The organism is Enterobacter wuhouensis (genome assembly GCF_004331265.1).
Classification (GTDB): domain Bacteria; phylum Pseudomonadota; class Gammaproteobacteria; order Enterobacterales; family Enterobacteriaceae; genus Enterobacter; species Enterobacter wuhouensis.
Map to the genome: position 1 here is coordinate 110,242 of NZ_SJOO01000001.1, position 57,284 is coordinate 167,525.

The 57,284-nt window shown below is 55.9% G+C and carries 54 protein-coding genes (2 of these 54 only partly in view); 36 read left to right on the top strand and 18 right to left on the bottom strand.

Annotated features, from left to right (window positions below; genetic code table 11):
• The 3 genes from livM to E0L20_RS00695 all read right to left on the bottom strand — a co-directional run.
• A protein-coding gene (livM, locus tag E0L20_RS00685) for a high-affinity branched-chain amino acid ABC transporter permease LivM (protein WP_131632212.1) crosses the window boundary here: on the bottom strand, positions 1-514 show its 5' portion. 761 nt of this gene lie to the left of the window's left edge; only the first 514 of its 1,275 coding nucleotides appear in the window; its start codon is at positions 512-514; its stop codon lies beyond the left edge, outside the window.
• 11 nt (positions 515-525) lie between these two features.
• Positions 526-1,440, bottom strand: coding sequence for an ABC transporter permease subunit (locus E0L20_RS00690; protein WP_131632213.1), 915 nt, complete (start codon positions 1,438-1,440; stop codon positions 526-528).
• A gap of 99 nt (positions 1,441-1,539) precedes the next feature.
• Positions 1,540-2,661, bottom strand: a complete 1,122-nt coding sequence (locus E0L20_RS00695) for a branched-chain amino acid ABC transporter substrate-binding protein (protein ID WP_131632214.1) — start codon at positions 2,659-2,661, stop codon at positions 1,540-1,542.
• A gap of 425 nt (positions 2,662-3,086) precedes the next feature.
• Between E0L20_RS00695 and E0L20_RS00700 the strand changes: the two genes are divergently transcribed.
• The gene (locus tag E0L20_RS00700) at positions 3,087-3,755 is read left to right on the top strand and encodes a YecA/YgfB family protein (protein WP_131632215.1); all 669 of its coding nucleotides are present in this window, start codon (positions 3,087-3,089) and stop codon (positions 3,753-3,755) included.
• A 31-nt stretch (positions 3,756-3,786) separates the two neighbouring features.
• Here the strand turns inward: E0L20_RS00700 and tyrP are convergent, their stop codons facing one another.
• The 3 genes from tyrP to yecR form a co-directional block, all read right to left on the bottom strand.
• Positions 3,787-4,998, bottom strand: coding sequence for a tyrosine transporter TyrP (gene tyrP, locus E0L20_RS00705; RefSeq protein WP_131632216.1), 1,212 nt, complete (start codon positions 4,996-4,998; stop codon positions 3,787-3,789).
• Between the two features lie 255 nt (positions 4,999-5,253).
• Complete coding sequence (gene ftnA, locus E0L20_RS00710) at positions 5,254-5,751, bottom strand: non-heme ferritin (protein WP_131632217.1); 498 nt, start codon at positions 5,749-5,751, stop codon at positions 5,254-5,256.
• A gap of 203 nt (positions 5,752-5,954) precedes the next feature.
• Complete coding sequence (gene yecR / locus E0L20_RS00715) at positions 5,955-6,293, bottom strand: YecR family lipoprotein (protein ID WP_131632218.1); 339 nt, start codon at positions 6,291-6,293, stop codon at positions 5,955-5,957.
• A 337-nt stretch (positions 6,294-6,630) separates the two neighbouring features.
• On the opposite strand from yecR, the gene E0L20_RS00720 reads away from it, so the two are divergent.
• Positions 6,631-7,269 carry an RpiB/LacA/LacB family sugar-phosphate isomerase gene (locus tag E0L20_RS00720; RefSeq protein ID WP_131632219.1) on the top strand — a complete coding sequence of 213 codons (639 nt, stop codon included), beginning with the start codon at positions 6,631-6,633 and terminating at the stop codon, positions 7,267-7,269.
• A gap of 43 nt (positions 7,270-7,312) precedes the next feature.
• On the opposite strand, the gene E0L20_RS00725 is transcribed toward E0L20_RS00720, so the two are convergent.
• A complete protein-coding gene (locus E0L20_RS00725; RefSeq protein WP_131632220.1) occupies positions 7,313-8,731 on the bottom strand; it encodes an MFS transporter in 1,419 nt (472 codons plus the stop codon).
• Between the two features lie 215 nt (positions 8,732-8,946).
• Here E0L20_RS00725 and azuC point away from each other — a divergent pair, with 215 nt between their 5' ends.
• Positions 8,947-9,030, top strand: a complete 84-nt coding sequence (azuC, locus tag E0L20_RS00730; protein ID WP_014832437.1) for a stress response protein AzuC — start codon at positions 8,947-8,949, stop codon at positions 9,028-9,030.
• A 107-nt stretch (positions 9,031-9,137) separates the two neighbouring features.
• Positions 9,138-9,389, top strand: a complete 252-nt coding sequence (locus tag E0L20_RS00735; protein WP_006176098.1) for a DUF2766 family protein — start codon at positions 9,138-9,140, stop codon at positions 9,387-9,389.
• Positions 9,390-9,468: 79 nt separating this feature from the next.
• On the opposite strand, the gene E0L20_RS00740 is transcribed toward E0L20_RS00735, so the two are convergent.
• Positions 9,469-10,812: an anaerobic C4-dicarboxylate transporter gene (locus E0L20_RS00740; RefSeq protein ID WP_131632221.1), complete on the bottom strand. Its 1,344-nt coding sequence runs from the start codon at positions 10,810-10,812 to the stop codon at positions 9,469-9,471.
• A gap of 154 nt (positions 10,813-10,966) precedes the next feature.
• Positions 10,967-11,470 (bottom strand): non-heme ferritin-like protein, encoded by a 504-nt coding sequence (locus E0L20_RS00745; RefSeq protein WP_131632222.1) that lies wholly within the window; start codon positions 11,468-11,470, stop codon positions 10,967-10,969.
• Positions 11,471-11,976: 506 nt separating this feature from the next.
• Between E0L20_RS00745 and E0L20_RS00750 the strand changes: the two genes are divergently transcribed.
• The 6 genes from E0L20_RS00750 (at position 11,977) to otsA (ending at position 18,777) form a co-directional block, all read left to right on the top strand.
• Entirely contained in the window at positions 11,977-12,534 is a 558-nt protein-coding gene (locus E0L20_RS00750; protein WP_131632223.1) for a DJ-1 family glyoxalase III, read from the top strand.
• A gap of 316 nt (positions 12,535-12,850) precedes the next feature.
• Positions 12,851-13,840, top strand: a complete 990-nt coding sequence (gene araF / locus E0L20_RS00755; protein ID WP_131632224.1) for an arabinose ABC transporter substrate-binding protein AraF — start codon at positions 12,851-12,853, stop codon at positions 13,838-13,840.
• Between the two features lie 71 nt (positions 13,841-13,911).
• Positions 13,912-15,426: an L-arabinose ABC transporter ATP-binding protein AraG gene (araG, locus tag E0L20_RS00760; RefSeq protein WP_131632225.1), complete on the top strand. Its 1,515-nt coding sequence runs from the start codon at positions 13,912-13,914 to the stop codon at positions 15,424-15,426.
• Positions 15,427-15,441: 15 nt separating this feature from the next.
• On the top strand, positions 15,442-16,422 hold the full coding sequence (gene araH, locus E0L20_RS00765) for an arabinose ABC transporter permease AraH (protein WP_131632226.1): 981 nt from the start codon (positions 15,442-15,444) through the stop codon (positions 16,420-16,422).
• Between the two features lie 152 nt (positions 16,423-16,574).
• Positions 16,575-17,378, top strand: coding sequence for a trehalose-phosphatase (otsB, locus tag E0L20_RS00770; protein WP_131632227.1), 804 nt, complete (start codon positions 16,575-16,577; stop codon positions 17,376-17,378).
• Positions 17,353-18,777: an alpha,alpha-trehalose-phosphate synthase gene (otsA, locus tag E0L20_RS00775; protein ID WP_131632228.1), complete on the top strand. Its 1,425-nt coding sequence runs from the start codon at positions 17,353-17,355 to the stop codon at positions 18,775-18,777. Before otsB ends, otsA begins: the two co-directional genes overlap by 26 nt.
• 16 nt (positions 18,778-18,793) lie before the next feature.
• Here the strand turns inward: otsA and uspC are convergent, their stop codons facing one another.
• Positions 18,794-19,222, bottom strand: coding sequence for a universal stress protein UspC (gene uspC, locus E0L20_RS00780; RefSeq protein ID WP_131632229.1), 429 nt, complete (start codon positions 19,220-19,222; stop codon positions 18,794-18,796).
• Between the two features lie 794 nt (positions 19,223-20,016).
• Here uspC and flhD point away from each other — a divergent pair.
• The 6 genes from flhD to cheW all read left to right on the top strand — a co-directional run bounded on the left by flhD (position 20,017) and on the right by cheW (position 25,422).
• Entirely contained in the window at positions 20,017-20,367 is a 351-nt protein-coding gene (flhD, locus tag E0L20_RS00785) for a flagellar transcriptional regulator FlhD (RefSeq protein WP_207389431.1), read from the top strand.
• A gap of 2 nt (positions 20,368-20,369) precedes the next feature.
• The gene (gene flhC, locus E0L20_RS00790; protein WP_131632231.1) at positions 20,370-20,948 is read left to right on the top strand and encodes a flagellar transcriptional regulator FlhC; all 579 of its coding nucleotides are present in this window, start codon (positions 20,370-20,372) and stop codon (positions 20,946-20,948) included.
• 123 nt (positions 20,949-21,071) lie between these two features.
• Positions 21,072-21,959, top strand: coding sequence for a flagellar motor stator protein MotA (motA, locus tag E0L20_RS00795; protein WP_008500417.1), 888 nt, complete (start codon positions 21,072-21,074; stop codon positions 21,957-21,959).
• Entirely contained in the window at positions 21,956-22,885 is a 930-nt protein-coding gene (motB, locus tag E0L20_RS00800; protein WP_131632232.1) for a flagellar motor protein MotB, read from the top strand. Before motA ends, motB begins: the two co-directional genes overlap by 4 nt.
• 4 nt (positions 22,886-22,889) lie before the next feature.
• Positions 22,890-24,899, top strand: a complete 2,010-nt coding sequence (gene cheA / locus E0L20_RS00805) for a chemotaxis protein CheA (protein WP_131632233.1) — start codon at positions 22,890-22,892, stop codon at positions 24,897-24,899.
• 19 nt (positions 24,900-24,918) lie between these two features.
• Positions 24,919-25,422 carry a chemotaxis protein CheW gene (gene cheW / locus E0L20_RS00810; protein ID WP_131632234.1) on the top strand — a complete coding sequence of 168 codons (504 nt, stop codon included), beginning with the start codon at positions 24,919-24,921 and terminating at the stop codon, positions 25,420-25,422.
• 104 nt (positions 25,423-25,526) lie between these two features.
• Here the strand turns inward: cheW and E0L20_RS00815 are convergent, their stop codons facing one another.
• On the bottom strand, positions 25,527-26,786 hold the full coding sequence (locus E0L20_RS00815) for a dicarboxylate/amino acid:cation symporter (protein WP_131632235.1): 1,260 nt from the start codon (positions 26,784-26,786) through the stop codon (positions 25,527-25,529).
• 427 nt (positions 26,787-27,213) lie between these two features.
• On the opposite strand from E0L20_RS00815, the gene E0L20_RS00820 reads away from it, so the two are divergent.
• The 11 genes from E0L20_RS00820 to cheZ all read left to right on the top strand — a co-directional run bounded on the left by E0L20_RS00820 (position 27,214) and on the right by cheZ (position 38,825).
• Positions 27,214-27,786: a Csu type fimbrial protein gene (locus tag E0L20_RS00820; protein WP_131632236.1), complete on the top strand. Its 573-nt coding sequence runs from the start codon at positions 27,214-27,216 to the stop codon at positions 27,784-27,786.
• A 71-nt stretch (positions 27,787-27,857) separates the two neighbouring features.
• Complete coding sequence (locus tag E0L20_RS00825) at positions 27,858-28,340, top strand: Csu type fimbrial protein (protein ID WP_427854500.1); 483 nt, start codon at positions 27,858-27,860, stop codon at positions 28,338-28,340.
• Between the two features lie 16 nt (positions 28,341-28,356).
• Complete coding sequence (locus tag E0L20_RS00830) at positions 28,357-29,109, top strand: fimbrial biogenesis chaperone (RefSeq protein WP_131632238.1); 753 nt, start codon at positions 28,357-28,359, stop codon at positions 29,107-29,109.
• A complete protein-coding gene (locus tag E0L20_RS00835; protein ID WP_131632239.1) occupies positions 29,085-31,469 on the top strand; it encodes a fimbria/pilus outer membrane usher protein in 2,385 nt (794 codons plus the stop codon). The genes E0L20_RS00830 and E0L20_RS00835 overlap by 25 nt, the downstream gene beginning before the upstream one ends.
• On the top strand, positions 31,466-32,431 hold the full coding sequence (locus tag E0L20_RS00840; protein ID WP_131632240.1) for a Csu type fimbrial protein: 966 nt from the start codon (positions 31,466-31,468) through the stop codon (positions 32,429-32,431). Before E0L20_RS00835 ends, E0L20_RS00840 begins: the two co-directional genes overlap by 4 nt.
• A gap of 84 nt (positions 32,432-32,515) precedes the next feature.
• A complete protein-coding gene (tar, locus tag E0L20_RS00845) occupies positions 32,516-34,183 on the top strand; it encodes a methyl-accepting chemotaxis protein II (RefSeq protein ID WP_131632241.1) in 1,668 nt (555 codons plus the stop codon).
• Positions 34,184-34,227: 44 nt separating this feature from the next.
• Positions 34,228-35,829 carry a methyl-accepting chemotaxis protein IV gene (tap, locus tag E0L20_RS00850; protein ID WP_131632242.1) on the top strand — a complete coding sequence of 534 codons (1,602 nt, stop codon included), beginning with the start codon at positions 34,228-34,230 and terminating at the stop codon, positions 35,827-35,829.
• A gap of 19 nt (positions 35,830-35,848) precedes the next feature.
• Positions 35,849-36,718, top strand: a complete 870-nt coding sequence (cheR, locus tag E0L20_RS00855; protein WP_131632243.1) for a protein-glutamate O-methyltransferase CheR — start codon at positions 35,849-35,851, stop codon at positions 36,716-36,718.
• A complete protein-coding gene (locus tag E0L20_RS00860; RefSeq protein WP_131632244.1) occupies positions 36,715-37,764 on the top strand; it encodes a protein-glutamate methylesterase/protein-glutamine glutaminase in 1,050 nt (349 codons plus the stop codon). Before cheR ends, E0L20_RS00860 begins: the two co-directional genes overlap by 4 nt.
• 16 nt (positions 37,765-37,780) lie before the next feature.
• Positions 37,781-38,170: a chemotaxis response regulator CheY gene (cheY, locus tag E0L20_RS00865; protein WP_131632245.1), complete on the top strand. Its 390-nt coding sequence runs from the start codon at positions 37,781-37,783 to the stop codon at positions 38,168-38,170.
• A 10-nt stretch (positions 38,171-38,180) separates the two neighbouring features.
• Complete coding sequence (gene cheZ / locus E0L20_RS00870) at positions 38,181-38,825, top strand: protein phosphatase CheZ (RefSeq protein WP_131632246.1); 645 nt, start codon at positions 38,181-38,183, stop codon at positions 38,823-38,825.
• A gap of 48 nt (positions 38,826-38,873) precedes the next feature.
• On the opposite strand, the gene E0L20_RS00875 is transcribed toward cheZ, so the two are convergent.
• From E0L20_RS00875 to E0L20_RS00890, 4 genes are all read right to left on the bottom strand, one after another.
• A complete protein-coding gene (locus E0L20_RS00875) occupies positions 38,874-40,040 on the bottom strand; it encodes a fimbrial protein (protein ID WP_131632247.1) in 1,167 nt (388 codons plus the stop codon).
• Positions 40,041-40,044: 4 nt separating this feature from the next.
• Positions 40,045-42,501, bottom strand: a complete 2,457-nt coding sequence (locus E0L20_RS00880; protein ID WP_242673373.1) for a fimbria/pilus outer membrane usher protein — start codon at positions 42,499-42,501, stop codon at positions 40,045-40,047.
• A 92-nt stretch (positions 42,502-42,593) separates the two neighbouring features.
• On the bottom strand, positions 42,594-43,286 hold the full coding sequence (locus E0L20_RS00885) for a fimbrial biogenesis chaperone (protein WP_131632249.1): 693 nt from the start codon (positions 43,284-43,286) through the stop codon (positions 42,594-42,596).
• A 136-nt stretch (positions 43,287-43,422) separates the two neighbouring features.
• A complete protein-coding gene (locus E0L20_RS00890) occupies positions 43,423-43,998 on the bottom strand; it encodes a fimbrial protein (protein WP_131632250.1) in 576 nt (191 codons plus the stop codon).
• Positions 43,999-44,506: 508 nt separating this feature from the next.
• On the opposite strand from E0L20_RS00890, the gene flhB reads away from it, so the two are divergent.
• From flhB to E0L20_RS00925, 7 genes are all read left to right on the top strand, one after another.
• Positions 44,507-45,655, top strand: coding sequence for a flagellar biosynthesis protein FlhB (flhB, locus tag E0L20_RS00895; RefSeq protein WP_131632251.1), 1,149 nt, complete (start codon positions 44,507-44,509; stop codon positions 45,653-45,655).
• Positions 45,648-47,726, top strand: a complete 2,079-nt coding sequence (flhA, locus tag E0L20_RS00900; protein ID WP_131632252.1) for a flagellar biosynthesis protein FlhA — start codon at positions 45,648-45,650, stop codon at positions 47,724-47,726. The genes flhB and flhA overlap by 8 nt, the downstream gene beginning before the upstream one ends.
• Positions 47,726-48,118 (top strand): flagellar protein FlhE, encoded by a 393-nt coding sequence (gene flhE, locus E0L20_RS00905; protein ID WP_131632253.1) that lies wholly within the window; start codon positions 47,726-47,728, stop codon positions 48,116-48,118. Before flhA ends, flhE begins: the two co-directional genes overlap by 1 nt.
• Positions 48,119-48,379: 261 nt before the next feature.
• Positions 48,380-49,963: an MFS transporter gene (locus E0L20_RS00910; protein WP_131632254.1), complete on the top strand. Its 1,584-nt coding sequence runs from the start codon at positions 48,380-48,382 to the stop codon at positions 49,961-49,963.
• Positions 49,964-49,967: 4 nt separating this feature from the next.
• Positions 49,968-51,107, top strand: coding sequence for a beta-galactosidase BglB (gene bglB, locus E0L20_RS00915; RefSeq protein WP_131632255.1), 1,140 nt, complete (start codon positions 49,968-49,970; stop codon positions 51,105-51,107).
• Positions 51,108-51,343: 236 nt separating this feature from the next.
• The gene (locus E0L20_RS00920; protein WP_131632256.1) at positions 51,344-51,631 is read left to right on the top strand and encodes a hypothetical protein; all 288 of its coding nucleotides are present in this window, start codon (positions 51,344-51,346) and stop codon (positions 51,629-51,631) included.
• 49 nt (positions 51,632-51,680) lie between these two features.
• Positions 51,681-52,118: a DUF3421 domain-containing protein gene (locus tag E0L20_RS00925; protein ID WP_131632257.1), complete on the top strand. Its 438-nt coding sequence runs from the start codon at positions 51,681-51,683 to the stop codon at positions 52,116-52,118.
• A 46-nt stretch (positions 52,119-52,164) separates the two neighbouring features.
• Here the strand turns inward: E0L20_RS00925 and argS are convergent, their stop codons facing one another.
• Positions 52,165-53,898, bottom strand: coding sequence for an arginine--tRNA ligase (gene argS, locus E0L20_RS00930; protein WP_131632258.1), 1,734 nt, complete (start codon positions 53,896-53,898; stop codon positions 52,165-52,167).
• A gap of 239 nt (positions 53,899-54,137) precedes the next feature.
• On the opposite strand from argS, the gene E0L20_RS00935 reads away from it, so the two are divergent.
• On the top strand, positions 54,138-54,698 hold the full coding sequence (locus E0L20_RS00935; protein WP_131632259.1) for a VOC family protein: 561 nt from the start codon (positions 54,138-54,140) through the stop codon (positions 54,696-54,698).
• A 76-nt stretch (positions 54,699-54,774) separates the two neighbouring features.
• On the top strand, positions 54,775-55,518 hold the full coding sequence (gene cutC / locus E0L20_RS00940; protein WP_131632260.1) for a copper homeostasis protein CutC: 744 nt from the start codon (positions 54,775-54,777) through the stop codon (positions 55,516-55,518).
• A gap of 192 nt (positions 55,519-55,710) precedes the next feature.
• Here cutC and cmoB read toward each other — a convergent pair whose 3' ends face one another.
• Complete coding sequence (gene cmoB, locus E0L20_RS00945; RefSeq protein WP_131632261.1) at positions 55,711-56,682, bottom strand: tRNA 5-methoxyuridine(34)/uridine 5-oxyacetic acid(34) synthase CmoB; 972 nt, start codon at positions 56,680-56,682, stop codon at positions 55,711-55,713.
• Positions 56,679-57,284 carry the 3' portion of a carboxy-S-adenosyl-L-methionine synthase CmoA gene (cmoA, locus tag E0L20_RS00950; RefSeq protein ID WP_131632262.1) on the bottom strand. It continues 138 nt past the right edge of the window, so only the last 606 of its 744 coding nucleotides appear in the window; the start codon falls outside the window, past its right edge; the stop codon is at positions 56,679-56,681. Before cmoA ends, cmoB begins: the two co-directional genes overlap by 4 nt.

The window sequence follows — 57,284 nt, forward strand, 5'->3', positions numbered from 1 at the left end:
TGCTCCAGAAGCCCAGCCCCAGATACTGATACCCAAGCGCCAGACCGTATGCGCCAATGGCATAAAAGGCGACATAGCCCAGATCCAGTAGCCCCGCCAGCCCGACGACGATGTTGAGTCCAAGACCAAGCAGAACGTAAATCATTCCCAGAATCGCCACCGTCAGGACATATTTTGTGGCCACAAACGGAAAGCAGACGGCCAGGGCAATCACCAGAGGAATAATCCAGCGCATACGGCTCTTATAGTCCGGCGGGCGGACGTAAACGCCCGCGCTGTCGGCTTCAAATCGCGCCTGGAATCGCGCCCCGACAGCCGTGCCTAAAAATGCGCTGAGCACGAAACGACCCAGCATGACGATGCCTATTATCCAGGCCAGCCGCTGGCCTTCAAAGTTAAAGCTGTATCCGTCCAGCACAACGCCCGCAATTGGGCCAAACACGATCAGCGCAATCAGCCCTGAAAAAATCGCGTCCAGCGTGCAGCGCTTAAGGGAAAATCCGTCAGTCGTCATCGTCGTCACCCTCACACCTTCGCCACGACAGGACGGCCCAATAGCCCCTGAGGTCTGAAAATCAGGATTAACACCAGTAGCCCGAATGAGAACACGTCTTTGTAGTCTGAATTTACCATGCCGGAAAATTGCGCTTCGGCTATTCCCAGAATTAACCCGCCGAGCATCGCGCCCGGCAGCGAGCCAATGCCGCCTAGCACCGCTGCGGTAAACGCCTTAATGCCAATGACAAACCCAACGTAAAAATCAAAGGTGCCGTAGTTCATGGTGATCAGCACGCCCGCCAGCCCGGCCATCGCCGCGCCGATCACAAAGACCAGCGAAATAATTCTGTCGGTATTGATCCCCAGAATGGAGGCCATTTTGCGATCCTGCTGCACCGCACGACACATCCGCCCAAGTCGGGTGCGGCTGATTATCCAGGTCAGAATCAACATGCCCGCGAACGATGCGATCAGAATGATAATTTTGGTGTAGGTAATTTGGACAAACCCCTCGCCCAGATGCACGCGCAGCACGCCATCCAGCAGGGTGGGAACCCCTTGCTGACGCGGCCCCTGACTCAGCTGGGCGTAGTTTTGCAGGATGAGCGACATGCCAATGGCAGAGATCAGCGGTGCCAGACGCGTGGAGTTGCGCAGGGGCTTATAGGCAATACGCTCGATGGTCCAGCCGTACACGCCCGTCACGACGATCGTGAAAACCAGCGTGCCGAGGATCAGCAGAGGAAACGACTGCAGGCCAAAAAAGGACAGCAGCGCCAGGCCAATGGCGCAGAGATAGGCCGAAATCATATACACTTCGCCGTGGGCAAAGTTGATCATGCCAATGATGCCGTAGACCATGGTATAGCCGATGGCGATCAACCCGTACACCGAACCCAGCGTTAATCCATTGATTAACTGTTGCAGGAAGAATGTGCTCATCTTAGCGCGCTCTTTATAGAGGCCACGCGGCGCGCGCAGCCTGATGTGTCGTGAGCGTCGGCAGAATAGCCCGCCGACGTTGAGCGTGACTCCGTCCCGTTACTGCACTTCCTTATATTTTCCTTGGTCATCCCACTGGTAAACCACGTAGTCAGACACTTTCAGATCGCCTTTGCTGTCCCAGGCCTTTTTACCCATCACCGTATCCACGGAATTGGCTTTCAGCCATTCGCTGGCTTTCGCTGAATCTTTGCCTCCGGTGGCTTTGAACGCCGCGGCTATGGCCTGTACGGAGGCATAGGAGTACAGGGTGTAACCTTCTGGTTCGAATTTACCGGCGCGGAACTTCTCAATAACGGCTTTACCGTCCGGGATCAGGCGCGGATCTTTACCGAAGGTCATATAAATGCCGTTGGTGTATTGTGGCCCGCCGGCCGCGGTAACCATCTCTTCGTTGACGATGCAGTCCCCGGAGAAGAACTTCGCCTGCACGCCCTGCTCACGCATCTGGCGAACCAGCGGTCCGGCTTCCGGGTGACAGCCGCCAAAGAACACCACGTCGGGCTTTTGCGCGCCGATTTTGGTCACCAGCGCGTTAAAGTCTTTTTCACCGCGCGATAGCCCTTCATACATCACGTCCTGCACGCCGCGCTTTGCCAGCGCCGCTTTGGTGGCGTCGGCCAGGCCCTGACCGTAGGTGTCTTTATCGTGAATAATCACCACGCGTTTGGCCTTGAGCTTATCGATGATGAAGTCGCTGGCGACCTGACCCTGCTGGTCATCGCGACCGCACATGCGGAACATATCGCTCATGCCGCGTTCGGTGATGAGCGGGTTGGTCGAGCCAGGCGTGATGGCCAGAATGCCCGCGTCGCTATATACCTCGGAGGCGGGCATGGTGGAGGAGGAGCAGAAATGGCCCACCACCGCGTTCACCTTGTCCTGATCGACTAAACGGTTGGCGACCGCAACGGCCTGTTTGGGCTCGCAGGCGTCATCCCCCTGTACCAGCTTAATCTTCTCACCGCCGATCCCGCCCGCGGCGTTAATGTCTTCTGCTGCCTGTGTTGCACCGTGCCAGTACTGATCGCCATAGGTCGCATTGGGGCCGGTAAACGGTCCGGCCACGCCGATGACAATATCTGCCCGAGCGGAAAATGCCGTCACCAGACATCCGGCCAGCACGAGAGAGAGGGGACTTTTGATAAATTTCAGCGACATTATTATGTTCCTTAGCAAAGAGGTTTTTGCACCAGGGTGTAAACCCGAACGCCCGGCGGCGCAGCCAATCCGAAAATAAAACGGAGAACAAAATGCACTAAACGAACGAGATCCAGACAGCATCCTGCTTGATACGGCGAGGTTTCCTTGCGCCTGACGCGCGCAGAACATTAAGCAAAATTGTTGCCAGAATGGTTAACCCGCTGACGGGGTTGCGACATGTTTGAGTATAGAGTGCCGTTTTATGCCGCCTTGCGGGATGAAGTGAAATTACAGTGCAGATCACATCTCGTTAACAACAAAGCCCATAAGTTGTGCAACGGTCACGAATTGCACGTTTATGCAGCAATAAAGACCTAAACTTCAGATAGGCACGGGCGATGATATATGCCAGGATCTTTTCCTTTTGATCAGGAGTATCAGCAATGACGGAAGGCCCATTAAATGAAAGCGAAATGGAGTGGCTGGAAGAGACGTTAATGTCTTACGGTCATGACGATGCATCCGTGATTGACGTGTCCGAACTCGACGGCATGCTTACCGCCGTACTTTCCGGCCCGCGGGTGGTTGAACCCGATGCCTGGCTGGTGGCGGTTTGGGGTGGCGAGAAGCACATTCCGCGCTGGAAAAACGATCGTGAGATGAACCGTTTTATCGATCTCTGCTTTAAGCATATGAACGATATTGCTGAACGCCTGAGCGAATACCCGGATCAGTTTGAGCCGATGTTTGGTTTCAACGACGTTGACGGACAAAGCTATACGGTAGTTGAGGAGTGGTGCTATGGCTATATGCGCGGCGTGGCGCTGACGGACTGGTCTTCTCTGCCGGAAGAGCTGAAAGCCGATCTGGACGTGATTGCCCTGCACGGTTCAGAGGAGAACAGCGAGAAGCTGGACGAGCTGACCGAAGAGGAATACACCGCCAGCATCGAGAGCATCCGGCCTGCGGCGCTGCGCCTGTATAACTACTGGGTGGAGAACCCGCAGCAGCCGGAAGTGAAAAAGCCGACCGTTAACGGGGCGAAAGTAGGGCGCAACGATCCGTGTCCGTGCGGCAGCGGGAAGAAGTTCAAGAGCTGCTGTTTGCATTAATAAAAAGGGGCTAATCGTAGCCCCTTTCTTTTTAACCTACCTCTGGCAACATCCCCGCCGCAATCAGCATCTGCACCAGAATAATCCCCACCCCAGCGGCAAATACCAGGCACAGCAGCGGTTTACCGCCCGCCACGCGATAGCCCTGGGCCGGATGCCGTTGACGACTCTTCCACGCCAGCAGGGAAGGCAGCAGCAGGGCGAGGATCGACAACGCCACGCCCGCATAGCCCAGCGCCATCACAAACCCGCGCGGGTAAAAGAGCGCAAAGGCCAGGGGCGGCAGGAAGGTAATTGCCCCCGTCTGCAAACGCCCGCCGAGTGTATTACGACGCTGGAACAGGTCAGCAAGATAATCAAACAGACCCAGCGCCACGCCCAGAAACGAGGTCGCCAGCGCCAGGTCCGCAAACAGGTGCACCGCCAGCTCAACGTGCGTAGAGGTCACAACCTCGCGCAACGCCAGCAGGAAGCCGTTCAGCCCGGAGTGCTCCACCATCAGGCCAATAAAGGTGGATGAGTCAATGCTGCCGAGCGTCACCAGCTGCCAGAAGATATAGGCGATGAGCGGAATGGCGCTGCCGATAACAAACACGCGGCGCAGCTTGCGGATATCGCCGTTCATATAGCTGACGATGCTCGGCACGCTGCCGTGAAAGCCAAACGAGGTGAAGATGACCGGGATGGCGGAAAGCGCCAGCCCTTTTTCCAGCGGCAGCGTCAGCAGGTTCACCTTGTGCACGTGCGGTGCCAGCAGAACCAGCATCACAACCAAAAACAAAATTTTGGCGCTAAACAGAAAGCGGTTAAACAGATCGACCAGCGACGTGCCCGCGCACACCACGCCGCCGCCGATGAGCGCGAAGAATATAGCCCCCGTCGCTGGCGTAATATCTGAACCAAACCAGTCGTTGACGCTGGAGGCAATCAGTTCCCCGGCTCCGCTGATATAGGCCGCCGTCAGCGCGTACATCAGGAACATCATGCTAAAGCCCGTGATCCACTGGCCGTAACGCCCCAGGTAGCGGGCGGCAAGAGAGCCCAGCCCTGTATCCGCCGGGACATGCTGGTAAACCTCCAGCAGCAGAAGCGCGGTATAGCACATCAGCGCCCAGAGCAGGCCAAGCAGCAGCAGCGTCACGCCAAATCCGACGCCTGCGGCTGCCAGCGGCATTGCCAGCATTCCTGCGCCAATCGTCGTTCCCGCGACGATAAAAATACTTCCCAGAGTTCTGTTTTTCACGCTTTCCTCTACAACGACTCGTAATCGCGACCAAATCTGCGGCGCAGAGTAAGGGAAAAGCGTTATCTCGTCAAATCACCGTTACAGGCTGTGTAATCATAAGTTTACAAAAATTCGGGGCGAGAATGATTAAGGGCCAGCGCGCATTTCCCTCCAGGCGAAGGGTTAATGCGTTTATTCAGAAGGCAAAAGGGAGGAAAGATTTATTAGGAAGTGCGATTAAAACGGTGCTGAAAACTCAGCACCGCTTGAAGATTAATTTTGCGTATCGAGGGTCGCCAGCTCTTTATCAATAAAGTAAAGGCCTTCACCTGATTTACCGGCCAGAGACAGTTTATCCAGCACCGATTTAAACAGCTTCTCTTCTTCATGTTGCTCGGCGACATACCACTGCAGGAAATTAAAGGTCGGATAATCCTGGCCAATCATGGCGGCGTGCACCAGTTCGTTAATTTTCTGCGTAATGAGCTGCTCGTGCTCGTAGGTGGCGCGGAACAGTTCATCCAGAGAACCGTATTCGGCAACCGGAGAGGCGACAGGATCGATGCGCGGCAGGCTGCCCGTATCCGTCAGATAATCAAAGAGACGCTGCATGTGGGTCATCTCTTCCAGGGCGTGGCGGCGCAGAAACGCAGCCGCGCCTTCAAAGCTGTGATAGCTGCACCAGGCGCTCATCTGCTGGTAAAGCAAGGATGAAAAAAGCTCAAGGTTCATTTGAGCATTGAGCTTGTCGATCATTTCAGTTTTCAGCATGGTGAAGCTCCGGTTTATTATTTCTGGTTCACGATGAGCGACACTATAATTTGTTATTTAATTATTTGCAAAACGTAAAATAAATATTTGTTTATTTAAAAATACGAATGGGAATAAAACGCATTGGCGATTTTTATATTAATTAATGAGAATTATTTTTGTTCGTAATTAAATATACTGCCAGCCATGGCTGGCAGTGGTGATTAATACCAGGGATTATTTGCGTTAGGGGTAACGGCGTAGCCCATGCATTTATACTGAATGGTAACCGTCTCGTTCAGGCACAGCGAGCCGCTGATGAGGGTGCAGGTTTTGATGGGCTGACCATACGCGGATGCGGTGGCATATCCCATGCTCTGACAGGCTTTTTCCGCCGTACCGTTATTCACATACGCATCCGAGTGGGCATTCTGCAGCATCGCCTGACCGTAGTTGAGGCGGACAATGCCGTTTGGGGCATCCAGGCTGCTGACTTCCGCCTGACGATTTATGCTACATCCTGCAAGCAGCAGGATCGTGCCGACGACCAATACTCTTTTCATGGTTCACTCTACGTGAATGGAAACAGGTATCGTACCCGTATACGCCTGACGCAATGGCTGGAATAGCCGAACGATCTGCCCTTTCTCTTTGTAACGAGCCAAATCATGTTTCCATACCGGCCCGGGCTGCCCGCCGCGCAAACGCATCGGTGATAACAGCGCTTTTTAACTTTGATCAACGCAGAAGGCAATCTCGAATAAACGTGAAATTGTGAGCGCATCTTTGTTTTTTAAAACAAGTTTTCAGTTAATTTGAAAGCATGTTTGTTTGATAGTAAGGTTAATGCGAAAAGGTATCCATGGCGGGAGTTCCCGCAACGCATTCAGGAGAGACAAGATGAAAATTGCACTGATGATGGAAAACAGCCAGGCCGCTAAAAACCCTGTCATACTCAATGAGTTAAAGGCGGTAGCCGACGAGAAAGGGTTCCCGGTTTATAACGTTGGCATGAGTGATGAAAACGATCACCATCTTACCTACATTCATCTGGGCATTATGGCGAGCATTTTGCTGAATGCGAAAGCCGTTGATTTTGTGGTGACGGGCTGCGGTACCGGCCAGGGCGCGCTGATGTCGCTGAACATTCATCCTGGCGTGATCTGCGGCTACTGCATCGACCCTGCTGATGCGTTCCTGTTTTCACAAATTAACAACGGCAACGCGCTGTCTCTGCCGTTTGCAAAAGGCTTTGGCTGGGGAGCTGAGCTTAACGTTCGCTTTATCTTCGAAAAAGCGTTCACCGGACGCAAGGGTGAAGGCTATCCGCCAGAGCGTAAAGAGCCGCAGATGCGTAACGCCGGCATTCTGAATCAGGTGAAAGCCGCCGTGGTAAAAGAGAACTACCTCGACACCCTGCGCGCCATCGATCCTGAGCTGGTGAAAACGGCCGTTTCGGGCCAGCGCTTCCAGCAGTGCTTCTTTGAAAACTGCCAGGACAAAGAGATCGAAGCCTTTGTTCGCGACATCGTTGGCTGAGAATAACGCGCCGGGCGGCACTGCGCCCGCCCGGCCTGTTCACCTATTTTTTCGCCGAAACTGCGCTACCGGCATCTTTCGTCAGCCGCAGCGTGTCAAACATCCCCACCAGGCAAATCAGCGCGATCGCCACAAAGGCCAGCCGGAAGCTCATTCCTGGAACAGACGTAAGCCCCAGACTCCCGCTGACTTGTTCACCGATGCGAATGCCGATTGCCCCCAGCGTGATCCCCAGCCCAACGGCAAGCTGCGTGGCGGTTGAAAAGAGCGTATTGGCATAGCTCATCTGTTCAGAAGGCACATCGGCAAAAGCGAGGGTGCTCACCGCGGTAAACTGAATCGAACGGAAGACGCCGCCAAGATAGAGGATAAGCATAATCAGCCACGCGGGCGTGTCCGGCGTGAGAAACGCGCAGGCCAGTAGCGAAAGAACGTTGAGCGCGCCGTTGATCAGCAATAGCCGCCTGAAGCCGAGACCACGAATGAGCGGCGTAGTGGCAGGTTTAATGGTCAGGTTGCCAACGAAAACGGCCAGGACCAGCAGGCCTGAATGAAAGGCATCCATACCAAATCCAACCTGAAACATCAGCGGCAGCAGAAAGGGCACCGCGCTGATCGAGGCGCGAAACAGGGAGCCGCCGTACAGGGTGACGCGAAACGTGGCGACCCGCATGGCATCAAGGCGGATCATCGGCCATTCTGCTCGCCTGAAATGACGCAGGGCAAACGTGAGCGACACCACGCCAACGGCAAGCAGCCCCAGGGTCAACCCTCCCTGAAGATGCTGCCCTCCCATCGATTCCATCGCATACACCAGGCACACCATCGCTACGGTTGTCGCTAAAAATCCCGGCAGGTCAAAGGGCCGACGCCCGTCCTCATGCAGATCGGGGATGATGCGCAGCGCCAGAACAATGGCAATAAGCCCCAGCGGAACGTTAATAAAGAAGATCCAGCGCCAGTCGGCGTAGCTGGTGATGAACCCGCCGAGCGGAGGGCCAATGATGGGCGCAACCAGGGCAGGCCAGGTCAGGGTGGCGATGGCGGTAATCAGCTGATGTTTTGGGGTCGTGCGGAGCACCGCCAGCCGCCCAACGGGCACCATCAGCGCGCCGCCCATCCCCTGCAGCACGCGCATGGCGACGAACCGATCGACGGTCGTGGAAAGGCCGCAAAAAACCGAGGCCAGCGTGAAGATGGCCAGCGCCAGGGCAAATACCCTGCGCGCGCCGAAACGGTCTGCAATCCACCCGCTGGCTGGGATCAGCACCGCGAGGGTAATCAAATACGCGCTGATACCGACGTTCAAATCAACGGCCTGTACGCCGAAGCTTTTTGCCATGTCGGGCAGGGCGGTAGCAATCACCGTACCGTCCAGAAACTCCATAAAGAAAGCACCGGCAACCAGCAGCGCCGCGGGCGATAAGCCGCGGCTCTCTTTGCCAGTTATGTTTTCACTCATTTTTACGCCTGTCGTTTCAAAAAAAATTATAAAAATTTACTGGAACTTATAGGGTCGTAACCTACGGAATTTACGTTAATTTTCTTAACAAAATGCGCGAACGGGTGAATTAATAAACGTGACTCACATCACAAAAGTGTTGTTTTTTGTGATGGTGGTCATATTATAGGCGTATCAACAATAACACCTGCATAACACATTACCGGAGCTTCAGAATGAAACTGCGCAAAATCCTGAAAAGCATGTGGGCTAACTACTGCAACACCTTCAAAGACGTCCCACCGGGTGCGATGTTCTGATAAAAAAACCTGCTTCGGCAGGTTTTTTTATGCCTGCGAGTGACGAGAGGGAGATGAAAGGGCGCGTGTTTTGCTACTATGGCGGCCTTTGAATAAGGAGAAAGCCCATGTCACAAAACCTGAGCGCCGATCAGGAACTGGTGTCTGACGTCGTCGCATGCCAGTTGGTTATCAAACAAATCCTTGATGTGATTGACGTTATCGCGCCGGTCGAAGTGCGCGAAAAAATGTCTACCCAACTGAAGAATATCGATTTCACCAGCCATCCTGCTGCAGCGGATCCGGTTACGCTTCGTGCGATCCAGAAAGCCATCGCGCTGATCGAACTCAGGTTCACGCCGCAGGGTGAGTCTCACTAAAATAAACCGATGTTTTGAAATTAGAAACATATTTCTTACAAACGTCTGAGGGCGACGGTGAACGTCGCCCCGCAAGCGTTTAGAAGAAGGTTTGTACCAGCAGATAGCTCGCCGCGCAGGCGCAGCTTACGCCGATCAGCCCTGGCAGGATAAAGCTGTGGTTGATGATGAATTTCCCAATCCGCGTTGTGCCGGAACGGTCAAAGCCGATGCAGGCTAAATCGCTTGGGTAGGTCGGCAACATAAAATATCCGTAAGAGGCCGGGAAGAAGGCAATCAGCATTTTCGGATCGATGCCCAGCATTAAGCCCATCGGCGCAACCGCCGTTAGCGCCGCCGCCTGGCTATTCACCAGCTTAGAAACCAGAAACAGCACGATGGCATAGGTCCACGGATGGCTTTTCACCACGCCTTCCAGCGCCATTTTGAGTTCGTCGAGATGGGCCTGGAAAAAGGTATCGCTCATCCACGCCACGCCGAATACCGAAAAGATGGCGACCATTCCTGCTTTAAATACTGCGCCGTTAGAAATAGCAGAGGCTTGTACCTTACAGGCCATGAGCATCACCGCGCCGGCAATAAGCATCATCATCTGTATGACAAGGTTCATCGACAGCGCCGTCATTTTGCCTTTCACCTCGAAGGCAGGGCGTAGCTCGGGCAGCGCGCCCAGCAGGACAACCACGGCAATCCCGGCAAAGAAGATCCAGGTGGACCAGTACGCCTGCTTAGGGAAGCGCTGATTCATTAACGTTTCCGTTCCGCCGTAGATAAAATCCCGCTGTTTCGGATCTTTCAGTTTCTCCTGGAAATCCGGGTCATCGGCTAAATCCTTCCCGCGGCGCAGGCTCCATAGCGCAGCGATGGCGACGCCAAACAGCGAGGCGGGCACCGACACGGCGAGGATGTCGAGAATTCCCCACGCGTGGCCTATCCCGTGCTGCGCCCCCAGAATGGAGATCAGCGACACCACGGCAACGGAAACCGGCGAGGCGGTGATCGCCATCTGTGAGGCAATCGATGCCACGGCCATAGGGCGTTCCGGGCGTATCCCTTTTTTCAGGGCGATATCCGCAATGATGGGAAACATGGTGTACACCACGTGCCCCGTTCCGCACAGAAAGGTCAGCATCCAGGTGGTAAAAGGGGCGAGAAGGGTGATGTGCTGGGGATGCTTTCGCAAAAGGCGTTCGGCAAACTGCATCATAACGTTCAGACCCCCCGCCGTTTGCAGGGTCGCCGCACAGCCGATAACGGCCAGAATGGTCAGCATCACGTCCACCGGCGGTTTGCCGGGCTGCAAACCGAAGACAAAGCTTAAAACGAACAGGCCGATGCCGCTTATCAGGCCGAGCCCCATCCCGCCAAACCGTGTTCCTACCAGCAGACAGGCAATAATGACAATAAACTCAATGGTGATCATGATGCTCCCTCGTCAATGAAGATGTAATGAAATAAATCATCACATGTTGTAAGGGTATTCGTTGGGAGCAAGATCTGATTTGTTAAATGTCAGCAAAAGCAGGGAGTTGATAACGAGAAGGGAACCTGCTCCGCGCCGGAGCAGGTGAAAGCGCTTAGTGGTGCTGAACCGTCACGATCTCGAGCAGATGGCGGTCTGTCTGTTCAGGGCATAAGCCGGCCTGCTTTGCGTTGCGGATTTCATCTGCAAGCGTTTTCAGCAGTGTGCCGTCCTGCTGTTGCTCTTTATCCATCTCGCGCAGGAATCTCAGGGTGATGCTGTCATGTTGGGCTTTGGCTTCATCGGCAAGTTTGTTCAGCGTGCTGCAGCGCTGTTCATACTCTTCAAGCGTACGCTGGAACAGCTCTTCCAGTGAGGAATAATCATCGTCGATGGTTTCCAGGGCCTTAACGGTAGGGTTAGCACCGGCAGCTTTCATAAAGTTAAATACCCGCATCATATGCGTGACGTTACTTTGCGCCTGGGTACGGAAGAACGTTGCGGTGCCATTAAGACTCTTTTCGGAACACCAGGCGCTCAGGTGCAGATGTAAATTGGAGGCATAGAACTCGAGGTTCAGCTGGGCATTCAGTTTTTGCATCATTGTTTGGGTAGTCATACTCATATCCTTATTGACTGGCGGACGCGAAATCCGCATCTAAACCTGACCCGGCAGGTACATACAGTGGAGGCAGAAAGACGTCTCTGCGCTGATTAAAACTGACCGAATATTCACTTCCTGTGTTCGATATAAATAAGCATACCCTTGTATTAGATCTAAGAAAACTCTTAATTAGGCTGTGTTTACGATAGATTACAAAATTTAATATAGTCCAGAAATTCGTACAGATAGATATAAAATGAATATTTTTAACGCCTTGATAATTAAGGGTTAAAGTGGCGTGGATGTTGCTATTTTCATATTTGAAATTGCATTGCGACATAATATTCTGCGAATAAGTAAAATCCGTACGCAATATTTAAAATATATCCTGCAGAACAAAAATTGCGCTGTATCAATTTCCTCAAAAAATGACGGGAATGTGATCCTGGTGGAAGATTGTTTTTCTTGTCTCTGTGAAAATGAAACGATGTTTTATTATGTAACTTTCATTGAGGTTTACGATGGCAAAAGTAGCGGTGCTGCTGGCACCAGGTTTTGAAGAGGCGGAAGCTATAATCACGATTGATATCCTGCGTCGCTTGCACATTGAAGTCGAAACGCTGGCCTGCGCGGAATCGGCTGCGGTAGTGAGTTACCATAACATCCCAATGGTGGCGGATAGCACCTTATCCGAGCGTATCGATACGCTCTACGACGCGGTGGTGTTACCGGGCGGCCCGCAGGGCAGCGTCAATCTGGCAGCCAGCCGGGAGGTGATTCGTTTCGTTACCGCGCACGATGAGAGCGGGAAGCTGATCTGCCCGATCTGTTCGGCAGCAGCGCGCGTTCTGGGTGGGAACGATCTGCTCAAGGGACGCCGTTACGTCTGCTCCGGTGAGCTATGGGAGACGGTCAAAGACGGCGAATATGTGGATGCGCCCGTCGTTGAAGATCAAAACCTCATCAGCGGCAAAGGGCTCGGACACGCCTTTGACTTTGCGCTGACGATTTCTGCCCGACTCCTGGGTGACGACGCGCCGGTCCGCGACCACGCCGATCATATCTACTATCGCTGGTAATTTTCCCGCCGGACGCTATGCCGTCCGGCCATCAGGGACTTCTTAGCTAATCTTATGGACTATTCTGCTTAATCCCTGTTCATTTGTCCGACAATTCCACGCTTTTTTATGTCATTTTCCGCTGAATTTATGTACGCAATTACTGTAATTCTGCGGTGTGATGCCGCTCTCTTATGGATGATTAATTTCCCGCTAAAACTATCACCAGCACTAACGCTTATGACGAGGTAAGCGCTAATGCCTTGTTTTAAGTCCGATAAAAATAGAAGCACGCAAATATTCCCTACAGAAAAGAATGCTAAAGCTGGAGTTAACCATGCACAAATTTACTAAAGCGCTGGCGGCCATCGGCCTGGCTGCCGTTATGTCACAATCCGCTATCGCTGAAAATTTAAAACTCGGTTTTTTGGTTAAGCAGCCTGAAGAACCCTGGTTCCAGACCGAATGGAAATTCGCCGATAAGGCCGGGAAAGATTTAGGTTTTGAAGTCATTAAAATTGCCGTACCGGACGGCGAAAAAACGCTGAACGCCATCGACAGCCTGGCGGCCAGCGGCGCGAAAGGCTTTGTTATCTGCACGCCCGATCCCAAGCTGGGCTCCGCCATTGCCGCGAAGGCGCGCGGCTACGACATGAAGGTCATCGCCGTTGACGATCAGTTCGTCAACGCCAAGGGTAAACCGATGGACAGCGTGCCGCTGGTCATGATGGCGGCGACCAAAATCGGCGAGCGTCAGGGGCAGGAACTGTATAAAGAGATGCAAAAACGCGGGTGGGATGTCAAAGAAACCGGCGTGATGGCCATTACCGCCGATGAGCTGGATACCGCCCGCCGTCGCACCTCTGGTTCAATGGACGCCCTGAAAGCAGCGGGCTTCCCGGAGAAACAAATCTACAAGGTGCCAACCAAATCTAACGACATTCCGGGTGCATTCGATGCGGCAAACTCCATGCTGGTGCAGCATCCCGAGGTGAAGCACTGGCTGGTGGTCGGCATGAACGACAACACCGTGCTGGGCGGCGTGCGCGCAACCGAAGGGCAGGGCTTTAAGGCGCCTGACGTTATCGGCATCGGCATCAACGGCGTGGACGCGGTGAGCGAACTGTCTAAAGCCCAGGCGACGGGGTTCTACGGCTCGCTGCTGCCAAGCCCGGACGTCCACGGCTATAAATCCAGCGAGATGCTGTACAACTGGGTCACCAAGGGCGCTGAGCCACCAAAATTCACCGAAGTGACCGACGTGGTGCTGATCACCCGCGACAACTTCAAAGAGGAGCTGGCGAAAAAAGGGCTGGGCGGTAAGTAATACGCTGTGATTGTGCCCCTCACGCACCGTGGGGGGCCAGACGTACACACTACAGGAATCACGGAGACGTTATGCAACAGTCTGATCCGTATCTCTCTTTTCGCGGTATCGGGAAAACGTTCCCCGGCGTTAACGCGTTGACCGATATCAGCTTCGACTGCTATGCCGGTCAGGTTCACGCCCTGATGGGGGAGAACGGCGCGGGGAAATCCACGCTGTTAAAAATCCTCAGCGGCTTCTACACGCCGACGACCGGCACGCTGGCCATTCGCGGTGAAGAGGTCGCGTTTTCCGATACGACCGCGGCGCTGAACGCCGGGGTCGCCATTATCTATCAGGAACTGCACCTGATCCCTGAGATGACCGTGGCGGAAAACATCTATTTGGGCCAGCTCCCCCAAAAAAGCGGCATTGTTAACCGTTCGCTCCTTAACTACGAGGCGGGGCTGCAGCTTAAGCACCTGGGCCTGGATGTCGATCCCCAGACGCCGCTGAAATATCTCTCCATCGGCCAGTGGCAGATGGTGGAAATTGCCAAGGCGCTGGCGCGCAATGCCAGAATTATTGCCTTCGACGAGCCGACCAGCTCGCTTTCTGCGCGTGAAATCGAAAACCTGTTTCGCGTGATCCGCGAGCTGCGTAAAGAAGGCCGCACTATTTTGTACGTGTCGCACCGCATGGAGGAAATCTTCGCCTTAAGCGATGCCATCACTGTCTTTAAGGACGGACGCTACGTGCGCACCTTTAGCGATATGCAGCAGGTGAATCATGACCAGCTTGTCCAGGCGATGGTGGGCCGCGACCTTGGGGATATCTACCACTGGCAAACGCGGGAGTACGGACCCGAGCGCCTGCGGCTGGACAACGTGAAGGCGCCGGGCGTGCGAACGCCGATTTCGCTCTCGGTGCGCAGCGGCGAAATCGTCGGGCTGTTTGGCCTGGTCGGGGCAGGGCGGAGCGAGCTGATGAAAGGCCTGTTTGGCGGCACCCGTATCACACAGGGGCAGGTCTCGATCGACGGTCAAAAGGTGGATATTCAGAAGCCCGCGCATGCCATCAACGCGGGCATGATGCTCTGTCCGGAAGACCGCAAGGCCGAGGGCATCATTCCGGTGCACTCGGTGCGCGACAACATCAATATTTCCGCCAGGCGTAAGTACATTCGCGCGGGCTGCCTTATCAACGACGGCTGGGAGTCGAGCAATGCTGACCACCACATTCGTTCGCTGAACATCAAAACGCCGGGCGCGGAGCAGCTGATCATGAATCTTTCCGGCGGCAATCAGCAGAAGGCCATTTTGGGCCGCTGGCTGTCGGAGGATATGAAGGTCATTCTCCTGGATGAACCGACGCGCGGCATCGACGTTGGGGCAAAACACGAGATTTATAACGTGATTTATGAACTGGCAAAACGCGGCGTGGCGGTGCTGTTCGCCTCCAGCGATCTGCCCGAGGTGCTCGGCGTTGCCGACCGTATCGTCGTGATGCGTGAAGGTGAAATTGCCGGTGAATTGCTGCATGAACAGGCGAATGAACAACAGGCGTTGAGTCTCGCCATGCCTAAAGTTAGCCAGGCTGTCGCCTGAGTAAAGGAGTCAATGATGTCCTCTGTTACTACATCCGGAGCGCCGAAGTCGGCTTTCAGCTTTGGCCGCATCTGGGACCAGTACGGTATGCTGGTGGTCTTTGCCGCGCTGTTTCTTGCCTGCGCGATCTTTGTGCCTAACTTCGCCACCTTTATCAACATGAAAGGGCTGGGGCTGGCGATCTCCATGTCCGGCATGGTTGCCTGCGGCATGTTGTTCTGCCTGGCCTCCGGTGACTTTGACCTGTCGGTGGCGTCCGTCATTGCCTGTGCGGGCGTTACCACGGCGGTGGTGATAAACATGACCGAAAGCCTGTGGATCGGCGTTTTTGCCGGCCTGCTGCTTGGGGTGCTCAGCGGCCTGGTGAACGGGTTTGTGATTGCGCGTCTTAAAATTAACGCCCTGATCACCACCCTTGCCACCATGCAGATTGTGCGCGGCCTGGCCTACATCATCTCTGATGGTAAAGCGGTCGGCATCGAAGATGAGCGCTTCTTCACCCTGGGCTACGCTAACTGGCTGGGGCTGCCTGCACCTATCTGGCTGACGGTGGCGTGCCTGATCCTTTTCGGCTTCCTGCTCAATCGCACCACGTTTGGCCGTAATACGCTGGCGATTGGCGGTAATGAAGAAGCGGCACGTCTGGCGGGTGTTCCGGTGGTACGCACCAAGATCATCATCTTCGTGCTCTCCGGGCTGGTCTCCGCAGCAGCAGGGATTATTCTGGCGTCGCGTATGACCAGCGGTCAGCCGATGACCTCCATCGGCTATGAGCTGATTGTTATCTCAGCCTGCGTTTTAGGGGGTGTTTCCCTCAAGGGCGGCATCGGAAAAATCTCATATGTGGTGGCCGGGATACTGATTTTGGGGACCGTGGAGAACGCCATGAACCTGCTGAATATTTCGCCTTTCTCGCAGTACGTGGTGCGTGGTCTGATCCTGCTGGCAGCCGTGATTTTCGACCGTTACAAGCAAAAAGCGAAGCGCACCGTTTAACGTTCACCCTGCTTTTATTATGCTCAACTAATAACCTTAGTTGACCCTACGACCGCCTCGCCAGTTTTGCTGGCGGGGCGGTTGTCAAATGGCGAGCACCGTCACACTGTCTATACTTACATAGCTGTTAAATCACTGTAAGGAGGAAAAGGGTGGCTGACTTGTTAACCGCACCGCCTGTATTGCCCGGAAAATATGCTTACTTTTTTGACCTCGACGGAACGCTCGCCGGGATCCAACCGCATCCTGACGACGTGATTGTGCCGGATACGGTATTAGAGCATTTGCAACAGCTCTCACGGCTAAACGAGGGCGCATTGGCATTGATTTCAGGGCGCTCAATGGCCGAGCTGGACGTACTGGCCAGTCCTTACCACTTTCCGCTGGCGGGAGTACACGGAGCGGAGCGCCGCGATATCCATGATCAACTGCACGTTGTTTCACTCCCCGACGCGTTAATCCAGACGCTGCAGCGGCAGCTCGCCTCGGCGCTGGAAGCGCTGCCCGGTACCGAGCTGGAGTCGAAAGGCATGGCCTTTGCCCTGCACTATCGCCAGGCGCCCCATCATGAAGCGGCGATCTTTGCCATTGCCCGAAACGTGGCCGAGGCCCATCCACGACTCGCCCTGCAGCCGGGGAAATGCGTCGTTGAGATAAAACCTGAAGGGATTAATAAAGGCGCAGCTATTGCGGCGTTCATGGCTGAAACGCCATTCAAAGGGCGGACGCCCGTATTTTTTGGGGATGACCTGACCGACGAGGCCGGGTTTGCCGTGGTAAATAAGGCCGGCGGAATGTCTGTCAAAGTCGGCCCTGGAGAAACGATTGCCAACTGGCGGCTGGAAGGCGTGGCCAGCGTTTGGCAGTGGATTACTGACGTCGCTAACCAGCAACAACAACAAATAGCGCAACACAACGGGAGAAATCATTATGGGTCGCTTAGTCGTCGTCTCTAACCGCATTGCACCGCCGGATGACAAAAAAGCCAGCGCAGGTGGCCTGGCGGTAGGGGTATTAGGTGCCTTAAAAGCCGCTGGCGGGCTCTGGTTTGGCTGGAGCGGGGAAATCAGCAACGAAGACGCGCCGCTGTCTAAAGTGTCGCGCGGCAATATTACGTGGGCCTCTTTCGCCCTGAACGAGCAGGACTACAACGAGTATTACTCCGAGTTCTCCAACGCCGTGCTGTGGCCAGCCTTCCATTACCGCCTGGACCTGGTGAAATTCCAGCGTGAATCGTATGAAGGCTATTCGCGCGTCAACGCGCTGCTGGCGGATAAACTGCTGCCGTTAATCGAGGAAGACGATATTTTATGGATCCACGATTACCACCTGCTGCCGTTCGCCAGAGAGCTGCGTAAGAGAGGGGTAAACAATCGGATCGGCTTCTTCCTGCATATTCCTTTCCCGACGCCGGAAATTTTCAACGCGCTGCCGCCGCATGAAGAGCTGCTGGAAGCGCTGTGCGATTATGACTTACTGGGCTTCCAGACTGAAAACGATCGTCAGGCTTTCCTCGAGTCGGTGTCAGGCAAAACGCGACTGATCAGCAAAGGCAGTAAAGCGCACACCGCGTGGGGCAAGGCTTTCCACACCGAGGTCTATCCTATTGGGATTGAACCGGAAGAGATTGCCGAACAGGCCTCCGGGCCGCTGCCGCCCAAGCTGGCGCAGCTGAAGAATGAACTCAAGCACGTAAAAAACATCTTCTCCGTTGAGCGCCTGGATTACTCCAAGGGGCTACCGGAGCGATTCCTGGCCTACGAAACGCTGCTGGATAAATACCCGGAGCATCACGGCAAAATTCGCTACACGCAGATTGCCCCCACGTCGCGCGGTGAAGTCCAGGCGTATCAGGACATTCGCCACCAGCTGGAGACGGAAGCCGGTCGAATTAACGGTCGCTATGGTCAGCTCGGCTGGACGCCGCTCTTTTATCTCAATCAGCATTTTGAACGTAAGATCCTGATGAAGGTCTTTCGCTATGCGGACGTGGGCCTGGTCACGCCGCTGCGCGACGGGATGAATCTGGTCGCCAAGGAGTATGTGGCCGCGCAGGACCCTGCCGATCCCGGCGTGCTGGTGCTGTCGCAGTTTGCGGGTGCGGCAAATGAATTAACCTCAGCGCTCATCGTCAACCCGTACGATCGCGATGACGTTGCCAATGCGCTTAACCGTGCGCTGACGATGCCTCTGACCGAGCGTATTTCCCGCCATGCGGAGATGATGGAAACGATCCGCGACAACGACATCGACCGCTGGCAGGCGCGCTTCATTCGCGATTTACGTCAAATCACGGCGAAAAGTGATGAGGGCGATCTGCAAAAAAAGATCGCGACATTTCCTAAATTAGCCTGATATTACTCTGGGGGTATTAATTACCCCCAAGAGGTACTAACAGCACGTCCACCAGGCTTGAGGCGACAATCGATTTTGCTGAACAGGCTGCGCGCGAAAAAAAGCTCTGGTTATGATTCCCGCATATTACCAAATCAATATTCTCTTTACGGCAGATGCTAAGAATATGGTCGTTTAATTCCCCCGTAGCAATGATGGTCCGATAAACAGGGTATTCCGCCCTGTCGGCCAGCTCCCGCAGAAACTGCTGCGTTTCTTCCTGCAAAACATCGCGAATATCTTCCAGCATCGGGGCGGCCAGCTGATTGTACATCTCGGGTTCTGCCGCCAGGGTGATCAGGCTAATGCGGGCGTTGTGCGGTCTGGCAATGGACACCGCGCGCGCCACGAGCTGATGGCTTTCCGGTGAAACAGCAACAGAAACAAGAAGATGGGAGTAACTCATCACGTGCTCCTTGGTTATCTGAAAACAGGTCTTTAGCGAGCTTTACCGCGATTCTACGCCTTCTGCAAGAGGGGAATACGACATAAGTGTGAACCTTATCATAATTATTCATTAATTATTCTTATAGGAAGAATAACGGCAAAAACTTCCTAAATGAAAAAAATTAACAACTTAACGTAAATCACACAATTTCACTTCTGTACTCTTTGATCGTTTTAACCAGTTATAAACACATCTTGAATGATCACGCTCTGAAATGATTTTTATCCGCTTTTGTCATAACTTCATGTTTTTAATAGGTAATGAAATTGTAACCTGAAGATTCACTTGATGTAAGAAAGTGCTATCAACAGGTTGAAGATGAAAACCGGCGGATCCCCGGCGTCAGTTCATGCTTCTGCATGAGTATTCGTCCATTAAGAATATAAAATAGTCCCGAATGGTCAAAATGTAACCAAATTACAAGTCACACTGATGGATTTATGGGGATTATTCGCCTAAATTATGTGACGTGGATCACATTTTTTTTAAATTTGAGGGGGGTTGCATTGTATGTGTCAAAACTGACGAGTAGAGTTTGCGTCGAATTAGGAAAAATCTTAGTTATTTGTAAGAAATGATAAAACGTGTAAGAAACGCACCTGCGTTTCATAGTTGCGCGTTTTGCTGAATACAAACCTAAATTCAACTATGCATTTGGCCTTTTCTTTTTTATACCGGGTGATTTCCCGGCGACATCACGGGGTGCGGTCTTTCCGCATAAAAATAATAGTTGGTTATTCGGGATGGGAAAAATGCATACTTCCGAGTTGCTAAAACATATTTATGACATCAATTTGTCATATTTACTTCTCGCGCAACGTTTGATTAGTCAGGACAAACCGTCCGCGATGTTTCGTCTGGGTATAAGCGAAGAGATGGCAACCATGCTGGGTGGGTTAACCCTTCCTCAAATGGTTAAACTGGCCGAAACGAACCAGCTGGTTTGTCAGTTCCGCTTTGACGATTCGCAAACTATCACGCGTCTTACGCAGGAATCTCGCGTTGACGATCTCCAGCAGATCCACACCGGCATCCTGCTCTCCACCCGCTTGCTCAGCGAAATCAGCCAGCCTGATGACGTCGCCCGTAAGAAAAGGGCATAAACATGAGTGAAAAAAGCATTGTTCAGGAAGCGCGTGACATACAGCTGGCAATGGAACTGATTACGCTGGGTGCTCGTTTACAAATGTTGGAAAGCGAGACTCAGCTTAGCCGCGGTCGTCTCATCAAGCTGTATAAAGAGTTGCGCGGCAGCCCGCCTCCAAAAGGGATGCTGCCATTTTCAACCGACTGGTTCATGACCTGGGAACAGAATATTCACGCGTCGATGTTCTGTAACGCCTGGCAGTACCTGCTGAAAACAGGCTTGTGCAGCGGCGTCGATGCCGTGATTAAAGCCTATAAACTTTACCTTGAACAATGCCCACAGCAGGAAGATGGCCCCCTGCTGGCGCTGACCCGCGCATGGACGCTGGTGCGTTTTGTTGAGAGCGGAATGCTTCAACTGTCACGCTGCAACAGCTGTGACGGCAATTTTATTACGCATGCTCATCAGCCTGCTGGCAGCTTCGCCTGTAGTTTATGCCAGCCTCCATCCCGCGCCGTAAAAAGACGTAAACTTTCCCGGGATGCTGCCGATATTATTCCACAACTGCTGGATGAACAGATCGAACACGCTGTTTAACCCGAACCTGTGGGCAAGATTCCAGCAGCGGTAAGCGATTACCGCTGCTTTTTTTTACCCCGCGTTCAGGTTACGCGCTCGAAATGAACGTCCTGCCATAGTCACTAGCGGAAGGATGATGTCGTGCTTATCTTATTAGGTTACCTGGTAGTTCTCGGTACAGTTTTCGGCGGTTACATGATGACCGGCGGGCACCTTGGAGCACTCTATCAACCGGCTGAACTTATTATCATCGGCGGCGCAGGGGTAGGGGCTTTTATCGTTGGCAACAACGGCAAATCGATCAAGGGCACGCTGAAAGCGATTCCGCTGCTGTTTCGTCGCTCGAAATACACCAAAAGCATGTATATGGATCTGCTGGCGCTGCTCTATCGCCTGATGGCGAAGTCGCGCCAGCAGGGGATGTTCTCCCTTGAACGCGATATTGAAAACCCGAAAGAGAGCGAAATTTTTGCCAGCTACCCGCGCATTCTGGCTGACGCAATGATGCTCGATTTCATCGTGGATTACCTGCGCCTCATCATCAGCGGCAACATGAACACCTTCGAAATCGAAGCGCTGATGGACGAGGAGATCGAAACCCACGAAAGCGAATCTGAAGTGCCGGCCAACAGCCTCGCGCTGGTGGGCGACTCGCTGCCTGCTTTTGGTATCGTTGCGGCGGTAATGGGGGTAGTTCACGCCCTGGCCTCGGCGGACCGTCCGGCGGCGGAGCTGGGCGCGCTGATTGCGCACGCGATGGTCGGTACCTTCCTCGGCATTTTGCTGGCGTACGGATTTATCTCTCCGCTGGCAAGCGTTCTGCGCCAGAAGAGCGCCGAAACCACCAAGATGATGCAGTGCGTGAAGATCACGCTGCTCTCGAACCTTAACGGTTATGCTCCGCCGATCGCCGTGGAGTTCGGTCGTAAAACGCTCTATTCCAGCGAGCGTCCGTCGTTTATCGAGCTTGAAGAGCACGTGCGTGCGGTGAAAAACCCAAACCAACAGACGACAACTGAGGACGCATGAAAAACCAGTCCCATCCGATCGTCATTGTAAAAAAGCGCAAGCACAAGGGGCACGGGCACGGTTCGCACGGCTCCTGGAAAATTGCCTACGCCGATTTTATGACCGCAATGATGGCGTTCTTTCTGGTGATGTGGCTTATCTCTATCTCCAGCCCGAAAGAGCTTATTCAGATTGCCGAATATTTCCGGACTCCGCTGGCGACGGCGGTGTCGGGTGGACCCCGCATTTCTAACAGCGACAGCCCGATCCCCGGCGGCGGCGATGATTACACCCAGCAGAAGGGTGAGGTGAAGAAAGAGCCAAACATCGACGAGCTCAAAAAGCGGATGGAGCAGGCGCGTCTGAAAAAGCTGCGCGGCGATCTGGATCAGCTGATAGAAGCCGATCCAAAACTGCGCGCGCTGCGCCCGCACCTGAAGATCGATCTGGTGCAGGAAGGCCTGCGCATTCAGATTATTGATAGCCAGAACCGCCCGATGTTCAAAACCGGGAGCGCGGAAGTGGAGCCCTACATGCGCGACATTTTACGCGCCATCGCCCCGGTGCTGAACGGTATTCCAAACCGCGTCAGCCTGTCAGGACACACGGATGATTTCCCGTATGCCAGCGGCGAGAAGGGATACAGCAACTGGGAGCTTTCTGCCGATCGTGCCAACGCCTCGCGTCGCGAGCTGGTGGCGGGTGGGCTTGATGATGGCAAGGTACTGCGCGTGGTCGGCATGGCAGCAACCATGCGCCTCACCGACCGCGGGCCGGATGACGCCATCAACCGTCGTATCAGTCTTTTAGTGCTGAACCAGCAGGCGGAGCAGGCCATCCTGCATGAAAACGCCGAAAGTCAGAATGAGTCACTGGACGATTTAAAACAGCCTGGGGCCGTTCCTTCGGCTGCCGTTCCAACATCGCCACCAGCCAATCCGAGGTGACAGCGTGAGCATGGATATTAGCGATTTTTACCAGACATTCTTTGATGAAGCCGACGAACTGTTGGCGGATATGGAGCAACACCTGCTGGACCTGGTGCCTGAAGCACCGGATTCGGAGCAGCTTAACGCCATCTTCCGTGCGGCGCACTCGATTAAAGGCGGCGCCGGAACCTTTGGGTTTACCATTTTGCAGGAAACCACGCACCTGATGGAAAACCTGCTTGATGAAGCACGACGCGGTGAGATGCAGCTCAATACCGACATTATTAACCTGTTTTTGGAAACGAAAGATATTATGCAGGAACAGCTCGACGCCTATAAAAGCTCGGCAGAGCCTGATGCCGCCAGCTTCGAATACATCTGCAACGCGCTGCGCCAGCTCGCGCTGGAAGCCAAAGGTGAAGTCGCCGTCGCCGCAGCGCCTGCGGCAAAGCTGAGCGTTGTCGATGCGGTTGCCGCCCAGGACGCTGCGCCTGCGCAGCCTGCCAAACTGCGCGTGGTACTGTCTCGTCTGAAAGAGGGTGAAGTTAACCTGCTGGAAGAGGAGCTGGGCAATCTGGCGACATTAAGCAACGTGGTAAAAGGCCAAGACAGCCTGGCCGCGACGCTCGATGACGGTATCAGCCAGGACGATATCGTGGCGGTGCTGTGCTTTGTGATCGAAGCTGACCAAATCGCTTTTGAAACCGAAACGGCGTCCGCTGAGGTTCCTGCTGAAGCGGAAGAAGTCGCCGTTGCGGTTGTTCCCGCCGCCCCAGCGCTGAAAGCCGTACCAAAAGAATCGGCCGCGCCAGCCCGTGGTGAAAAACCTGCCGCACGCTCCAGCGAATCCACCAGCATCCGCGTGGCGGTTGAGAAGGTGGATCAGCTGATTAACCTTGTCGGTGAGCTTGTCATCACCCAGTCAATGCTCGCACAGCGTTCTAACGAACTGGACCCGGTAACCCACGGCGATCTCATCACCAGCATGGGTCAGTTACAACGTAACGCCCGCGATCTGCAGGAATCGGTGATGTCCATCCGCATGATGCCGATGGAATATGTCTTCAGCCGCTTCCCGCGCCTGGTGCGCGATCTCGCCGGCAAGCTGAATAAGCAGATCGAGCTGACGCTGATGGGCAGCTCTACCGAACTGGATAAAAGCCTGATTGAACGCATCATCGATCCGTTAACGCACCTGGTGCGTAACAGCCTCGATCACGGCATCGAGCTGCCTGAAAACCGCGTGGCGGCAGGAAAATCCCCGGTTGGAAACCTGATTCTGTCGGCGGAACACCAGGGCGGAAACATCTGTATTGAAGTGACCGACGACGGTGCGGGCCTTAACCGCGAGCGTATCCTGGCGAAGGCGATTTCGCAGGGCATGGCGGTTAACGAAAACATGACCGACGAAGAAGTGGGCATGCTGATCTTTGCGCCGGGCTTCTCCACCGCCGAGCAGGTAACGGACGTTTCCGGACGCGGCGTGGGCATGGACGTGGTGAAACGTAACATCCAGGAGATGGGCGGCCACGTTGAGATCCAGTCTAAACAGGGTTCAGGCACGACCATTCGCATCCTGCTACCGCTGACGCTGGCGATCCTGGACGGCATGTCCGTGAAGGTAGCTGATGAGGTCTTCATTCTGCCGCTGAACGCGGTAATGGAATCGCTGCAGCCGCGCGAGGAAGATCTGCATCCGCTGGCCGGCGGCGAGCGCGTGCTGGAAGTGCGTGGCGAGTATCTGCCGCTGGTAGAGCTGTGGAAAGTCTTTGAAGTCGACGGTGCGAAAACCGAAGCGACGCAGGGCATCGTGGTGATCCTGCAGAGCGCCGGTCGTCGCTATGCGCTGCTGGTCGACCAGCTCATTGGTCAGCACCAGGTGGTGGTGAAGAACCTCGAAAGCAACTACCGCAAAGTGCCGGGTATTTCTGCCGCCACCATTCTGGGTGACGGTAGCGTTGCGCTGATTGTCGATGTCTCAGCGCTTCAGGGATTAAATCGTGAACAACGTGTGGCGTACACAGCCGCCTGATTAAGTAGAAGGTAAAAACATGACCGGTATGAGTAATGTAACGAAACTGGCGGGCGAGCCATCAGGACAGGAATTCCTGGTATTCACTTTGGGCGATGAGGAGTACGGCATCGATATCCTGAAAGTGCAGGAAATTCGTGGCTACGATCAGGTGACCCGCATCGCGAACACGCCCGCGTTTATCAAAGGCGTGACCAACCTGCGCGGCGTGATTGTGCCTATCGTTGACCTGCGCGTGAAGTTCAGCCAGGGCGACGTGGAGTATAACGATAACACCGTGGTGATCGTGCTGAATCTGGGTCAGCGCGTGGTGGGTATTGTGGTTGACGGCGTATCCGACGTGCTGTCGCTGACCTCCGACCAAATCCGTCCTGCGCCAGAGTTTGCGGTCACGCTGTCGACCGAATACCTGACCGGTCTGGGCGCGCTGGGCGAGCGTATGCTGATTCTGGTGAACATCGAGAAGCTGCTGAACAGCGACGAGATGGCGCTGCTGGATATCGCTGCGAATCATGTAGCGTAGGTAAATGCAAAACGGCAACCAGGTTGCCGTTTTTTGTGTTTGCTCCCTCTCCCCGTGGGAGAGGGCTGGGGTGAGGGCATCAGGCCTCACCTTTTTTTACATCCTTATGCTTCCTGATTTACCAGCGCTGCTTCCGCTTCACGCGCCCCTTCATTCTGCGAGAGCATCGCCGTCGCAATACCGTTCCCCAGCACGTTAATCGCGGAACGGCCCATATCCAGGAAGTGATCGATCCCCATCAGCAGCAGAATACCGGCCACCGGAATGTTAAAGCTCGGAATAGTTGCCGCCAGCACCACCAGCGACGAGCGCGGTACGCCCGCAATCCCTTTTGACGCCAGCATCAGCGTCAGCATCAGCACCGTCACTTCGGAGAAGCTGAGGTGAATGTTGTATGCCTGGGCGATAAACATGGAGGCGAAAGAGCAGTACACCATCGAACCGACCAGGTTAAATGAATAACCAATCGGCAGGACGAAAGAGGCAATACTGCGTGAGCAGCCGAAGCGCTCCAGCTGCTCCAGCGTTTTAGGGTAGGCCGCTTCAGAGCTGCTGGTCGTAAAGGCGACCAGCACCGGATCTTTCAGCATGCTGACCAGGCGAAACACCTCTTTCTTCAGCACCATATATCCCACCGCCAGCAGCACCATACAGGTGAGGACAATCGCGACATAGTAGCCGCCAATGAAGGATGCGTAGTTCAGCAGGATGCCCAGACCCTGCGTTGCGATAACCGATGAAATGGCGGCGAAAATCGCCAATGGCGCCACGTACATCACGTATCCGGTGACTTTCAGCATGATATGGGACACGACGTCCAGCGCGGCCACCAGCGGGGCGTTGAACTTCTGCCCCAGCGACGCGCCGCCGATGCCGAAGAACATCGAGAACACCACGATCTGCAGAATTTCGTTGTTCGACATCGCCCCGGCAATACTGGTTGGAATAGTGTGGGACAGGAAAGCCTTCAGCGTCATTCCGCCGACGGCCAGGCCGGTATCCACCGCCTCCGTGGGGATCGTCAGGTTAAGGCCGCTGCCCGGCTGCTCCAGGGTGACAATGAACAGCCCCACCAGAATAGAGAGCACGGATGAGCTAATAAACCAGACCATCGCCTTGCCGCCTACGCGACCGATGGTGGACGTTTCGCCCATTTTCATAATGCCGACCGTGAGCGTGCTAAAGACCAATGGCGCTATCACCATTTTGATCAGCCGCAGGAAAATATCGGTGAGCAGCGTAATGTTATCTGACCAGGCTGTGATGGCGTCCGGTGAGGCATACTCGTGAATCGCCGCCCCTGAAAGAATACCCGCCAGCATGAATATCACGATGAAGAGTGTGAGTTTGTTTGCACTTGCCACGAAAAAAGACCCTCTCTGCGCTTAAGGTTTCACCCGCGCGATACATATCAATTTTTTATTATGTCGCGGGAAATATTCGGCACATAAATTGACGGAAAGCGAGGGGGGATACAACTCCTTTTTAATTTTTATTAATTTTGTTGAATGTGCCGTGACGATATATTGTGATGTCGATCACAGTATTGTGGATATATCCTCACCCTGGCGCGCGTTTATTCCACCGAAAACAGGTTAAATTCCTGTTTATTAAGCGATATTGCTGTCAATAAGGCAAACGTCGTGTGTCTTTTGGTAAGGGTGGTTGAAGCGGTATCCATAAACTAAATTCGAAGTAACCCCCTCTGAGGATTGTTTAGCGGGGCTAACATATTGAGCGTTATCAATAAAATATGGCAAGCGAAAGGAAACATCTTCTGGAGGGGGGTCAATGAAAAGAAAACGCCTTTTGATTTGTGCTGGTACCCTGGTGATAGCGACTGCATCTTATCAGACGCTGGCGGTAACCAGCAGCGGCACCATCGGTGCGACGCTGACGTTAACGAACGGCTGCCTGATCAACGGATCGCCAACGCAAAACGGGATTAACTTCGGGACGCTGGATTTCGGCACGCATCCTGCAACCTTTTCCACGCTGACAACTCAGCTGACCGGCGCGAGCGGAGGGAACACGTTCACCATTCAGTGTACCACTGCCAGCTATACGGTCGCGATCACCGGCAATACTAACTCCACCGCACCGGGCACGGTTGTCGGGACGCCCGGCACGCCAGCGCGCTACCTGATTAACACCGCCAACGCGGCTCAGGGCGTGGCGTACAGCCTCTACAGCGACAGCGGGTTCAACAACATCATTGCCAACAACGCGGCGCTGCCGGTCGCTTCGACGGCGGGAGGGGTGAATAGCTACACCCTTTTCGGACGCATTACCGGGGGCGGTAACAGCGTCACGGTCGTTCCGGGAACCTACACCGACACCATTAACGTCAGCGTAACTTACTAGCTCCAGCCATGAGGGCATTTTTATGTCTGCGCGAAAGCGCAGAGGGATTCGTGCAGCCTTTTTTTGCGCTGATGGTCGGGCTGATGCTAGTCCCTGAGGCCGGGGCGGTTACGTCACAGTCATTTAAGGTCAGCGCGACCATCGTGCCGGGCTGCTCGGTAACGACCGGAACCGGCGGGCTGTTTGGCACGCTGGATTTTGGCACCCATACCGGAGTCGAAAGCGCGCCCGTCAGCACCAGCTTTGTCCCCAACGGGGCGTTGTCCATCGCCTGCACGCCGGGCGTAGCGCTGAGTATGAGCATCAACGGAGGCCAAAATTACGCGTCGGTTCGACGGATGATCCGTTCCGGCGGAGCAGACGCGGTGGGGTATCGGCTCTACAGCAGCAGCTCGTTGGCCGCAAACAGCGAAATCGGGGTTAATCAGGCGATACCCATCACCTATACCAACAGTAACAACATTGCGCTGCCGCTTTTTGGCGTGGCGCTGCTGACGGGGTTCAGCCCGGCAGGTGCGTATTCAGATCAACTCACCGTGACCTTGTCATGGTGAAAAAGGGAGAGCATCGATGAAGCCATTATTCAGGCGCATTTGCCTGGCGAGTATGTTGGGGGTCGCAGCCGGTCAGGCGCACGCGGCGGCGACCATTCTGTTATGGCCCATCGATCCGTGGCTCTCGGCAGAGACCAAAGCCACGGAGTTGTGGATTCAGAATCAAGGGAACAGCGCGACGACCATGCAGGTGCGTATCGTGCGCTGGAGGCAGGATGGGGGATACGAGCGCTACTCGGCGCAGCAGGACGTCGTCGCCAGCCCGCCGATCGTAACCATTGGCAAAGGCAGCAAGCAGCTGATCCGCCTGATTAAACAGGGCACGGTGCCGATGGGCGTTGAGCAAGCCTACCGCATCATCGTGGATGAAATTCCCCAGCCCGATGCCAAAGCCGATCCGGCTATCGGCCTCAAGCTGCAGATGCGCTACTCCATCCCGCTCTTTGTCTACGGGCAAGGCATTCCGACCATAAAAGAGGGCGCACATCACGCGCTCGTTGATACTAAAAACCTGAGCTGGCGCGTTGCGCAGGAGGGCGGGCAGCCCGTGCTGGAGGTTCGCAATCAGGGCGATGTTCACGTCAGGCTCAGCCAGGTGGCGCTCGAACAGGGGGGGCAAAAGCGCACGATTGCGGAGGGGCTGCTGGGGTACGTTCTGCCGCACAGCGCGCGCAGCTGGCCTCTGCCGGCCGGCGTGCGTCAGCCAAACCAGATGAGCGCACAGATTAATGCCAGGGATACGCAATGGCAGTCGACGCCCGTCAACTGAAACCCGCGATGATGATCCTGCTCTGCGTCAGTACCAGCACCTGGGCCGAGCCCGGCGATGACAGCTTGCCGCCGCCGCCGCAGGCTCAGGCCATAAACGGCGAGGCGGTGTTTCAGCTTGCGCTGGTGCTGAACCACTATGACACCGGGCTGGTCGTCCCCGTGACGCAGCGCGATGGCGCGTACTTTATTTCCAGTGCGGATCTGCTGCGCGCCGGGCTTCCGCCCGAGCATGTGCCAACGGGGGACGTCAATTTGTCCACGCTGTCACAGGTGCGCGTGGAATACGACAGCGCCGCACAGCGTCTGATGTTGACCGTGCCCCGCGACTGGGTCTCTTCCCGCGTCACCCCTTTCAGCGGGCAAACGGCCCAAAGCAAACCCCACTACGGCAGAGGGGCGCTGCTTAATTACGATCTCTATACCAACCACACCGAACATATCGGCGGTCAGGCCGCGCTCTGGCATGAGTTTCGCTATTTCAACGAGAACGGTTCGTTCTCGTCCACCGGCTATGCGCGGGAAAATTTCGCCGGAAGCAACGGCCAGCAGGAGGGCTACGTGCGCTACGACACGACCCTGCTGGTGACCAACGAAGAGGATGCCACCACCTGGACCGCCGGGGACGTCATTAGCGATGCCCTGAGCTGGACCTCAAGCGTGCGTATGGGCGGGATCAGCTACGGACGCGATTTCTCGTTGCGCCCGGACCTGGTCACCTGGCCGCTGCCGGAGTTCTCGGGCGAAGCCGCCGTGCCAACCTCTGTCGATCTCTTTATCAACGGCTACCGTTCCGGCTCGACCCAGCTGCAGCCGGGGCCGTTTACGTTGACCAACCTGCCGTACATCAACGGCGCCGGGGACGCGGTGCTGGTCACCACCGACGCCCTGGGGCGGCAGGTGAGCACCACGCTGCCGTTTTACGTCACCAGCGATTTGCTGAAGGAGGGGCTGAGCGACGGGGCGGTAACGCTGGGGAGCCTGCGCCGCAATTACGGTATCAAGAATTTCGACTATGGTCCGGCTGCGGGCAGCGGATCGTACCGCTATGGCCTAACGGACTGGCTGACGCTGGAAGGCCACGCCGAGGGCGCGGAGGAGCTGGCCCTCGGCGGCGCGGGAACGGTCGTCAAGCTGGGGCGCTTTGGCGTCGTGAACTCCTCGTACAGCCACAGCCGAATGCGCGGTGACGACGGCGGACAAATCAACTGGGGATACCAGTACAGCACCAGTGAATTCAGCGTGGCGACACAGCATACCCGGCGCTCGCGGGATTTTGGCAACCTGGCCCTGTATGACCAGCCGACGGTTTACGATGAAAACGACAGGCCCATTGCCAGCTTCAGCCGCAATACGGACCAGTATTCCCTGACCTTTAACCTCGGGCAGTACGGTAACATCGGCGCGGCCTGGATTGGCGTGGAAAGTTTTGACAGCCAGAAAACCGAGCTGCTTAACCTGTCCTGGAGCCGCAACCTGTGGGGCTCCAGCAGTATTTACCTCGCGGCCAGCCGCGACCAGCAGCGCGGCGACTGGACGATGGCGCTCTCTCTGCAGGTGCCGCTGGGGGAACGCGACAGCGCCGCCGTGACCTTTGAAAATACGCCGGATTCCGGGAGCACCCAGCGCATCAACTATAACCACTCGATGCCGTCCGACGGCGGCCTGAGCTGGAACATGGCGTGGGCCAATCAGTCGCAGCGGAGCAACTACCAGCAGGGCACGCTCGGCTGGCGCAACAGCAACATTGAGCTGCAGGGCGGCGGCTACGGCGAGCGGGACATGATGACCTGGTGGGGCGAGGCGATGGGCTCCATCGTGCTGATGGACGGCGAACTGTTTGCGGCGAACAAAATCAACGATGCCTTTGTGGTGATCAGCACCGACGGCCATCCGGACGTGCCCGTCAGCTATGAAAACCAGCCGGTCGGCAAAACCAACAACAACGGCTATCTGCTGGTGAGCGGCGTGTCGGCCTATTATCCGGCGAGCTACAGCATTGATACCCTGAATTTGCCTGCCGATACCCGGTTAAAAGAGACCGAGCGCCGGGTGGCGATCCGCCGCCACAGTGGCTATCTGGTTGATTTCCCCATGGAGCAGGAGCGGGTAGCCAGCGTGATCCTCCACGACGCGCAGGGGCACGCCATCCCGGTGGGAAGCCAGGTGAGACGCGCCTCGCGCAGCGCTGCGGTAGTGGGGTATGACGGCATCGCGTGGCTGGAAAATCTCAGCGACGTAAATGCGCTGGAGGTGACGACGCCAGCCGGGAAGCGCTGCAGGGTTACGCTGACCGTTGGCGCAAACCCGGAGCATAAGCTGCAAACCTTTGGCCCGCTGATTTGCCGGGAGGGCACGTGAAGCGCCTGCTGCTGGCCGTGCTGCTGCTGTTTTCTGGCGGCAGCTGGGCGGCCTGTACCGTCAGCACGGCGAATGCCTCCTTTGGCAGCGTGACGTCTTTTGCCCTCAGCGGCGCGGGGGAGGTCGAAACCACCGGCACGCTGATTGTCGCCTGTGACGCGATTTTGAACCTGCTCACCAGCGATTCGGTCACGCTTAACTTTATTTCGGCGACGGTTTCCGCCAACAGTCGGGCGACCATGAAGCGTACCGACAACGCGACCATTACCGACGCGATCCCCACCCGCCTGTGCGGGCAGTCCGGCTGCGCTGGCAGTAGCGAAGTGCAGACCACCAAAACCTATACCTGGGGCGGCAGCACGCTGTTAAATCTGATTGGCGGCAAACAGTATAATATTCCGCTCTATTTCCGCACCGTTCCAGGCCAGAACGTAACGGCGGGGCCGTATCAGGTCACGCTCAACTTCAGTATTACCTACAGCGTCTGTTCTGTGGGGGTACTCAACCTGTGCCTCTCGGGGCAACAAACCGGCACCTCCAACACCAGCATTACGGTGAACATGAACGTCACCAACGACTGCAGCACCATGACCACGCCGGACGTGAACTTTAACAGCGCGCCGCTGGTGCAAAATTTCCCCACCGTTTCGCAAGCTATCGCCGTCACCTGCACCAAAGGCAGCGCCTACACCATAGGAATAAACAATGGTGCCAATGCGCTAAACAACGTTCGCCGTATGGTCAGCGGCAGTAACTTTATGAGTTACGAAATCTATAAAGAAGCAAGCGGCAATCGCTGGGGCGGCAGCGGTACGGAGCGCTGGGCCAGCTCGGCCTCCTCGCAGCTGAGCGCCGACGGCTTATTGCGTACCTATAACTACACCGCCAAAGTCCTCACCAGCCAGGCCACGCCGCCTGCCGGAACCTATACCGACACGCTGATCGTCGACGTCGCGTTTTAACCCCGCGCTTTTCCCTTTCGCAAATGTAAAGTTCCTGTGGCCTGTGCCGATAACACCGTTAATAAATCTATGAGAAGGTGTTGTATGTTGAACCGTATCCGCGTTGTCACAATGCTCATGATGGTGCTGGTCATTTTCGCACTTCTTCAGCTTATTTCCGGTGGCCTCTTTTTCTCGTCGTTAAAACAGAACCAGGACAGCTTCGCGGCTTCGAACGACCTTCGCGTGCAGCAGAGTGAACTGACCACAACATGGGATCTGATGCTGCAAACGCGCATCAACCTGAGCCGTTCATCCGCCCGCATGATGATGGACCCGAACAATCAGCAGAGCAGCGCGAAAACGGACCTGTTGAAGAACGCCCGCGCCACCCTGGCTGACGCGGCAAAACATTACGATGCCTTCAAAAAGATTGCCCCCCAGCCCGCGATGGAGCAGGCGAGCGCCAGCATCGATGAAAAATACAACGCCTACTTTGCCGGCCTGACGGAGCTTATTCAGTTCCTTGAAGGCGGCAATATGGATGCCTATTTCGCACAGCCAACGCAGGGGATGCAAAATGCCCTCGGCGCGGCGCTGGGCGAATACGCCAGGGCCAGCAGCGATTTGTACCACTCGGCCTTTACGGAAAGCCAGAATGACTACCGCTTTGCCAAATGGCAGATGGCGATCCTCGCGCTGGCGCTGGTTATCGTGCTGATGGCCGTCTGGTACGGCATTCGCCATATCCTTCTTAACCCGCTTGGGCGCGTCATTGCGCACATCCGCGATATTGCCTCTGGGGATCTGACCAAAACCCTGACCGTGTCGGGGCGTAATGAGATCACCGAACTGGCAAACAGCGTTGACCATATGCAGAGTTCGCTGATGGATACCGTCGCCAACGTGCGAAACGGCTCGGATGCCATCTATACCGGCACCAGCGAAATCGCGATGGGTAACAACGATCTCTCTTCCCGTACCGAGCAGCAGGCTTCGGCGCTGGAAGAAACCGCCGCCAGCATGGAAGAGCTGACCGCCACCGTGAAGCAAAACGCCGATAACGCCCGCCAGGCGTCGCAGCTGGCGGAAAGCGCCTCCGAAACGGCGCAGCGCGGCGGGCGCGTGGTGGACGGCGTGGTCAAAACCATGCACGACATTGCCGACAGCTCGAAGAAGATCGCCGACATCATCAGCGTCATCGACGGTATCGCCTTCCAGACCAACATCCTGGCGCTGAACGCTGCGGTAGAAGCGGCGCGTGCCGGCGAGCAGGGGCGTGGATTCGCCGTGGTGGCCGGGGAAGTGCGCAACCTCGCCAGCCGCAGCGCCAACGCGGCGAAAGAGATTAAAGCGCTCATTGAAGACTCCGTTTCACGCGTGGATACCGGCTCGGTGCTGGTGGAAAGTGCGGGTGAAACCATGAATGACATCGTGAATGCCGTGACGCGCGTGACGGACATCATGGGTGAAATCGCTTCTGCATCGGATGAGCAGAGTCGTGGTATCGACCAGGTCGCCCTGGCGGTATCGGAAATGGATCGTGTGACGCAGCAAAACGCCGCGCTGGTGCAGGAGTCCGCCGCGGCGGCCGCTGCGCTGGAGGACCAGGCGAGCCGTCTGAAGATGGCCGTCTCGGCGTTTCGTCTTACTTCCAAACCTACAAATACGGTCAGCTCGCGTGCCTCGTACGCTGAGACAACCGCCGCGCCAGGGGCATCACGCACGCGCGCAGCGGTGACCGGACAGGATGAAAACTGGGAAACATTTTGACTGACATTTAAACCGCGGCTGCTTGCCGCTTATTGGGAGCGTGGATGTTAAATCGTATTCGTATCTCGACCACACTGTTTTTGATTCTGATCCTTTGTGGTGTGTTGCAGGTTGGCAGTAACGGGTTGTCTTTTTGGGCGTTTCGCGATGGCTATCAGAATTTGCAGGAAGTTGAGGCGAGTAATCAACAGCGCTCCGCACTGGCACAAACCCGTGCCGTGCTGTTGCAGGCAAGCACCGCGCTGAACAAAGCAGGAACGCTGACCGCGCTGAGCTATCCGCCGGATGATATCAAAGCGTTAATGGCGGTGGCGCGCAGCAGCCTGAAGCAGGCCGACGCGCAGTTCAAAGCCTTTATCTCGCAGGACGCGGTGAGTGAGAAAGGGAAGGCGCTGAAGACGGCCATGAAGAAGAATTTTGACGGGTGGTACAGCGATCTGGATCACCAGGCCACCTGGCTTGAGAACAACCAGCTTTCTGACTTCCTGACCGCGCCGGTACAAGATTCTCAGGCGGCGTTCGATGGCAGCTTTAACGCCTGGCAGCAGGATATCAACCAGTTCGTTGAACGCGCCGGGGCGGACAGCCGCACCAGCTACCACATGTCCGGGCTGATTTTTGCCACGGTGGTGATCCTGGCCGCGCTGCTTACCGGCGGCGCGCTGCTCTGGGCACGCAGGATGATTGTGCAACCGCTGGCGATTATCAGCAGCCACTTCGACAGCATTGCGAAGGGCAACCTGGCGCGCCCGGTGGCGGTATACGGGAAGAACGAAATTTCGGCGATTTTTGCCAGCCTGAAGGCGATGCAGGGATCGCTGCGGGAAACGGTGAGCGACGTGCGGCAGGGCAGCTACGCCATGCACACCGGGATCTCGGAGATTGCGGCAGGCAATAACGATCTGTCGTCCCGCACCGAGCAGCAGGCGGCGTCGCTGGCGCAGACGGCGGCCAGCATGGAACAGCTAACGGCCACGGTAAGCCAGAACGCCGACAACGCGCGTCAGGCGTCGGACCTGTCAAAGCAGGCCGCGTTGACGGCGAAGAAAGGCGGCGATCAGGCGTCGCACGTTGCCAGCACAATGCAGGACATTGCCGCCAGCTCGCAGAAAATTGGCGACATCATCAGCGTGATTGACGGCATTGCGTTCCAGACCAACATCCTGGCGCTCAACGCCGCCGTTGAAGCGGCGCGGGCAGGTGAACAGGGGCGCGGATTTGCCGTCGTCGCGGGTGAAGTGCGCAACCTGGCAAGCCGCAGCGCCAACGCGGCGAAGGAGATTAAAGGGCTGATCGAAGAGTCGGTCTCGCGAGTACAGCAGGGATCGGCCCTGGTCGATACGGCAGCGAAAACCATGACCGAGATCGTCACCTCCGTCACCCGCGTTAACGACATCATGGGTGAAATCGCCTCGGCGTCGGATGAGCAGCGCCGTGGGATTGAGCAGGTCGCCCAGGCGGTTAGCCAGATGGATCAGGTCACCCAACAGAACGCCTCGTTAGTGGAAGAGGCAGCAGCGGCCACCGATCAGCTGGCAAACCAGGCCGACCACCTCACCGGGCTGGTGGCGGTGTTTAACGTAAAAGAGCAGGTTGAAGCAGTAGCAGAAGTCGGGCGGTCGCAGGCCGTGCCAGTTGTATCCTGAATGTGATTAAGAAGGCGCTATGACATCACCCACGCCCACAGGGCAAACGTCATTATTGTTACAGATGACACAGCGCCTCGCGCTGTCCGACGCGCATTTTCGTCGGATATGTCAGTTAATCTACCAGCGTGCGGGGATCGTGCTTGCGGATCATAAGCGAGACATGGTTTACAACCGGCTGGTGCGTCGCTTGCGTACGCTCGGGCTGGACGATTTTGGCCGCTATCTGAGTATGCTCGAAGCGAATCAAAACAGCGCGGAATGGCAGGCTTTTATTAACTCGTTAACCACCAACCTGACGGCCTTTTTCCGTGAAGGCCATCACTTCCCGGTGCTGGCAGACCACGCGCGCCGCCGCGCCGGGGGAGAGTACCGCGTCTGGAGTGCGGCAGCGTCAACCGGAGAAGAACCGTACTCGCTGGCGATCACCCTGGCAGACACGCTGGGGATGGCGCCGGGGCGCTGGAAAGTGTACGCCAGCGATATCGACACCGAGGTGCTGGAGAAAGCCCGTAACGGGGTGTATCGCCAGGATGAGCTGAAAACGCTGTCGCCTCAGCAGCTGCAGCGTTACTTCATGCGCGGCACGGGTCCGCATGAAGGGCTGGTGCGCGTACGCCAGGAGCTGGCGAACTGCGTAGAGTTTGCTCCCGTCAACCTGCTGGACAAGCAGTACAACGTGCCGGGGCCGTTCGACGCGATTTTTTGCCGTAACGTGATGATCTATTTTGATAAAACGACGCAGCAGGACATCCTGCGCCGCTTTGTTCCGTTGCTCAAGCCGGACGGTTTACTGTTTGCCGGGCACTCGGAAAACTTTAGCAACCTCGCGCGCGAGTTTAGCCTGCGTGGGCAGACGGTATATGCGCTGAGTAAGGAAAAAGCATGAGTAAAATCAGGGTATTGTCTGTCGATGATTCGGCGCTGATGCGCCAGATCATGACTGAAATTATCAATAGCCACAGCGATATGGAAATGGTGGCGACCGCCCCTGACCCACTTGTAGCGCGGGATTTAATTAAAAAATATAACCCCGACGTGCTGACGCTGGATGTCGAAATGCCGCGCATGGACGGGATCGATTTCCTGGAAAAACTGATGCGCCTGCGTCCAATGCCGGTGGTGATGGTCTCCTCCCTGACCGGTAAAGGTTCGGAAATCACCCTGCGCGCGCTGGAGCTGGGGGCGGTGGATTTTGTCACCAAGCCGCAGCTCGGCATTCGTGAAGGGATGCTGGCGTACAGCGAGATGATCGCCGAGAAGATCCGCACCGCGTCGCGGGCGAAGCTGGCGGCGCACAAACCGCTGGCCGCGCCGGCCACCCTGAAGGCCGGCCCGTTGCTCAGCTCGGAAAAACTGCTGGTGATTGGCGCATCAACCGGAGGAACAGAGGCAATTCGCCATGTACTCCAGCCATTGCCGCTCTCAAGCCCGGGTATTCTGATTACCCAGCATATGCCGCCTGGCTTTACCCGCTCGTTCGCCGAGCGCCTGAACAAGCTGTGTCAGATTAGCGTGAAGGAGGCGGAAGACGGCGAGCGCGTGCTCCCGGGTCACGCCTATATCGCGCCGGGCGATAAGCATATGGAGCTGTCGCGCAGCGGCGCGAACTATCAAATCAAAATTCATGACGGGCCGCCGGTTAACCGGCACCGTCCGTCGGTGGATGTGCTGTTTCATTCGGTGGCGAAACATGCGGGGCGCAACGCCGTTGGGGTGATCCTGACGGGGATGGGCAACGATGGCGCCGCCGGAATGCTTGCAATGCACCAGGCTGGCGCCTGGACGATTGCGCAGAATGAAGCAAGTTGTGTGGTGTTCGGCATGCCGCGCGAGGCCATCAATATGGGTGGCGTGAGCGAAGTGGTCGATCTTAGCCAGGTAAGCCAGCAGATGCTGGCGAAAATCAGTGCCGGACAGGCAATACGTATTTAAAGAGGAGTGTAGTTTTATGGCGGACAAAGAGCTCAGATTTTTGGTTGTGGATGACTTTTCCACCATGCGTCGCATTGTGCGCAACCTGCTGAAAGAGCTGGGCTTCAACAACGTTGAAGAAGCAGAAGACGGCGTTGATGCGCTGAACAAACTGCAGGCGGGCAGCTTTGGTTTTGTTATCTCCGACTGGAACATGCCTAACATGGACGGTCTGGAACTGCTGAAAACCATTCGCGCCGATGCGGGTATGTCGTCACTGCCGGTGCTGATGGTGACCGCAGAAGCGAAAAAAGAGAACATCATTGCCGCCGCGCAGGCGGGCGCGAGCGGCTATGTGGTGAAGCCATTCACCGCTGCAACCCTGGAAGAGAAGCTCGGTAAGATCTTCGAGAAACTCGGCATGTGAGGTGATGGATATGTTGCAACCTGCTATGAAACCCGTTGAAGAACATTCACCGAGCGACATTATTGCCCGCATCGGTAGCCTGACGCGTATGCTGCGTGACAGCCTGCGTGAACTGGGGCTGGATCAGGCCATCGCGGAAGCGGCGGAGGCGATTCCTGACGCACGCGATCGTCTGGACTACGTGGTGCAGATGACCGCGCAGGCGGCTGAACGTGCCCTGAACAGCGTTGAGGCTTCACAGCCGCATCAGGACGCGATGGAGAAGGGCGCGAAGGCGCTGAGCAAACGCTGGGACGCGTGGTTTGAGAACCCGATTGAACTGGCGGATGCCCGCGAGCTGGTTACTGACACCCGTCAATACCTGGGCGATGTGCCTGGGCATACCAGCTTCACTAACGCGCAGCTGCTGGACATCATGATGGCGCAGGATTTCCAGGACCTGACCGGTCAGGTGATCAAGCGCATGATGGATGTGATCCAGGAGATTGAACGTCAGCTGCTGATGGTGCTGCTGGAGAACATCCCGGAACCGGCTGCCCGTCCGAAACGCGAGAACGAAAGCCTGCTCAACGGCCCGCAGCTCGACGCAACCAAAGCGGGCGTCGTGGCAAGCCAGGATCAGGTCGACGACCTGCTGGACAGCCTCGGCTTCTGATCGTTCTGATAACCCTCAGGCGGCTGGTTCAGCCTGAGGGTTATTCCGCTAGCGAAGATCCATCTTTATCGTCACGTTGCCCTCAAAACTACCCGGCTCAGGCGTGGCGTCTTTCGTGCTGACCGGCGCGGCCTGAATCTTCACGACGCCGTTTCCCTCTTCGTCCATCCCCACGGGAAATTCGTACGTGCCATCCAGCGCGACGTTCTGGCTGTTTTCATCGTACACGCGCACACCAAGGTCGTCTCTTTCCAGCAGCTTCGCAATATACGGCGTACTGCTGTCCGCCACGCCCTGATCTGCCGTGAGCGTAAGCCTGATACGGTCAGTGTTCCCGACGGCGTTATCGTCACAGTGGTAGGCAATATCGACGTTTTTAAGAGCATAACCCTTAGGCGGCTGCCCCTTGCTGACGAACTGTTTGCTGACAATGCTGCCGAACTCAACCTCAATGGTGCTGCCCGCGTTGATGGTGCAGCTGAGCGGCGCCGATAGCGTGCCGCTAAACCAGATATCTGAAACGTGTTCGGCCTGTCCTGCGTCACAGCTTGCGCCTGTGCCAAAGTAGAGGCAGGCGTAGTTTTGAGCGATGATCGTGGGGGGGATCACCTCCTGTCCCAGTATCGGTTTTTTAACGTGCAGCATGACGGCCACAACGTTCCAGCGGAAATTTCGCTTTATCGTGGCTCCGCCCGAGGGTTGAGTCTCTGTGCTGCAGACGCTGGCTTCGCCTTCGGTTCTGGCGAGCGTATTTTCGGTAACGCTATTCATGCTCCCTCTGGACGTCGGGTATTCATTGATGGTTATCGGGGTCAAAAAATTGCCGTCGGGAGAGTTGATCGCATCAGCGTAGCCGGTGATATCCGCATCGATCTTATCGGTAAGAAAGCCGTAGCCGTTTGTGCCGGGGCTAAGTGGACTACCGGCCAGCGTTTTTTCATAAATCGTGCTGGACGAATACAGATTCCCCGGACAGGTACAGTTGGCCACCATCTCCGGGCCATTGCCGACCAGATGATCGGGAACGTCATAATCGTGATTTGCTCTGTTTTCGCTGGACGAAAACTCGTGGTCGAATGAGGTGCTGTAGGTTTGCGGTGCACCAAAACAGTTATGAAGTGACGTCGCCGTTCCCCACACGGGGTGGGTAAAGGCCACCGAGAGGACCGTGACCAGAAAGGCCATAGAGAGCTGTTTATTGAGTCTTGTTGTCATCTGTTTATTCCTGCTGACAAAGCGCGCTAACCGAGCGAATACCGTTAGGCCTTTCATTTTGGCTGGCTGACGGTTGCGTAATGCTGGCGCGGCACTGCTGCTCCGCGCCGTTGCCCCATTTCACGGTGAGCCGTGCGGCCTCGCCGATACCTGCCAGATAGACGGTGCCGGTATCATCTACAATGCCGCTGATGAGCGGGGTATCGCTGGTCGCAATAGCCCCAAACGGGACGGGCAAGCCGTTTGGACGCTTCAGGGCGATCAACATGCGATAGCCCGTGTGAGCATCAAACCTGGCCATGACGGCAGCGTTGCGCGAGGGTATGACGGTGATGGCGGTATCGCTGCTGTCGACGTTTTCCGGCAGGCTCGACGTATCAATACGAATGTTGTTTTCCTGATACGGGGTGAGCGACGGAATGACGGCGTTACCCTGCCAGTCGGTCTGTATGCCTCGCTGGTTCTGGAAGCGGACGCCGGAAGCGTCGTTGGCGCTCACGATGGCAAACTGGCTGCCTAAAGGTTGCGCCAGCGTGACGCCCTGAGGATGGGCAACAAGCGCGCCGCTAATGCCGTAGTTAAGCTGCTGAGCGCTATCACTGGAGGCGTAATACCCGGCGGTCAGGTTGGCGTATTGCGAACGGTAGCTGCCGTATACGCTGCTGGTGTCCTCCCCGTCGTGGTTGGCGTGGCTCTGCTGCAGCGAGTAGCTCAGGCGCTCGTCATCCAGCAGCGTGCCGCTGAGGCCTACGTTTTGTCGCGTATAGCCGTCCCTGGTGTTGCTGATATTATAGCTGCTCCAGGCGCGAGGCAGCCATCGGGAGAGGGGGATACTGAAGCCGAAGGAGATCATCCTGTCGGACGCTTCGCCGTTGGTTTTGCTGTAGGTATAGGCCAGATGATAGCTCGTGCCGGCAATAACGGTATTCATGCCAACCGACAGGCTGCGCTCCTTATTTGAGGTGCCCCAATAGTCCTGCTGATAGCCGTTCAGATAAAGGCTTACCCCTGCCAGGGTCTGGCTGATGCTGGCCTGTATGCGGTTGCGCTTGTTGTAACGAAACAGCAGATCGTCTTCGTGCCCGTCAAGCTTTTGGTTGGCGTCGGCGAAGCTGTAGTATCCGCGGCTGGAATAGCGATAGCTGCCCAGGCTGAAGTTGGTATTGGTGGGATCCAGCTTGCCGGTATAAAGCAAGCGCCATGACTGGCCCGTGTGCTGGCTGCCGTCGTCGAGCCGGGTGTCGGCCGCGGTAACGTCGGCCGACAGCGAGCCCAAAGGCCCCAGCGCCAGGCCGACGCCGGTATTGGCTGCGCTATAGTCTTTCGAGAGCGTGAGCCCGCCAAACCAGGTGAGCAGGTTGTTTAAACCGTAAATCATGCTTCCCTGGAGAAAGTCAGGCTCCTTTTGGTCGCTTCCGCTGTCAGCCCGATAGCGGCCCGCCGTCAGTTCGTACTTTATTCGTCCCGGACGCAGCATGACCGCGATACTGGAGTAGGGCTGCGTGAAGTGGTGCTCGGTGCCGTCGGCCTCCTTTACCGTGACGTCCAGATCGCCGCTGTTGGTGGTCGAGTAGAGGTCATTGATCTCGAACGCCCCCGGCGCAACGTTTTGCTGGTAGATGAGATAGCCATTCTGACGCACCGAGACCTCCGCGTTAGAGCTGGCGATGCCGCGTATGACAGGGGCATATCCACGCTGGCTGTAGGGCAGCATCTCCTCATCCGACGCAAGATTGACGCCCCGGTACTGCATGCTATCGAAAACCTCGCCCCGCGTGTTGCTCTCCCCGGCGGTGAACTGCGCTTTGAGGACATCCACGTCATGCTGCAGGAAGGTATTAATGGTTTCCCACTGCTTTTCGCTGTCCGAATTGCTCCACGTCGTGTAGTTACGCACGCGCCAGCCGCCCAGATTGGCACCGGTGCGTAAATTCAGATACTGATTCGTGGTGCTGCTGTCTCCGCTGTCCTTATTTGTTGATCCAGAAAAGGCGTAGTCACTGAACATGACCGGCACCCCGTCGTCCCAGCGTGAAGGATCGATGTAATCGCGACCGGTTTCGCTTATCGCGGCCTGAGGAATGCTCAACGTTAACGTCATGGTTGAGAAATCAAGCTGCGCAGAGGCCTGGGGGATATAGCGCCCGAGATTGTCAGGCAAGGCCTGATTAGCGGGCAGTGCTTGCAGCGCGGGATAACGATCGATAGCAATCCCCCAGGCGCGCAGCATATCCGGCGTAAGCTGAGGGATCAGCGCGCCTTCCGGGGAGCTGACGTACGCGATATTCGCGTCCTTCAGGCGGCGGTCGTTTACCCGCACCCGTGAAGAATAGGTGCCGGGCAGCTGAGCATTCGACTTTGAAAAGAGGGAAAGGTCGATATCCTGTTGCGACAGCATATTCCCTTCAAGCGATGAAGGGGAGAACCGATACTCACGGGCCTGCGCCGAGCAGCTTGCCATGAGCAAAACGCCGCCAAGGCAGCGGAGAAGCGGATTTGGTCTGAAGATCCGGCTGTATGACAAATAATTACGTCCTGTAATCATTGCGTTCCTTAATCCTGCGCCAGGGGGGAAGTATGTTTTTCGGAAGCGTTGCCGTAATCGGTAATGCATCGCCAGCTAACGCTCGCACCCTGAGCGCCGTCGGGGAGAGGAATGGCCGCGCTGGATTTAGGGCCAACCATGTCGGCCTTCTCGACCTTGCGCGCGCCCAGCGCAAGTGAATCAAAGACGCTGTAGAACGCCCCGTCGTTGATGACGGTGAGCTGCTGGCCGTGACGAACGAAGCGCAGGCTTTGACAGGTTTCGGATGGCGTACCGCTCAGCCCGGCCGGGCGCCAGAACAGCTTCAGGCGCGTTTTATAGATCAGACGCAGGACGTTTTTATTCTCTTCATCCGTCGCCGTGGCGGGTACGGTTCGCACGTTCATGTAGAACAGCGACTCTCTATCGTCCGGTAAGTTCGTGCCGTTCCAGGTTATGCGCAGGCTTTGCTCTTTTTGCGGATCGAGGCGAAAGAGGGGCGGCGTGACGATAAAGGGCCCGTGCGTTTTACCATCGCCCGTATCCGTCCATGACTGTATTAACCAGGGACGTTCGCGATCGTTATTCTGTAAGGGCAGGGCAACTTCCTTTTTCGCGGCATCGTAGATTATGCGTGTGCGACCTATCTGAACGCCTTCCGCGTGACAAAGGGTGCTCGCAATAACAGGAACGCATAATAAGAGCTTAAGAGAAATGCGCATGGTGAAACCTTTAATAAAGGAGGTTGAGAAAAAAAGATAATAGTCCGGAAGCGGACTCGGACTATTATCTGAGCATGGCTCCTTAAACGTCATGACGCCTGGGAATATATATATCCTGAATGTCAAAAGCCGTTTATTAGCGGTAAAGAATGTTTACCGTCATATCCGCGTCTGCCGGGCCGGCGGTGACCTCGGCAGCAAAAGATTTATAGCGGGCATTAAAGTCCGCCTTAATGGTGTCGGAGGATTTTGTTGCCAGCTCGATATAGACCTGACCTTCCGCACCGTCCATGGTAATAAACTGAGTATCTTTACCCGCTGGACTCACGGCAACGCCGATCCCGGTGGCTGCAGTGTCGCCAGTTGTGGTGATTTTACTGACATCCAGTAACGTATTGGTGTTAGTAAGCGAGGTTGGGCCGTTGAAGGTCAGCTGTACAGCCGGAAGCCCATCGCTTTTTAATGGGCAGTTAGCCAGCGTAATGGTGAACGGCATGAGGGTAGTTTCCTTCCCAACTTCAGTAAATAGGGATTTTGGATAGGTACCCAGTGGTATAGTACTGTCCGTACCATTGTCGCCCTGAATTGTGCAGCTGGGTTCTATAATTTCACCCGTAAAGTGAATGGTGCCGGCATTCATTTCTGCGGCGAAACCCGTCATCGACAGGGTTGCGAGGGCGACGCCTGCAATAATATTCTTTTTGAAATCCATCTTAAATTTTCCTTAAAGTAAAAACGCTATTTGGCATGTCCTCTGCTTAATCGTGAAAGGGGAGCCTGCCGCGCAAAAGTATAACGTTTAATTTTTTTCAGGTAAGGGTGCCTCAGAATTAATATTATATAGGCTACTCTATTTTGTATTATTTGTGGGATGATGAGAGGTAGGGGTTCAATTACTATGGTTTATTGAATTCACATATTTATATCATTACAGCAAAGCCAGGCGCTTAAAATCGCCGATTGTGTTAATTTTTGTCTCAGAATATTTTCAGGACACGCGTTCAATAAAGCTGTGCTTAATTCATTTTGTAATATAAAACACATAAAGAAAGGCTGGACTTTGTCTGTCAGCTTATTATTTGCGCGAACTGTGCTCGCTAAACGTGCAAAGTGCGATCTTAATCTGAATAACAGGGCCCGGTTATAGGTTTTTTTCAGCCCATTGATGGAAGGCGGTGCTGGCATGATACCCCTGACTAAATGGGCTGCGAGCATGCACTGTGGCAGAAGAGAACGACGACAAAACGGAAGCTCCCACACCCCACCGGCTTGAAAAAGCGCGTGAGGACGGGCAGATACCCCGATCCCGAGAACTGACATCCCTGCTGATCCTTATCGTGGGCGTGTGCATTATCTGGCTGGGTGGGGAGTCGCTCGCCCGCAGGCTGGCGGGAATGCTCTCTGCCGGGCTACGTTTTGACCACAGCATGGTCAACGATCCGAATCTGATCCTTGCTCAAATCATCCTGCTGATTAAAGGCGCCATGATTGCCCTGCTGCCGCTGATCGTCGGCGTGGTGCTGGTGGCTATCGTGTCGCCCGTTATGCTGGGCGGACTGGTGTTCAGCGGGAAGTCGCTGCAGCCAAAATTCTCAAAGCTCAATCCGTTCCCCGGCATTGCAAAGATGTTCTCTGCCCAAACCGGTGCGGAGCTGGTTAAAGCGATCCTCAAATCCACCCTGATGGGCAGCGCGGCAGGTTTTTACCTTTGGCATAACTGGCCTGAAATGATGCGCCTCATCAGTGAATCACCGCTCAGCGCCATGAGAAACGCCATGGATCTCATCGGGCTGTGCTCGCTGCTGGTGGTGCTCAGCATTATTCCGATGGTGGGCTTTGACGTTATCTTCCAGCTCTATAGCCACTTCAAAAAGCTGCGCATGTCCCGTCAGGATATCCGCGATGAATATAAGCAGATGGAAGGTGACCCGCACGTGAAAGGGCGTATTCGCCAGATGCAGCGCGCTGCCGCCCGTCGACGGATGATGGAAGATGTGCCGAAGGCTGACGTTATCGTGACCAACCCGACCCACTATTCCGTCGCGCTGCAGTACGACGAAAACAAAATGAGCGCGCCAAGAGTGGTGGCAAAAGGGGCGGGGCTAATTGCGCTGCGCATCCGTGAAATTGCGACCGAAAACCGCGTGCCCATTCTGGAAGCACCGCCTTTGGCACGAGCCTTGTACCGTCATGCCGAGATTGGACAACAGATCCCTGGCCAGCTTTACGCCGCCGTCGCGGAAGTCCTGGCATGGGTATGGCAATTGAAGCGCTGGCGTCTGGCCGGTGGTCAACGGCCTGTGAAACCTGAGAACCTCCCGGTGCCTGAAGCGCTGGATTTTTTGAACGAGAAGGACACTGATGGCTAATCTGGTAGCAATGTTGCGCCTGCCGAGCAACATGAAGTCGACCCAATGGCAAATTCTTGCCGGGCCGATTCTGATCCTGCTGATTCTGTCGATGATGGTACTGCCGCTCCCGGCGTTCATCCTCGATCTGCTTTTCACATTCAACATTGCCTTGTCCATCATGGTGCTGCTGGTGGCGATGTTCACCCAGCGTACCCTGGAGTTCGCGGCGTTCCCGACCATTCTGCTGTTTACAACCCTGCTGCGGCTGGCGCTGAACGTGGCGTCTACCCGTATTATCCTGATGGAAGGGCATACCGGCGGGGCAGCGGCGGGTAAAGTGGTTGAGGCCTTCGGCCACTTCCTGGTGGGCGGTAACTTCGCCATCGGCATCGTGGTGTTCGTCATCCTCGTGATCATCAACTTTATGGTTATCACCAAAGGTGCCGGACGTATCGCGGAAGTTGGCGCGCGCTTCGTGCTGGACGGGATGCCGGGCAAGCAGATGGCGATCGACGCCGACCTGAACGCCGGGCTTATTGCGGAAGATGAAGCCAAAAAGCGCCGTGCGGAAGTGACTCAGGAAGCCGACTTCTACGGTTCGATGGACGGTGCGAGCAAGTTTGTGCGCGGTGATGCCATCGCGGGCATCCTGATCATGGTGATTAACGTGGTCGGCGGCCTGCTGGTGGGCGTGCTGCAGCACGGAATGGACATGGGCCACGCGGCGGAAAGCTATACGCTGCTGACCATCGGTGACGGCCTTGTCGCGCAGATCCCGGCTCTGGTTATCTCCACCGCGGCGGGCGTGATCGTTACCCGCGTCAGTACCGATCAGGACGTTGGCGAGCAGATGGTGGGGCAGCTGTTCAGCAACCCGCGCGTGATGCTGCTGGCGGCGGCCGTGCTGGGCCTGCTCGGCATGGTGCCGGGGATGCCGAACCTGGTCTTCCTGCTGTTTACCGCCGGTCTGCTGGGGCTTGCCTGGTGGATGCGCGGTCGCGAAACGAAACCGGCCGCGGAGCCTGTGCCGGTCAAAATGCCGGAGAACACCCAGGCCGTTGAGGCCACCTGGAACGACGTTCAGCTGGAGGATTCCCTGGGGATGGAGGTTGGCTATCGCCTGATCCCGATGGTGGACTTCCAGCAGGACGGTGAACTGCTGGGCCGTATACGCAGTATCCGTAAAAAATTCGCCCAGGATATGGGCTTCCTCCCGCCGGTGGTTCACATCCGTGACAATATGGATCTCCCGCCCGCGCGCTACCGCATTCTGATGAAGGGCGTGGAAATCGGCAGCGGTGATGCCTATCCGGGGCGCTGGCTGGCGATTAACCCGGGCACGGCGGCAGGCACCCTGCCGGGCGAGCAAACTATCGATCCGGCCTTTGGCCTCGCGGCAATCTGGATTGAGAGCGCCCTGAAAGAGCAGGCGCAGATCCAGGGGTATACGGTGGTGGAAGCCAGCACCGTGGTGGCGACACACCTTAACCATCTGATTGGCCAGTTCTCCGCCGAGCTGTTCGGGCGTCAGGAAGCGCAGCAGCTGCTTGACCGCGTGACGCAGGAGATGCCGAAGCTGACGGAAGATCTGGTGCCGGGCGTGCTGACGTTGACCACGCTGCATAAGGTGCTGCAGAACCTGCTCGACGAAAAGGTTCCGATCCGCGATATGCGCACCATTCTGGAAACGCTGGCCGAGCACGCGCCGCTGCAAAGCGATCCGCACGAGCTGACGGCGGTAGTGCGCGTGGCGCTGGGGCGGGCCATTACGCAACAGTGGTTCCCGGGCACCGGCGAGGTGCAGGTGATTGGGCTGGATACGCCGCTTGAACGCCTGCTGCTGCAGGCGCTGCAGGGCGGCGGCGGCCTTGAGCCAGGGCTTGCGGATCGCCTGCTGGCGCAAACGCAGGAGGCGCTGGCGCGCCAGGAGATGCTGGGCGCGCCGCCGGTATTGCTGGTCAACCACGCCCTGCGCCCGCTGCTGTCGCGCTTCCTGCGCCGCAGCCTGAGCCAGCTGGTAGTGCTGTCGAATATGGAGCTGTCGGACAATCGCCACATTCGTATGACCGCGACCATTGGAGGCAAATAATGCGCAGGTGGCTGTGGATTTTACTCCTCCCGCTGGCGGCGCAGGCCGCAGGCGAGGGGACATGGCAGGCCAGCAGCATGGGCGTCACTCTTAGCAATCGCGGCGTGGCAATGTCTTCGCGTCCGCTGTCGCCGTCGGAACCGGCTTCGGGCCTCATGACGCTGGTGGTCTGGAACTATAAGCTGATTGGCCCTACGCCCGCCGGGCTGCGGGTGCGGCTCTGTTCCCAGGCGCGCTGCACCGAAATCGACGGTGAAAGTGGCACAACCCAGGGGCTGAACGGTGTCCCTGCCGTTGAGCCGTTACGCTTTATCTGGGAGGTGCCGGGGGGCGGTCGTTTAATCCCGGCCCTAAAGGTTCAAAGCAATTCCGTCATCGTTAACTACCGCTAACTGCCTGCCTTTTCACCAGCTATCAGGCGAATCTGATGGCTGGCTCGCAAAATTGACCTCACCTTTTGAATCAATAGAAACGCTGTTTTATAAATCAGTGACACGCGTAACGACACTCTTTGCATTTTTGCCATTCACCCCTCGGGGATGGCAGAAACAGAAAGGTATCAACAGGTCGATACTTTTACTGTAGCCGTGTAAAAACTCCCGGACGAGGTTTGCTTACAGGGAGTCTCCCAAAACTGATTAGGGTTGACGGCAATGAAAACACGTAAAATTGGACTCGCAAATTATCTTGCTTATGGGTCGGGCGATTTCCTCGGGGCGGGCACAACCGCGCTGACGGCGGCCTGGCTTTTGTATTTTTATACCACCTTCTGTGGACTCTCACCGATTGAAGCCACCTTCATCTTTGCCGCGGCAAGGGTGCTGGATGCCGTCGTCAGCCCGCTGATGGGCTTTTTGACCGATAACTTTGGAACGACCTGGCTCGGTAAGCGCTTTGGTCGCCGTAAATTCTTTATCCTGCTGGGTATCCCCTGCGTGTTCAGCTACTCGCTGATGTGGGTAGGGGACATGAGCTTCTGGTACTACCTGCTGACCTATCTGGTGTTTGATATTGTCTACACCATGATTCTGGTGCCGTACGAAACGCTGGTGCCGGAAATGACCGATGACTTCAAGCAGAAAACCAAGTTCTCCGGGGCGCGTATCTCCATGGCGCAGATGTCGGCGATCCTGGCCTCCTTCCTGCCGGGTATCCTGCTGACCCACTTCGGGAAAGACAACGCCATCTCCTTCTTCTATGCCAGCCTGGTCTTCTCCGTGCTGTGCGCGCTGATGCTGACCTTCGTCTGGTTCTTCACCTGGGAGCGCCCGCGCGAAGAGTGGTCTGAAGCGGCGCTGCGTGCAGAAGAAGAGAAGAAGAAGCTGACGCTGGGGCAGAGCCTAAACCGCCTGTTCGTGGAGTTAAGCTCGACGCTGCGCATCAAGATTTTCCGCCAGCATCTGGGCATGTATCTCGGGGGCTACATCGCCCAGGACGTCTTTAACGCGGTATTCACCTACTACGTGGTGTTCGTGCTGATGCAGGAGGCGTCAATGGCCTCCAACCTGCTGGGCACGATGGCTATCTTCCAGTTCCTGGCCGTTATCGCCATGATCCCGCTGTGCATTCGCTTCGGGCCTGCGCCGTCTTACCGCATGGTGGTGGTGCTGTTTGGCCTGGCGTCAATCTCCTACGCCGTGCTCTATTACGCGGGCCTGAGCGACGTCTACGCCCTGCTGCTGCTGGTTTCTGCTGTTGCCGGTCTTGGTCGCGGGGGTATCAACTACGTGCCGTGGAATACCTACACCTACATTGCTGACGTGGATGAAGTGATCACCGGCCAGCGCCGCGAGGGGATCTTCGCGGGCATCATGACCCTGACCCGTAAGGCGTCTCAGGCCGGCGCGGTGATGCTGGTGGGGATCGTCATGCAGCTGTCCGGCTTTGTGAGCGGTCAGAAAGTGCAGCCTGCGGAAGTAAGCCACACCATCCTGATGATCCTGAGCGTGGGCACGATCCTGATGCTGTTCTGCGGCTTCCTGGTCTCCCTGCGCTTTAAGCTCAATTTGCAAACCCACTGCACCCTGCGCGAAGAGACCGCCAAAATGCGTGAGTCTGGTCATGCAATGCCCGAGACGGCGACGCCGCAGGCCCGTGCCACCGTTGAGATGCTGGCCGGTATGCCTTTTGATTCCCTGTGGGGCAATAACAACATTGGTTATCTGAATCGCAACAAGCCGGCGGCACCTTCCCTGAAGGATCGCGCGGTACTGAATTCGACATACAACAGAGGTTAAGATTATGAAAGTTTGGCCTGTCAAACATAGCCCGTTACTGCGTCAGCCTGAGCGTTTCATCGCCAGGGATGAGCTGAAGTCGCTGATTCAAAAAGTGACGCATAACCTGGTCAATATTCACGACAAAACGGGGCAATTTTTGCTGCGGCTGGACGACGGACGCGTAATCGATACCAAAGGCTGGGCCGGTTGGGAATGGACGCACGGCGTGGGCCTGTACGGTATCTGGCAGTACTACTGCCAGACCGGCGACGTGGCGATGCGCGACATTATTGACGGCTGGTTTGCCGACCGTTTTGCGGAAGGCGCAACCACCAAAAACGTCAATACCATGTCGCCGTTCCTGACCCTGGCCTACCGCTACGAAGAGACGAAAAACCCGGCGTGGCTGCCGTGGCTGGAGAGCTGGGCGGAATGGGCGATGACCGAGATGCCGCGCACAAGTCACGGCGGTATGCAGCACATTACCCTGGCGGAAGAGAATCACCAGCAGATGTGGGACGACACGCTGATGATGACGGTGCTGCCGCTGGCGAAAATCGGCAAGCTGCTCAATAAACCGGAGTATGTAGAAGAGGCGGTTTATCAGTTCCTGCTGCACGTGCAGAACCTGATGGACCGGGAGACCGGGCTATGGTTCCACGGCTGGAATTACGACGGTAACCATAACTTTGCCAACGCCCGCTGGGCGCGCGGCAACAGCTGGCTGACTATCGTGATCCCGGACTTCCTCGAGCTGGTGGACCTGCCGGAAAACAACGCGGTGCGCCGCTATCTGGTGCAGGTATTGAACGCGCAGATTGCCGCGCTGGCGAAATGCCAGGACGAGAGCGGTTTGTGGCACACGCTGCTCGACGATCCGAATTCGTATCTTGAAGCGTCCGCCACCGCCGGGTTTGCCTACGGCATTCTGAAAGCCGTGCGCAAGCGCTATGTTGGGGCGGAATACGCTGAGGTCGCCGAAAAAGCGATTCGCGGTATCGTGAAGAATATCTCGTCGGAAGGCGAGCTGTTGCAAACCTCGTTCGGTACGGGGATGGGAAGCGATCTGGAGTTTTATCGCCAGATCCCGCTGACGTCGATGCCGTATGGGCAGGCGATGGCGATTCTCTGTTTAACGGAATATTTACGGAAGTATTTCTAATACCCCTCTGTTAGGGCATATGTTCAAAAGCCTCTTTTTACAAGGGGCTTTTTTATTTTCAATTGTATTCACTGAATCAATTAATTTGTTTGTCTTATTTATGATTAATATACATTGAAATTGATTAGCTAATATATTGGGAAGTGTGACTAAAGCCACAATATCGAATGCTTTTCTGCCGTATTTTTACTTCGCATTAAAAGAAATATCTGATGTCAAATACAAGGAGAAGTATTATGGGTAATATTACTGGTGGTATTTTCATTAAGCCCGCTGTTAATATGAATGCAGAAAAGATGTCTGATGAGCAAATCGATATTTTTCAGCGTGCCTTTGCTGATATTCTTGGCGTTGAGTTCATCCCGTTGATATACGTTGGTTCACAGGTGGTTGCGGGCGTACTTCATAGCTATATTGCATCACGCCGTCCTATCCATCCAGCCTCACAGACAACGCTAGTGAAGGTTGTTATTTACCAGAATCTTGAGCACGTGGTTTCGCTGCACTCAATTGCTGATATTTAACAGGCGTTCTACCCCGCATATGAAATGCAATTAAACAAGGAATAGTATTATGTGGAAATTATCTACTGATATTTGCATCGCAATGGACTCACCCGTGGCTGGTTACGAGAATAATGCGCCAGGGACGAATAAAACCATCCCTCTGTATATAGCTCGAGCCAAATTTAACGGCGGTATTCATCCGGGTAAATTAGTCTACGGTTTCGGTATGCATATTCCCTGGGGAGGAGCGGAACATGTTTGCCGTGAATTTGAAGTGTACGTAGGGCCGGTTAAATGGGTTCGCGTAAAAGGTCATGAAATTCCGCTCGGCGCCGTTCAGGCTGGCCGTGAAGTGGATGGTAAACTGCTTTATGTCGCACGAGCGAATTTCCCGAACGGTCTTTTCCTGGGAAAAGCGGGTACGCATCTGCGTAAGGGTGGCAGCATTAGCTATCAGGGCAAAGAGTGGGATGTGGATGATTACGAAGTGCTTGTAGCCGAGTAATTGCCAGCCAGAAGAAACGTCCGCCCCGTTGAGGCGGACGTTTTTATTACATGCGTTCTACGGTTTCGATACCCAGGGTATCCAGACCCAGCTTCAGGGTCTTCGCCGTGAGCTGCGCCAGCTTCAGGCGGCTGTTGCGCACCGCTTCGCTTTCTGCCGACAGGATAGGGCAGTGCTCGTAGAAGCCGGAGAACAGACCCGCCAGGTCGTACAGGTAAGCACACATCACGTGCGGCGTACCGTCGCGTGCGACAACGGTCAGCGTTTCTTCAAACTGCAGCAGTCGCGCCGCCAGCTGCGCTTCGCGATCTTCGGTAATGCTCACCGTGGCGTTCGCCAGCACGCTTTCGTCGATATTCGCTTTACGGAATACCGAGAGTACGCGGGTGTAGGCATACTGCATGTACGGCGCCGTGTTGCCTTCAAACGCCAGCATGTTGTCCCAGTCAAAGATATAGTCGGTGGTACGGTTTTTGGAGAGATCCGCATATTTCACCGCGCCGATACCGACGGCGTTAGCCAGTTTTTCCAGCTCGTCAGCGGGCATGTCCGGGTTCTTCTCGGCCACCAGACGGCGGGCGCGTTCCAGCGCTTCGTCCAGCAGATCGGAAAGCTTCACGGTGCCGCCCGCGCGGGTTTTGAACGGCTTACCGTCTTTACCCAGCATCATGCCGAACATGTGGTGTTCCAGCGGTACGGAATCCGGCACGTAGCCTGCTTTGCGCACGATGGTCCACGCCTGCATCAGGTGCTGGTGCTGGCGGGAGTCGATGTAGTACAGCACGCGGTCGGCGTGCAGGGTTGCATAGCGGTATTTTGCGCAGGCGATATCGGTGGTGGTATACAGATATCCGCCATCCTTCTTCTGGATGATGACGCCCATCGGTTCGCCTTCCTTGTTTTTGTACTCATCAAGGAACACGACCGTTGCGCCTTCGCTCTCTACCGCCAGCCCTTTGGCCTTCAGGTCCGCCACAATGCCGGGCAGCATTGGGTTGTAGAGGCTTTCACCCATCACGTCGTCGCGAGTCAGGGTGACGTTCAGACGGTTATAGGTCAGCTGGTTCTGGGACATGGTGATGTCGACCAGCTTGCGCCACATCTCCAGGAAGTATTGATCCCCGCCCTGCAGTTTCACCACGTAGCTGCGCGCGCGCTCGGCGAAGGCTTCGTCTTCGTCGTAGTGCTTTTTCGCTTCGCGGTAGAAGCCTTCCAGGTCCGCCAGCGCCATCTCGCCCGCGTTTTCCTGCTGCTGCTTTTCAAGGTACGCGATAAGCATGCCGAACTGCGTACCCCAGTCGCCCACGTGGTTCGCGCGGATCACCTTGTGGCCGAGGAATTCATTGGTACGCACGGAGGCGTCACCGATAATGGTGGAGCGCAGGTGACCAACGTGCATCTCTTTCGCCACGTTCGGGGCGGAGTAGTCGATCACAATAGTCTGCGGCTCTGGCTGGGAAACACCCAGACGGTCGGATTTCAGCGCCGCATCAACGTGGCTTGCCAGGAACGCAGGCTCCAGGAAGATGTTGATGAAGCCCGGGCCGGCAATTTCGGTTTTGCTGGCGATGCCGGTGAGATCCAGATGCGTCAGTACCTGCTCAGCGAGCTGTCGCGGCGGCATGCCCAGTTTTTTAGCCACTGCCATCACGCCGTTAGCCTGATAGTCGCCAAACTGTACTTTTGCTGACTGACGAACCTGAGGTTCGCAATCCGCAGGCGCACCTGCGGCAATCAGTGCCTGACTGACTTTTTCTGAGAGAAGAGCCTGAATATTCACCTGGATACCTTACGTTTTTGCTGCGGGTGAACAACGCCCCGCAGCAGTTAAAGAATTTAGGGCGGGAGTATACTGCAAATGCCCTCTTGCGTCAGCACCGCGGGGGCTGAAGATTGCTCAGAATCCAGGCTAAGAAGGCGTGCATAATCATGCAGTAATAAAATCCAGGATTCAGCGGTTGGTCGAAAGAGGGGAACAGAGTAAATTAGCGGCTTTGCGACACGATAAGAGACTGACTTATGGCGAACTGGCACTCCATTGACGAACTGCATGATATTTCCGCAGATTTACCGCGCTTCACCCAGGCGTTCACAGAACTTGCCACCCGTCTTGGTCTGGATATCGCGCCGCTTGAGGCCGATCACATCTCCTTGCGCTGCCACCAAAACGTGACGGCCGAGCGCTGGCGTCGCGGTTTCGAGCAGTGCGGTGAACTGCTTTCTGAGAATATCATTAACGGTCGACCAATCTGCCTGTTCAAACTGCATGTACCGGTGTGCGTCGCGCACTGGCAGTTCACCGTGGTTGAGCTGCCGTGGCCCGGCGAAAAACGCTACCCGCATGAAGGCTGGGAGCATATCGAAATCGTCCTGCCGGGCGAGCCGGACACCCTCAACGCCCGCGCGCTGGCGCTGTTATCTGACGACGGCTTGAGCAAGCCGGGGATTTTTGTGAAAACCAGTTCACCAAAGGGCGAGCGCGAGCGTTTGCCTAACCCGACGCTCGCCGTAACGGACGGGCAGGTCACGGTAAAGTTTCATCCGTGGACAATTGAACAGATTGTCGCCAGCGAAGCGTAGGTTGTGACAGTACGCTAAGACCGGTCCGGAAGGGCGTGCAATGATGATGTGTTTAGTGGAATTTCAGGAGGATTAAATGGCGCTGCTGGAAATTTGTTGTTACAGCGTGGAGTGTGCCGTAACCGCGCAAAATCAGGGTGCTGACCGCATTGAGCTTTGCGCGGCGCCGAAAGAGGGGGGCTTAACGCCTTCGTATGGCGTGCTGAAATCAGCGCGCCAGGCCGTCACTGTTCCGGTGCATCCGATCGTTCGCCCGCGCGGCGGTGATTTTTGTTACACGGCGGGTGAATTCAGTGCCATGCTTGAAGATATCGCGCTTATTCGCGACCTGGGATTCCCGGGGCTGGTGACCGGCCTGCTGGACGAAGATGGCAACATCGACGTGCCGCGTATGCATCAGGTAATGGCCGCCGCAAAAGGAATGGCCGTCACTTTCCATCGCGCCTTTGATATGTGTAAAGATCCGCTTCAAGCTTTTGATACGCTTGGAGAACTGGGCGTGGCGCGCATTTTGACATCCGGCCAACGGTCGTCTGCGGAAAAAGGATTGAAATTAATTACGGAACTAAAAGCGCATTCCGGTGTTCCAATAATAATGGCAGGCGCAGGAGTGCGCGCCAGCAATCTGGAACTATTTTTAGACGCGGGGGTTAAGGAGCTTCACAGCTCGGCGGGTAAGTGGATACCGTCACCCATGCGTTATCGCAATACAGGGTTGTCTATGTCGACGGATGCTGAAGCGGATGAGTACTCACGCTACGGTGTAGATGGAGAGTCGGTTGCGGTAATGAAATCGATGATTGATCGTTATCACGTGTAGCAACGTACCGATTTTTACCGCGCATCATGTCGCCCAATATGATGCTTGCTTGTACCAGGCCCCTGCAATTTCAACAGGGGCCTTTTTTTATCCCTCTCACCCTAACCCTCTCCCCATTGGGGAGAGGGGACTGCACGGTGCGGTCTTTATCTCCCTCGCCCCTATGGGGAGAGGGCAGGGGTGAGGGGAAAACTACGGCTTGGTTGCAATCAACACTGCACGCATCGGGGCCGGGTAGCCTTCGATGGTTTTGCCGTGGTCGGCCGGGTCGAGGAACTGCTCCAGCGATTCGGTGATCATCCAGTCGGTGCGGCGCTGCTCTTCGATTGAGGTCACGCTGACATCCGCAATCCGCACGTCAACAAAGCCGCACTTCTCCAGCCAGTTTTTCAGCGCCAGCGCGGAAGGAATGAAGTAAACATTGCGCATCTGCGCGTAGCGATCGCCCGGCACCAGAACCGCATGCTCATCACCTTCGATCACCAGCGTTTCCAGCACCAGCTCGCCGCCGCTGACCAGCTGGTCTTTCAGCTGCCAGAGATGCTCAAGCGGGGAACGGCGGTGGTACAGCACGCCCATCGAGAACACGGTATCAAACGCTTTCAGGGCAGGGAGCTGCTCTATACCCAGCGGCAGCAGGTGCGCGCGCTGGTCGTTGCCCAGCAGCTTACGCACCGCTTCAAACTGGCACAGGAACAGCTGCATCGGGTCGATACCCACCGCCAGATGCGCGCCCGCGCCAATCATGCGCCACATGTGGTAGCCGCTGCCGCAGCCCACGTCCAGAATGGTACGCCCGGTCAGGTCAGAGAGATGCGGCAAAACGCGATCCCACTTCCAGTCTGAACGCCACTCGGTATTGATATTCACGCCGTACAGCGAAAACGGCCCTTTGCGCCACGGCATGAGGTTGCGCATCAGCGTTTCGATGCGGTTCGTCTGCCCGGCGGAGAGCGGCGCTTCGCTTTCCGCCGTCACGCTGTGCAGCAGATCAAGACGGTGAGGCGTCAGTTCCGGCAGAAACTCCACCGCGTTCGACCACTGCTTTAACAGGCCATGCTGCTGATCGCGCTGCCAGGTGGCGATTTGCGCAGGCAGGGTTTCCAGCCAGTGGGAGAGGTGATTTTTGGCAATCAGCTGATAAAAATTACCGAACTCGATCATGCCGCGCTCCCCGCTTTCAGCGCCACCAGAGAGCCAAAGTTGAAGCACTGGAACCACAGCTCGCTGTGCTCAAATCCCGCTTTGCGCAGGCGCGCCTTGTGGGTTTCAACGGAGTCCGTCAGCATCACGTTTTCCAGCATGCTGCGCTTCTGGCTGATCTCCAGCTCGCTGTAGCCGTTGGCGCGCTTAAAGTCGTGGTGCATGTTGAACAGCAGTTCGCCCACGTCAGCGTCTTCAAAGCTGAACTTCTCAGAGAGCACCAGCGCGCCGCCGGGGTTCAGTCCCTTATAAATTTTGTCCAGCAGCAGCTGGCGGTCTTCAGGCACCAGGAACTGCAGGGTAAAATTCAGTACCACCATCGACGCGTTGCCGATCTCGATATCACGAATATCGCCTTCCACCACTTCGACAGGGGTCGGTGCTTTATAGGCGTCAATGTGGCGGCGGCAGCGTTCAACCATGGCCGGTGAGTTATCGACGGCAATGATTTTACAGTTATCCTGACGTACGTTACGACGGATCGACAGCGTTGCCGCGCCGAGCGAGCAGCCCAGGTCATAGACCTGCGTGCCGGGCTGAACGAAGCGCTCAGCCAGCATGCC

What these genes read in the sequence shown, in the direction of transcription:
- E0L20_RS00925 (WP_131632257.1), top strand. Translation starts at nt 51,681, where the DNA reads ATGTGGAAATTATCTACTGATATTTGCATCGCAATGGACTCACCCGTG.
- E0L20_RS00695 (WP_131632214.1), bottom strand. Translation starts at nt 2,661, where the DNA reads ATGTCGCTGAAATTTATCAAAAGTCCCCTCTCTCTCGTGCTGGCCGGA.
- E0L20_RS00725 (WP_131632220.1), bottom strand. Translation starts at nt 8,731, where the DNA reads ATGAGTGAAAACATAACTGGCAAAGAGAGCCGCGGCTTATCGCCCGCG.
- E0L20_RS00745 (WP_131632222.1), bottom strand. Translation starts at nt 11,470, where the DNA reads ATGACTACCCAAACAATGATGCAAAAACTGAATGCCCAGCTGAACCTC.
- E0L20_RS00720 (WP_131632219.1), top strand. Translation starts at nt 6,631, where the DNA reads ATGAAAATTGCACTGATGATGGAAAACAGCCAGGCCGCTAAAAACCCT.
- uspC (WP_131632229.1), bottom strand. Translation starts at nt 19,222, where the DNA reads ATGAGTTACTCCCATCTTCTTGTTTCTGTTGCTGTTTCACCGGAAAGC.
- E0L20_RS00920 (WP_131632256.1), top strand. Translation starts at nt 51,344, where the DNA reads ATGGGTAATATTACTGGTGGTATTTTCATTAAGCCCGCTGTTAATATG.
- E0L20_RS00825 (WP_427854500.1), top strand. Translation starts at nt 27,858, where the DNA reads ATGGTCGGGCTGATGCTAGTCCCTGAGGCCGGGGCGGTTACGTCACAG.
- flhD (WP_207389431.1), top strand. Translation starts at nt 20,017, where the DNA reads ATGCATACTTCCGAGTTGCTAAAACATATTTATGACATCAATTTGTCA.
- tap (WP_131632242.1), top strand. Translation starts at nt 34,228, where the DNA reads ATGTTAAATCGTATTCGTATCTCGACCACACTGTTTTTGATTCTGATC.
- E0L20_RS00820 (WP_131632236.1), top strand. Translation starts at nt 27,214, where the DNA reads ATGAAAAGAAAACGCCTTTTGATTTGTGCTGGTACCCTGGTGATAGCG.
- yecR (WP_131632218.1), bottom strand. Translation starts at nt 6,293, where the DNA reads ATGAAAAGAGTATTGGTCGTCGGCACGATCCTGCTGCTTGCAGGATGT.
- E0L20_RS00735 (WP_006176098.1), top strand. Translation starts at nt 9,138, where the DNA reads ATGTCACAAAACCTGAGCGCCGATCAGGAACTGGTGTCTGACGTCGTC.
- otsA (WP_131632228.1), top strand. Translation starts at nt 17,353, where the DNA reads ATGGGTCGCTTAGTCGTCGTCTCTAACCGCATTGCACCGCCGGATGAC.
- araH (WP_131632226.1), top strand. Translation starts at nt 15,442, where the DNA reads ATGTCCTCTGTTACTACATCCGGAGCGCCGAAGTCGGCTTTCAGCTTT.
- flhE (WP_131632253.1), top strand. Translation starts at nt 47,726, where the DNA reads ATGCGCAGGTGGCTGTGGATTTTACTCCTCCCGCTGGCGGCGCAGGCC.
- motB (WP_131632232.1), top strand. Translation starts at nt 21,956, where the DNA reads ATGAAAAACCAGTCCCATCCGATCGTCATTGTAAAAAAGCGCAAGCAC.
- araF (WP_131632224.1), top strand. Translation starts at nt 12,851, where the DNA reads ATGCACAAATTTACTAAAGCGCTGGCGGCCATCGGCCTGGCTGCCGTT.
- E0L20_RS00885 (WP_131632249.1), bottom strand. Translation starts at nt 43,286, where the DNA reads ATGCGCATTTCTCTTAAGCTCTTATTATGCGTTCCTGTTATTGCGAGC.
- E0L20_RS00835 (WP_131632239.1), top strand. Translation starts at nt 29,085, where the DNA reads ATGGCAGTCGACGCCCGTCAACTGAAACCCGCGATGATGATCCTGCTC.
- cheY (WP_131632245.1), top strand. Translation starts at nt 37,781, where the DNA reads ATGGCGGACAAAGAGCTCAGATTTTTGGTTGTGGATGACTTTTCCACC.
- flhA (WP_131632252.1), top strand. Translation starts at nt 45,648, where the DNA reads ATGGCTAATCTGGTAGCAATGTTGCGCCTGCCGAGCAACATGAAGTCG.
- azuC (WP_014832437.1), top strand. Translation starts at nt 8,947, where the DNA reads ATGAAACTGCGCAAAATCCTGAAAAGCATGTGGGCTAACTACTGCAAC.
- tar (WP_131632241.1), top strand. Translation starts at nt 32,516, where the DNA reads ATGTTGAACCGTATCCGCGTTGTCACAATGCTCATGATGGTGCTGGTC.
- araG (WP_131632225.1), top strand. Translation starts at nt 13,912, where the DNA reads ATGCAACAGTCTGATCCGTATCTCTCTTTTCGCGGTATCGGGAAAACG.
- E0L20_RS00750 (WP_131632223.1), top strand. Translation starts at nt 11,977, where the DNA reads ATGGCAAAAGTAGCGGTGCTGCTGGCACCAGGTTTTGAAGAGGCGGAA.
- E0L20_RS00935 (WP_131632259.1), top strand. Translation starts at nt 54,138, where the DNA reads ATGGCGAACTGGCACTCCATTGACGAACTGCATGATATTTCCGCAGAT.
- E0L20_RS00860 (WP_131632244.1), top strand. Translation starts at nt 36,715, where the DNA reads ATGAGTAAAATCAGGGTATTGTCTGTCGATGATTCGGCGCTGATGCGC.
- E0L20_RS00880 (WP_242673373.1), bottom strand. Translation starts at nt 42,501, where the DNA reads ATGGCAAGCTGCTCGGCGCAGGCCCGTGAGTATCGGTTCTCCCCTTCA.
- E0L20_RS00740 (WP_131632221.1), bottom strand. Translation starts at nt 10,812, where the DNA reads ATGATCACCATTGAGTTTATTGTCATTATTGCCTGTCTGCTGGTAGGA.
- E0L20_RS00910 (WP_131632254.1), top strand. Translation starts at nt 48,380, where the DNA reads ATGAAAACACGTAAAATTGGACTCGCAAATTATCTTGCTTATGGGTCG.
- E0L20_RS00690 (WP_131632213.1), bottom strand. Translation starts at nt 1,440, where the DNA reads ATGAGCACATTCTTCCTGCAACAGTTAATCAATGGATTAACGCTGGGT.
- E0L20_RS00890 (WP_131632250.1), bottom strand. Translation starts at nt 43,998, where the DNA reads ATGGATTTCAAAAAGAATATTATTGCAGGCGTCGCCCTCGCAACCCTG.
- ftnA (WP_131632217.1), bottom strand. Translation starts at nt 5,751, where the DNA reads ATGCTGAAAACTGAAATGATCGACAAGCTCAATGCTCAAATGAACCTT.
- E0L20_RS00830 (WP_131632238.1), top strand. Translation starts at nt 28,357, where the DNA reads ATGAAGCCATTATTCAGGCGCATTTGCCTGGCGAGTATGTTGGGGGTC.
- cutC (WP_131632260.1), top strand. Translation starts at nt 54,775, where the DNA reads ATGGCGCTGCTGGAAATTTGTTGTTACAGCGTGGAGTGTGCCGTAACC.
- bglB (WP_131632255.1), top strand. Translation starts at nt 49,968, where the DNA reads ATGAAAGTTTGGCCTGTCAAACATAGCCCGTTACTGCGTCAGCCTGAG.
- cheR (WP_131632243.1), top strand. Translation starts at nt 35,849, where the DNA reads ATGACATCACCCACGCCCACAGGGCAAACGTCATTATTGTTACAGATG.
- cheW (WP_131632234.1), top strand. Translation starts at nt 24,919, where the DNA reads ATGACCGGTATGAGTAATGTAACGAAACTGGCGGGCGAGCCATCAGGA.
- E0L20_RS00700 (WP_131632215.1), top strand. Translation starts at nt 3,087, where the DNA reads ATGACGGAAGGCCCATTAAATGAAAGCGAAATGGAGTGGCTGGAAGAG.
- E0L20_RS00875 (WP_131632247.1), bottom strand. Translation starts at nt 40,040, where the DNA reads ATGACAACAAGACTCAATAAACAGCTCTCTATGGCCTTTCTGGTCACG.
- cheZ (WP_131632246.1), top strand. Translation starts at nt 38,181, where the DNA reads ATGTTGCAACCTGCTATGAAACCCGTTGAAGAACATTCACCGAGCGAC.
- cmoB (WP_131632261.1), bottom strand. Translation starts at nt 56,682, where the DNA reads ATGATCGAGTTCGGTAATTTTTATCAGCTGATTGCCAAAAATCACCTC.
- flhC (WP_131632231.1), top strand. Translation starts at nt 20,370, where the DNA reads ATGAGTGAAAAAAGCATTGTTCAGGAAGCGCGTGACATACAGCTGGCA.